A 57,016-nucleotide genomic window follows, 5' to 3' on the forward strand; every position below is an offset into this window, starting at 1 on the left:
TTCAGCAATTACCTTTCCGCTGCCGTCTTCAAGAAAACGGTACAGCATTACGCGGTCATAATCTACCGCGTCGGCTACTGAGGAAAGCAACTCGTTCCAGATCGCTTCGGAATCGGTTGCGTTGTGAATACTTTCATACTTTTTGGAGACAAAACTTCGCTGATGGAAATGTTCAAGCATCGCCTCGAATTCCAGAAAGACATTTTCACCAAGCCTGTAGATGGTAAAATGGTAGATCTTTCCGTCAATTTCGATCCTGTCCAGAAACACGTCAGTGTCTTTGATAGTACTGAGATCGAGATTGGTAAAAACTACCGAAGCCAGCAGCGCACTGAAGACATCGGGTTCGTCGCCAAACCTTTTACCAAAAAAGCTTTTATCCATCGGAAAAAGCTCTGAAATATTCTGTGAGAAAAATTTAACAGTCTGCGATTCGGCATCCAAGCCGATCAGGTATCCAAAATCCTGGATATGACCTGAAACATGTATCTTTTCCTCGTGGCAGTCCACAAAATTCATAGGCAAAATAATGAATGTAATCTACAAATATACTCTATTAATTTAACATAATAATTTATTTCTCCTCCTCAAAATAGAGGCGGTAATATTTCCCTTTTTCATCCTGCCCGGTCTCGATCATCTTCCGGTCTCCGTGCACATAGATGTGGAAATTCTTATCCAGTTTGATAACGCTTTTGAAACCGCGGCTCTGTTTTTTCACCGCTGCTTCGCTGATGGCGAAATCTTCCGCGATCGACACCTGCATATCCTGCTCATAATCGGATTTAAAATTACTGAAACTTTCAATTACCTGCTCATCCTCCAACACTTCTTTGGTAAATTCTTCGTAATCAAAGGTCTCTTTTTCTTTAAAAAAGTTGATGGATTTATTAAGGAAATCCGCCTGATCTGCTTTACTCACTTCAAATTCCTGAGGAAGCTGCTTGGTGATAAACTCTTTATAAACCGTAAGGGTTTCCTGAGTCTGGAAATATTCATCATCGCGCTGTTTCACCTTCAGAAAATCCTCGAACCAGTAATACATGTCGCCGTTCTTATTGTTATCCACCACTGACACGGCATAACCGGTCTCCTTGCTGCTGTTATAAATCAGGGCACCTTTGTCGAGTTTTGCAAGTCCTGTGCCATAATCTTTTTCGATCGTGAAAGCCTCATCCTGCGGGAAAATCTTGAGGAAAGGATTTTTATTTTCAGTTTTGAAGATACCGATATAATCGATTTTATTTCCGTCTGCATTTTCTTCGCCTTCAAAATAAACGATGAAAAGTTCGCCGCTCTGTACACGCGGATTTTCCGCCACATCATAAAGATGCTGCGCGATATTTTCCGCTTCGTACACGAATTTGGCCTTGTCTTCAAAAATTTCTGAGACCGAGCTGTACACCGGATTATTAACTAAATAGGTATCACTGTAAAAGCGGAACTGTTCTTCAGATTTAAAGGATTTAAGGAAGAAATCCTGCAGAAGCTCCTTCATTTCCTCATCGAGCTGAAGTTCTTCCTGAGAAAGGATTAGGGATTCCTGATTGATTCTGTTTCCTACTTTGTGGACGATTATTTTTGAGAGCATTTTTAAGTTTTAAATGAAGTTGCAAAGATAATTTTAAACAGGACGGTCACAAATTTTTTACGGGTTTCGGTCGGATTATTTTTAAATATGATCAATCATTTTCGTCACCAATTTATTTGACTGCCCATAGCTTACTACACTGACCTCCAAATTTTTATTTCTAAATTTCTGAACTGAATTTTTGATGGCATCCAGAATCCATTCGGTTTTATTTCCGAAGACCCCGCCGCCAACGAGTGTGAGGAAAAGCTTGCTGGAACCTCCGTTCTTTAAATTGATTAATGCGGCATAAAAGGTGGCTTCATAAGTGGCTTCTAAAATAATCCGTGCAAGATTTTCCCATAGCTGTTCCGGAATCCCGGATACATATCCGATGGGAAGTGCTGAGCAATAAACCTGACTGACCATCTGATCTGTATGGGCAATGGTGACCTCGGTATTCCACTGGATTCCCACTTTCAGTTTGCCTTTCAGGCTTTCTCTTTCACTGTCATCCATCGCGGCGATCTGAGCATTAATTCTTTCCAAACCCTGTGCAGTGGGATAACAGTAACCATTTCTCATGCTCCATACCCTGGATTTTTCATTATCGAAAAAATCCTCAAATAGGGAAAGACAATTGATCTGATGGTGTTCTGTCTGACCTACATGTCCATTGACAGGTACAAAATAATTCCTGAAAATAGTTCCCGCGCCACAGGCAATCGCACAGGCCGGTCCCTGGGTGGCATCATTTTCATAAATCCCCACCCCCTTTTCAGGAGTGACACTGGGATGCACCATTTCCAGCAGGTTAAACTGTGAGGCTGCCTGAAAAACCGCTTTATTATTTTCCGGAGAACAATGCAATCTGCCGACATTTCCAACTGTTTCCGACAAGGATATTTTTCCTTCAAAATCCCGGAGATTGATTTTACGCTGTAAATCCCTCAAAGTTGCAACCTCAAGCTTTCCAAAGCGGTAAGATTTTCCGTTCGCTTTAGAGATCATGTTCTCACCGTCGATTTCAATATTCTCCCGGACATTTTCAGGAGAAATTTCCTCAAAGCCCATCAGTTTTTCAAACCAAGTCATTTTTTAAATTTTTATAAAAATAAGGAAATATTTTTGAGACTGTCCCTGTCACTGTTGTTCCACCTGCATTGACTTTACACAAAAAAATCCCCAGGCTTTCGACTGGGGATTTCTATATCTAAACCTTCAAGGTTTATTAAATTATTTCACTTCTTCGAAATCAGCATCCTGAACATCTTCAGCACCTGCATTTCCTCCAGGATTTCCCTGAGAAGGATCTGCACCAGGCTGACCTTGCTGTCCTGCTGCGTACATTTCTTCGGAAGCGGCCATCCAGGCTGCATCTAAAGCCTCTGTTTTGGTTTTTACGCTTTCGAAGTCTTTCGCTTCAAACGCAGTTTTCAGTTCTGCATGTGCTGCTTCTACAGCTGCTTTTTTGTCAGCAGACAGTTTATCGCCGAATTCTTTCAGCTGTTTTTCAGTCTGGAAAATTAATCCGTCAGCTTTATTGAATACTTCAACTTCTTCTTTTTTCTTCGCATCGGCTGCAGAGTTTTCTTCAGCTTCACGCTTCATTCTTTGGATTTCGTCATCAGAAAGTCCTGAACTCGCCTGAATTTTAATCGACTGTTCTTTTCCTGTTCCTTTATCTTTTGCAGAAACATGAAGGATTCCGTTCGCATCGATATCAAAAGTTACTTCAATCTGCGGAACTCCTCTCGGTGCAGGCGGAATATCAGAAAGATCGAATCTTCCGATTTCTTTGTTATCGTTAAACATCGGTCTTTCACCCTGTCCTACTCTGATGGAAACTGCAGGCTGGTTATCGCTTGCGGTTGAGAACGTTTCAGATTTTTTGGTTGGAATGGTGGTGTTCGCATCAATTAATTTAGTGAATACAGAACCCATGGTTTCGATTCCTAAAGAAAGCGGTGTAACGTCTAATAAAAGAACGTCTTTTACATCTCCTGTTAAAACACCCCCCTGAATTGCAGCTCCAATTGCTACTACCTCATCCGGATTTACTCCTTTTGAAGGTTTTTTACCGAAGAATTTCTCCACTTCTTCCTGAATGATCGGGATTCTTGTAGAACCTCCTACCAAAATTACCTCATCAATATCTGAAATGGAAAGACCTGCATCGGAAAGCGCTTTTTTACAAGGCTCCATTGATCTTCTTACCAAATCAGCGGACAATTGCTCGAATTTCGCTTTTGTCAGGGTTTTCACCATGTGTTTCGGTCCTGTTGCAGTAGCGGTGATATAGGGAAGATTAATTTCTGTTTGGGAAGCAGAAGACAATTCAATTTTAGCTTTTTCAGCAGCTTCTTTCAAACGCTGAAGAGCGATAGCGTCAGATTTCAAATCAACACCTTCTTCAGCTTTAAATTCGTCTGCCATCCAGTTGATGATCACATCATCAAAATCGTCACCTCCTAAGTGCGTGTCACCGTTTGTTGACAATACTTCGAAAACTCCGTCTCCAAGGTCAAGAATAGAAACGTCAAAAGTTCCTCCACCTAAATCGTAAACCGCAATTTTCTGATCTTTATGCGCTTTATCCATTCCGTAAGCCAAGGCAGCTGCCGTAGGCTCGTTGATAATTCTTTCTACAGTAAGTCCAGCGATTTCACCAGCTTCTTTCGTTGCCTGTCTCTGGGCATCGTTAAAGTAAGCAGGAACAGTAATTACCGCTCTTGTCACTTCCTGGCCAAGGTAATCTTCAGCTGTTTTCTTCATTTTCTGAAGAATCATGGCAGAAATTTCCTGTGGTGTATATTCTCTGTCGTCAATTTTTACTTTTGCTGTATCGTTAGGTCCGCTTACTACGGTGTAAGGTACTCTGGATACCTCATTGGCATCATCTTTAAAATGGGTACCGATAAACCTCTTGATCGAATAAACAGTTTTTGTAGGATTGGTTACCGCCTGTCTTTTGGCAGGATCCCCTACTTTTCTTTCACCGTCTTCAGTAAAAGCAACGATGGAAGGGGTGGTTCTTTTACCTTCCGCGTTAGGAATTACCACTGCATCTTTACCTTCCATTACGGCAACGCATGAGTTGGTTGTTCCTAAGTCAATTCCAATTATTTTACTCATAGTATGTATATTTTTAATTTTAATTTTATTTGAAATGGTTTTCTCCAATTTTATACCAAGGAATAAATAGTGACAAATTGACACACCTACTGTTGGCTACTGTAAAAAATGAATCATTAATTATACGTTTTCATACTAAAAAAAAGACACCTTACCACGATGATAAGATGTCCCAATGAAAACAGTTAAATTTACAGTTATTTCTTCATGGTTAAGATGTATTCTACCATTTTCTTAGCATTGTCTTTGCTCATTCCGGTGTGAGGTGACATTGGGATTTCTCCCCAAACTCCTTTTCCGCCCTCAATAATTTTGGTTGCCAGTTTATCAATATCTGCGTCCGTATATTTGGCTGCTACATCCTGATAAGATGGACCGACCAGTTTAGCGTCAATTTTGTGACAGGTAAGGCAGTCAGCACCTTCAATAAGCGCCAGACCTTCATGTTTGCCGGCTGCTGCAGAATCCACTACTTTTAAGGTAGGTTCTTCCAGCATTACATTGCTTTCTTTATTAGGATCAATTGGCTTCTTACTGCATGATGCAACTGCGATTAATGAGCAAATTATCAAGTACTTATTCATTGTTTTATTTTTTATCAAAATTATTTAATCTTCCTTAATCTTACTGTACAAATTTCGCGATAAAAGTCATATTAAGTGTATGACTGGGATCATACGCCCGTGAAACAAAATATCTCTACTTTTGATAGATAAATAATTAAAATATGAAAACAGTAAAGACTTTTGCATTCTCAATGCTCACTTTTGCACTTATCGCATGTGGAGGCGATAAGAAAACAGATTCAATCCCTACAGCGTCCACTACAGAAACTACAACCGCTACTGCTGCTGCACCTGCCGACGCCAATGCGTATGATCCTAACAGAGGACTCGGCAAGCATGAAAATGTAGATGTAAGTAAATTTGATCCTGCACTTGCTGCCTCCGGTAAAAAAGTAGCAGAAGTAAAATGTACCTCATGTCACAAACCTACAGAAGAAAAGTTAGTTGGTCCGGGATGGAAAGGCGTTACCCAGAGAAAAACCCCTGAGTGGATTATGAACTTCATCACCAACCCTGATCCAATGATTGATGTAGATCCTGAATTACAGAAACAGCTGGAACTTTGTTTGGTAAGAATGCCGAACCAAGGGCTTAATGATACTGAAGCAAGAGAAATCCTTGAGTACATGCGCGAAATTGACGGCGCAAAATAATTTCCTAACCAGAAAACTTAATCAAATACATAATGAAAAGTCTTAAATTATTTGGACTCTCTGCCATCGTTGCCCTAACTTCGCTGACAGGCTGTAAACCAAAAGGTACTGAAAACGCCGTAAGCGGCGATGCTGCACAAAAAGTTTATGTTGCTCCCGGAAAGTACGACGAGTTTTATAACTTTGTAAGTGGCGGCTTCAACGGACAGGTCAACGTATACGGCTTGCCGAGCGGAAGACTGCTGAAAGTGCTTCCGGTATTTGCCCAAAACCCTGAAAACGGCTATGGATACAGCGAAGAAACCAAACCAATGCTTGAAACTTCTCACGGATTTATTCCTTGGGATGACCAACACCACCTTTCTCTTTCTCAGACTAAAGGAGAAGTAGACGGAAGATGGCTGTTCGCAAACGCCAACAACACTCCGCGTGTAGCAAGAATTGATCTTAAAACTTTCAAAACGGTAGAAATTCTGGAACTCCCGAATTCTGCCGGAAACCACTCCTCTCCTTTCCTCACAGAAAATACAGAGTATGTTGTGGCAGGTACCCGTTTTGCAGTTCCTACAGATGATGTGAACGGCGATGTTCCAATTAATTCATTCAAAGAAAATTTTAAAGGAGTACTTTCTTTCATTGGAATCAATCAGCAAAATGGCGACATGGACCTGTCTTTCCAGATTGAAGCTCCGGGAATCAATTTTGACCTTTCCCATGCAGGAAAAGGAAAGTCCGGCGACTGGTTCTTTTTCTCCTGCTATAATTCTGAAAAAGCCAACACCCTGCTTGAAGTAAACGCGTCACAAAATGACAAAGACTTCATCATGGCAGTAAACTGGAAAAAAGCAGCTGAACTTGCCAAAGCAGGAAAAGGAAGAAAAGTAATCACTGAATACGCCCACAATAAATGGGATGAAAGCACCCACAGTGCGACCTCTACCATGCAGAAAGAAGTTACCGTACTTTCAGTACAGGATATGCAGGATGCAATGTATTTAATTCCATGTCCTAAATCTCCTCACGGATGTGACGTAGATCCTACAGGTGAATATATCGTAGGTTCAGGTAAACTGGCTGCACTGATCCCTGTTTTCAGTTTCGATAAAATTCAGAAAGCGATTGCTGACAAAGCATTTACCGGAGAATATGACGGTGTAAAAGTAATTAAATATGAAGCCGCACTTCACGGTGAAGTTCAAAAACCAGGTTTAGGACCGCTTCACACGGAGTTTGACGGAAAAGGTAATGCTTATACCTCGATGTTCGTATCTTCAGAAGTAGTGAAATGGAATATCAAAGATCTGAAAGTTCTCGACAGACAACCGACATTCTATTCCGTAGGTCACTTAATGATTCCTGGCGGTGATTCTGCAAAACCTTTCGGAAAATATCTGGTAGCTTATAACAAAATTACCAAAGACAGATATTTGCCAACAGGTCCGGAATTGGCACAGTCTGCACAGTTATACGACATCAGCGGAGACAAAATGAAACTGCTGCTGGATTTCCCGACATTTGGTGAACCCCATTATGCTCAGGCTCTTCCTGGTGACATGATTTCTAAAAATCAGGTGAAATTCTTCAAAATCGGAGACAACAAACACCCTTATGCCACCAAAGGCGAAGCGGAAAGTAAAGTGGTGAGAGAAGGAAACAAAGTGCATGTTTACATGACTTCCATCCGTTCTCACTTTGCACCGGATAATATTGAAGGAATTAAAGTGGGTGACGAAGTTTACTTCCATGTAACCAATCTTGAACAGGACTGGGATGTGCCACACGGTTTCGCCATCAAAGGAAACCAGAATGCCGAACTCCTGATTATGCCTGGAGAAACCTGCACCCTGAAATGGGTTCCTAAAAAGGCAGGCATGTATCCAATGTACTGTACCGACTTCTGTAGCGCACTGCACCAGGAAATGCAGGGTTATGTAAGAGTTTCGCCTGCAGGCAGCAGCACCCCTTTAATTTATTCGTTAAACAATAAAAAGGACAATGCACAAAGCCCAGTGAAACCGGGAGAATCTAAATAAAATTCAGAAATTAAAGGGCAGAGATTTCTGCCCTTTTTTAATCTACAGAAAATGAAAACTCATTCATTACACAAAATCTCAAGAATTGCATTAGCCGTTTGCGGAATCGGTCTGGTGATTTCCATCTTCGTGCCCATGTGGGCCATTTATCTTCAGGCTCCGCAGTACCCTGAAGGCTTATCAATGTTCTTATGGTCCAACAAAATTACCGGAGACTATCAGATCATCAACGGACTGAACCATTATATTGGTATGAAAACCATTCATCAGGAAGATTTCTGGGAATTCCATATTCTTCCTTATGCTTTGGGATTTTTCGCTGTGCTTTGTTTTATTGCAGCCTGGCTGAACAAAAAATTATGGCTTTACATCACCGCAGTTTTATTCCTGATTTTCGGGGTGGCCTTTATGGTTGATTTTTGGCTTTGGGAGTACGATTACGGTCACAACCTTGATCCGAATGCGGCCATTGTAGTTCCGGGCATGTCGTATCAGCCGCCGCTCATCGGTTTCAAACAGCTCCTGAATTTCGGTGCGTATTCTTATCCTGATATTGGGGGAAGTATCATGTTTGGAGTTGCTGTTATTTTGGTTATCTTAGCATTTATTGAGTTCAGAAAACCCAAAACAGACTAAGTTTTCAATTATTAATTACTAAATTTTTAACCATATGAAATTCACCAAAACTTTAATCATTGCAGCGTCAGTTTTCGCTATAATGTCATGTCAGAAAAGCGGTCCCAGAGATTTCCTTCTTGGGAAAGACCAGTGCGACAACTGCAAAATGACGATTACCGAATTAAAATATGCCGCTGAACTGCTGACCGACAAAGGAAGAGCCTACAAATTTGATGACCTCAACTGTATGACCATGTATGAAAGCTCTAATCCTGATAAAGCGAAGAATGCGAAAACCTACGTCATTGACGCACCTTCAGGAAAATTTCTGGAGAAATCCAAAGCTACGCTGGTTAAAGGAGGAAGCATAAAATCTCCGATGGGCGGCAATACCCAGGCTTTCCAGGACAAAAATGCAGCACAGAAAGCCGCAGCAGCTCTTGGCGCAAGTATCATTAAATAAGTTATTATGTTCAGATTATTGTTTTTGTTTTTTCCTGTCTTTATCTTCTCAAAGGTTCTGAAAGTGGGAAAAAACGAACAGTTTAAAACCATCAAACAAGCTGTCGCCGCATCCAAAAGTGGCGACAGTATTTTAGTGGGAAGCGGCGTTTACAGAGAAGGCAACATCAGCATCACCAAACCGCTGTCGCTCATCGGAATCGGAAGACCGGTTCTGGACGGACAGATGAAATATGAAATTGTGTCTTTCCGCGCGAACAATATTGTACTTAAAGGTTTTAAAATCATCAATTCCGGTGAAGACGAAATAAAAAACATCGGTGCGGTAAGGCTTTACAACAGCCAGTATTCAACGGTAGAAAACAATATTTTCGAAAACAATTATTTCGGGATTTATATACAGCGCGGTTACCGGTGTCTGATTCAGAATAACCGGATTACCTCAACACGCGCCACTTCACAGGAAGGAAGCGGGGACGGAATCCACGCCTGGGTAAGCGAAGAAATCTGGATTAAAAACAATTATATTGAAGGTCATAAAGACGGCATTTACCTCGAAAAAGTCATTAACTCCTATATTTACCATAATTATTCCAAAAAAAATCTGAGATATGGTTTGCATTTCATGTCGTCGAATGATGATGTGTATGTGAACAATACCTTTGATAATAACAACGCGGGAGTTGCCGTGATGTACAGTAATAACGTGGGAATGGTGGGAAATAATTTCATCAACAACTGGGGCGATGCCAATTATGGTTTGCTGCTGAAAGATATTTCTTTCAGTAAAATTAAAAACAACAGATTCCATAACAATACGACAGCTATTTTCCTGGACGGCGCGACCAAAGTGGACTTATTAAAAAATGATTTCGAAAATAACGGCTGGGGCATGAAAATCAATTCCAACTGTATGGAAAATAAAATCATCAACAATAATTTCGTCAACAACACTTTCGATGTAAGCACAAGCGGATCGATGACCATGAACGATTTCAAAAGAAATTACTGGGACAAATACGAAGGTTATGACCTTGATAAAGACAAAATTGGCGACGTCCCCTTTCATCCGCTGAGCTTATACTCGGTTTTGGTGGAAAACAATCCGTCGGTAATGCTTCTTTTTAGAACATTTTTCGTCGATCTTCTCGACAGAACCGAAAAAATAATCCCCAGTTTAACGCCCGAAAATTTCGTGGACGAGCAGCCTTTAATGAAGAAAGTGAAACTGTAAAGAAGCAGAATTTTCTGTCCATCCCACAAAAAAACATCCTGACCTCCTGACATGATAGAAATAAAAAACCTAACTAAAAAATTCAACAGATTCACCGCATTGGACGGTCTGAACCTTTCATTTACCAACGGAAAATCCATCGCACTGATTGGTCCCAACGGCTGCGGAAAAACCACACTGATCAAGTGTATTTTAGGTTTAAATGTTGTGGAAAACGGCGATATTCTGGTGGACGGAAAGAGCGTAAAAGACGATTATCTTTACCGCAAAGATATCGGGTACATGCCGCAAATCGGAAGATATCCGGAAAACATGACCATTGAGCAGACCATCAGAATGATCAAAGATACCCGCAAAATTTCGGAAACGCATCTGGATACAGAACTGGTAGAAGATTTTGAACTTGAAAAAATCTACGATAAAAAAATGGGCAACCTTTCCGGCGGAACAACGCAGAAAGTAAGCGCGGTGCTGGCTTTTATGTTCGATCCGAAAATTATTATTCTTGACGAACCTACTGCCGGCCTTGATCCGCTGGCTTCAGAGATTCTGAAAAATAAGATCATCAAAGAGAAAAACAAAGGAAAACTCATCATCATCACTTCGCATCTTCTCAGTGAGCTGGATGATATTGTAAGCGAAATTGTTTTCATGAACGAAGGAAAAATCATTGTACAGCAATCAGTTTCCGAACTCATGACCGACACCAATTCAGACAAAATTTCAGACTCCATCATCAGTATTTTAAAAGAAATGAAAAACAGATAATTCATCACTGTATTTAATTGTTTAGAAAACTAATCCCCGGCTTTAACCACATACCATGAATAAGATTGCACGCTTCATCCTTTTTGATATTTTAAAAAACAAAACCGTTATTTTTTATACCGTTCTGCTTTTCATCATTTCCTGGTCGGTTCTCGGCCTTGAAAGCAATTACACGAAAGCGACCTTGAGTTTACTGAATGTCGTTTTACTGGTTATTCCTTTGGTAAGCATTGTGTTTTCGACCATTTACGTGTACAACAGCAGCCAGTTTATCGAACTGCTGCTCAGCCAGCCTGTTCCCCGGGTGAAAATCTGGTTCAATATATTTCTCGGACTTTCCACGGCTTTGGTTCTGGCATTCCTTATCGGATGCGGGATTCCGATATTGCTGTATTCTTCGATTGAGACAGGGTTTTCACTCATTATTATCGGAATTTTACTCTCCGTTATTTTCACTTCATTTGCGATGCTCTCCGCGATTATAAGCCGCGACCGCGCAAAAGGAATCGGGATTTCTATTTTTATCTGGCTCTTCTTCAGCATTATTTACGACGGAATGCTGCTGGTTCTGATGTTCCAGTTTGCGGATTATCCTATTGAAGGAATTATGGCAACACTTGCAGGTTTAAATCCTGTCGGCCTGTCCCGCATTTTCGTATTGCTTCAGCTGAATATTTCCGCAATGTTGGGATATTCCGGGGCGGTTTTTCAGCAGGTTTTCGGTTCCGGCGGCGGCATGGGAATTTCAATGTTGGTGTTATTGATTTGGGCAACCGTTCCATTTGTTCTGTCTTTGATTAAATTCAACAGAAAGGATTTATAGAAAGATTTTCAATTCCCTTACAAACTGATAAATATCACATTATCAAATCATTAAATATGATTTCAGTCATACAGATTGTCATAAGTTCACTGTAAATTTATAAAAAATTATAGCAGATGAAAAAGTCAATCCTTATTCTGGGCATCATTGGATTTGCCCTTGTTTCCTGTAAAAAGAACGAAACAGTAACCAGTGTAAATCCTGAAACCGCCACCGAAGCAGCTGCTCACGGACAGGAAGGAGTTCAGGATGATGATTCCAACCCGAATATTGTACAGCTGGCCTCAAAAAACCCTGATTTATCCACGCTGGTAACAGCAGTGCAGGCAGCAGGTTTAACGACCTCTCTCAGCAATGCCGGTCCTTTCACGGTTTTCGCCCCGTTGAATTCTGCATTTGACAAACTTCCTGCAGGCACCGTAGAAGGGCTTTTAAAACCTGAAAAAGCCAACGATTTATCCGATATTCTGGGCTATCACACTTACGTGGGTGTTATTAAAGAAGAAAACATGTCTGACGGACAAAGTCTGGGAATGGTAAACGGAAAAAACATCAAAATCACCATCGTAGACGGAAAACCTGTTATCAACGGAAAAGCTAAAATTGTAGCTACTGTTCCGGCTTCAAACGGAATTGTCTACGCCATTGATGAAGTTTTAATCCCATAAAAAAAATAGTGATCTTTAGTTTTTAAATTTAATGTTGAAATGGCTTTCAAAAATATTTTGAAAGCCATTTTTTTTGATCTTAATTCAAATTTACTTTACTATTCTGTCTTCGTTTTACCTCTATTGAAAGCAGCTTCTACAGCGAGCTCCGTAGGAGCGAACACTTTTGTAGAAACAATCCGAATTAATTTACTATTCTTCTTGGTTTTAAATTTGCTGAAAACCGTTTCTGAAGCAAGCTCCGTAGGAGCGAACACTTTGTAGAAATGATCCCAATTCTATGTAAAATGAGCTCCGTAGGAGCGACCTCTTTTAGATAAGTTATTGCTCTTCCCTGCTTTTCAAACTGAAGAAAATCACGGACAGAGAAACCAGCATTAGCAAGGAAAAATACAGAAGCAGATGATTCGCGTACGGAACGGAGATATATTTGATGGACATAATTCCCATCAGACCTAAAACCAATTCATTGAGAAAAATTCCCAGGAGAAGCAGTTTCACTCCCAACAGAAGCCTTTTTGTCATTTTAAAATAACCAGTAAGCAGAATCTGATTCATAAGAAAAGCAGCAACACACATCAGCAGTACCAAATGCAGATAAGCAATCACCACATTTCTGAAACCGAATGCAAACTGATTCAGCGCGGGAATATTGGATCCCAGCTGTAATAAAATTTTCGCAGCAAATGCAAGACCCGCAAACAGCAGAATAAACCTTTGCAGAGGCGACCATTTTTCTTTCAGATTCGCCCAGCTTTTTCTTACAAAATCAAACAGTTTTACCGTTCCCAAAGTCTGAGCCAAAGTAGCCAAAACAATGACTCCGAAAATAAAAACAGGAAGTTTCATCCACAGAACAGAAAGCCCGTAGCCTACTAAACAGCCGAAAAACATTAACCAGAACAGCCGATTGTTTTCCTTTTCCGGAATCACAGAACCTGCCTGCTTCAATGAAAAAAGAAGAAAACCGATACACGCAAAAATGAAAAACCCGTTGTACTGAAAATGCAGATAATAATATTGAGAAGCCAGATAAATGTCCTGTGACATCCTGTGCGAACTCATCATATAGCTTAAATTGAAAACTCCGAGAGAAGAAATTACGGCAAAAAACAATCCGGCGCGAAACCAGATTTTTGAAGCATCTTTAATTTTTACTGAGTCTTTAAAAAAGAAATAAGCAAATACGAAACTGCAGAGTAAAGCCACCGTAGAAGCCGCGATAGAAGCCCAGAAATAGCCGCCGTACATAAAAGCCCCAAGCATCGCAAATGAAGCCACGAGATTTACAGTGATTAATGTTTTATATTTCCGGAGCGGAATTTCGGGATTTACTTTGCTGAGATAAATCGTCATCAAAACATATACAGTACTGGTAATCCAGCCATAAAAAGCAAAATGTGAATGCGCTTCCTGTAAATATTTCTGATCAAGAAAAGGGAAAGAATAAACGATTTTGTACCGCATGATGACGCCCAAAAAAGCGACCAAAAGAAAATTAAAAACTGAAAATTTCAAGAGGAAAGTCCGCTGCATTAGAAATAAATTTTATGATTGATAAGTTCTATTTTCTGTTCCCGTTCCATTTTTTTCACCGTCCTTATTACTGTTTCCACAGCCAGTCCCGTTGAGTTGGCCATTTCCTTTCTGGTCACTTCGATAATGGTTTTGTCTTCGGGTTCTATTCCCAGGTGTCTTTTATGGGTTTTCAGGAAATTCAGAATTCTTTCGTGGGGACACTGATGAACGATAGATTTCAGCTTCAGGGTTTTATCATAAGCTTTTTTCGCAATTTCTTTGGTGAACTGAATCAGAATATCCGGATTCTCCGCCATGAAAGTATTAAAAAGTTCTTCACTGAAACTGAAGATTCTGGCCCTTTCACTCGCGATAATCGCATTTGCCGGGTAGCGCTCACCCAATAAAAAGGGCGGCTCACCCAAAAACTGGTGATCGGTGACTTTATTGATCAAAAATTCTTTGCCTTCAGAATCTGTATTATAAATTTTTATTTCCCCTTCCAGCAAATAATAAAGATTTAACGCTTTCTGATCTTCCCTGAACAGGACATCCTTCCTCTTCAGATGAAGATTCGGAATTTTATTTTGTAATAGAATTTCCTTTGAAAACATCTTTTTTACTTTTTCTCAAATTTAACAAAATTTTATTAACCATCCCATGATAACACTCATTAATCATGTTTAAATTCCTTATTTTTGAGCCAATATTTACCAATTCAATAACATGTCGAATCAGTTTAACCCAAGAGACGTCACTTGGCTTGCCTTTAACGAAAGAGTGCTGCAGGAAGCGATGGACGAAAATGTTCCGCTCCATCTGCGCATCCGTTTTCTGGGAATTTTTTCGAATAACCTTGACGAGTTTTTCCGGGTAAGAGTCGCTGGTCTTAAACGTGCCATGGATTTTAAAGATAAATTTATCACTGAATCTTTCTATCAGCAGCCGACGAAAATTCTGCAGCAGATTAATGAAGTCGTTATTAAACAGCAGCAGAACTTCAGCAAGACCTGGAAGAAAATTCAGCTTGAAATGGCTGATCAGAAAATTTTCATTAAAACCGCTGCTAACCTCACCGAAGAGCAGAAAATATTCGTCAGCGCTTATTTTGATGAAACAGTAGAAAGTAACGTAATCCCTATTCTGCTTCACGAAAACTCACCGATGCCCTATCTGCGCGATAAATCGCTTTATTTGGGAATCGCAATGCGGAAAAAAGAATTTCATTACGAAAGCAAATACGCGATTATCGAAATTCCTTCCCGCGTCGTTGGCCGATTTGTCCTGCTTCCTTCTCAGGATAAAAATGAGAAAAACGTGATGCTGCTGGAGGATGTTATTGCCTTCAATCTGCCGCATATTTTCTCTTATTTCGGATATGACGATTTCGTTTCACACTGCTTTAAAGTGACCAAAGATGCGGAATTTGATCTTGATAACGATATTAAAACGACCCTTGCGGAAAAAATAGAAAAAGGAATCAGGTCCCGCAGAAAAGGGAAACCTACAAGATTTGTTTTCGACCGGGAAATGGATAAAGCTTTGCTCGAATTTTTAATCCGAAAACTTCATTTAACCAAGAAAGACAGCATTATTCCGGGCGGAAAAATTCATAATTTCCGTCATTTTATGGACTTTCCCGAGGTTTTTAAAACCTACACCAAACCGGAAGAGAGGACTTCATTCGACCACCCCGAACTGGTGAATAAAAGAGTAACAGATGTCATTCAGAAAACCGATATTCTGCTTACTTTCCCTTATCATAAGTACACTCCGGTCATTGATTTACTGCGCGAGTCAGCGATGGATCCGGATGTGAAATCCATACAGATCACCGCGTACCGCCTGGCCAGCAATTCAAAAATTGTAAACGCACTGATCAATGCGGTGAGAAACGGAAAAGAAGTCACCGTAATGCTGGAACTCCGCGCAAGATTTGATGAAGAAAGCAACCTCGAATGGAAACAAATCCTGGAGCAGGAAGGCGTGAAAGTGCTGGTCGGAATACCGAACAAAAAAGTACACGCCAAACTTTGTGTTATTAAAAAACGGGTTCACAACAAAACGATTCAGTACGGTTTTGTAAGTACAGGAAACTTTAATGAAAAGACCGCGAAAATTTATGGTGATCACCTGCTGATGACTTCGGACAGAGGAATCATGGCAGACATCAACAAAGTTTTCAACGTCCTTAGAAAACCTAAAACCGATATTACGGCCGCTCTTAAATCCTGTAAAAGCCTTTTGGTTTGCCCACAGTTTATGCGCGAAAAAATCATCCTTCATATCGACCGGGAAATCGAAGAGGCCAAAGCCGGACGCAAAGCCGAAATGATAATTAAAACCAATTCATTAAGCGACCGGTCTCTTATCGAAAAATTATATGAAGCCGCAACGGCGGGAGTGATTATAAAACTCATCGTCCGCGGAATTTACTGTGCTGTTAACCAGAAAGATTTTAAGCAGAAAATTCAGGCCATCAGTATTGTTGACGAATATCTGGAACATGCGCGGGTGATGTATTTTTACAATAAAGGGAACGAAGATATTTACATCTCTTCTGCCGACTGGATGACGCGGAACCTCGATTACCGTATCGAAGCCGCCGCAAAAATCACCCAGAAAAATCTCAAAAAAGAAGTGAAAGACCTTCTGGAAATTCAGCTAAATGATAATGTAAAGGCACGAATTCTCGATAAAAAATTACGGAACGAATACGTGAACGCAGGAAAAACAGAATTCCGGTCACAGATTGAAACCTATCACTATTTAAAAAACAAAATTCCGAAGGAGTAGATTTTTTGATGAAACCTGAGCTGATCTCAGGTTTCATTTTTTATTACCAGTATTTCCTTCACAATTCCTAATTAAAACGCTACATTTGCAGCACTTTTAGAAAAGGGAATCACGCGAAAAACGTGAACTGTCCCCGCAACTGTAAATCACATAACTAAAATTGCTTCAATAAAAACCACTGGAAACGGGAAGGTGAAACAATGTGAAAGTCAGGAGACCTTGCTAAAAGCACAATTATTAAACGCTTTCGGAGGAAGAGTCGTGAATTGCTGAATGTTCCGTTCAGTATTTTTACCTACATTTTTCCGATAAGTAAACCTTTAACTCAATTTAATTTTAATGAAAAAAAGATTAATTTTTGTTGGAGCACTGCTTGTCGTAAGTTCAGACATTTTTGCCCAACAGGAAAACGAAACCCAGATTGAAGAAGTTACCATTGCTTCCAAAACCAAACAGCAGCTTTACGCAACCGGAAAAAACGTACAGCTGATTACCGCCAAAGATCTGGAAAAACACAAAGGACAGGATCTGCCGCAGGTTTTAAATCAGGTTGCGGGCTTTCAGATCGGTGGAAATTTCAACAACAGCCAGGAACCGAAATCCATAAAAATCCGTGGCGGAAAAAGTGCAAATGTGCTGATTCTTATCGACGGAATTCCAATGAAAGACGTAACCGGAAATGATTACAACGTGGCGGATCTGCGTTTGATGTCTTTGGAAAATGTAGAAAGCATCGAGATTCTGAACGGTGCGTCTTCAGTTTTATACGGAAGCAATGCGACCGTTTCTGTAATTAATATTAAAACCAAACAGTCTGCGGTAAAAAATATAGAAGGAATTTTAGGAGCGCAGGCAGGCTCGTTCTCCACTTACTCCCAAAATGCTTTGGTAAAAGGAAAAATTGATCAGTTCAGTTATCAGGTTTCAGGATTTAACGAGAAATCTCAGGGACTTTCCTCAGCGGAAGGTGAAGATTTTGAAAAAGACGGATTTGAGAAACAGAACGTGAGTGCAAATATTGGCTACCGCACAGACAATTTCAACATCAACATCAATGGAGGATGGAATCACCATCTTTTCAGTTATGACGAAGGTGCTTTTACCGACGGAAATTACCGTGCCGATGATAAGCAATCTTATATCGGGGGAAATGCTAATTTCAAATACCGAAACGGGGAGATTACTTTGAACACAAGATTTTCCGGAAATGAAAGATTAGGACAGAATTTATCCAGCGGCGGATATCAGGATCAGTTTTCTTATTCTGGAAGAGATTTCTTCACTGAATTATTCAATCATTATAAAATCAGCGAAAACATCAATTTCACCGCGGGAGTGCAGTGGGAAAATCAAAAAATGGGTGCGAAATCGCTTCCGTGGGGCGGAACTGCGCTGCAGGAAGATCTGAATATCAATGACACCAAACTGAATTCTTTTGATGCGTTCGCGAATTTTAATTTTAAGTATCAGTTTCTGCATTTGGATGCCGGAACAAGAATGACGGACAATTCCAAGTTCGGTAATCATTGGGTTTACAGCATTAATCCGTATGTTTTACACGAACTGGAAACGGTTTATATCAAAGTGGGATATTCATATTCTACGGCATTTATTGCGCCGACACTTTATCAGAATTACGGTTCGCTTCCTTACGTTTTACCGAATTCCGATCTGAAACCTGAAACCAACTTTTCCCACGAAATTGATTTGAGTTTAGGAAAAAAAGACCGAAGCATTGTGTTTAATGCAAGCCTTTTCCAGCGTCAGGAAAAAGATGCTTTTGCTTACCAGACGGTAGATTTTACTACTTATGCGGGACAGTTCAGAAATGTTGACGAAAATAAAGTAAAAGGTTTTGAACTGGGACTGAATTATAAACTGAACGAAATCATCAGCATGGGCGGAAATTTCAGTTTTGTTGAAAAAGACAGAAAGGAAACCATGTTGCGACAGCCAAAACAGCGCATCAATTCTTATATCGAAGTTCTTCCTTTTAAAACAACGCGTGTAAATTTCAACCATCAGTTTGTTTCAAAAAGAACGGATTCTTATTATAATTCCGCAACTTTTTCGGTCGACAATGTAGATCTTGACAGCTTTAATCTTTTCAATTTAAACATCAACCAGAAAATAAATTCCAAAATTGAAGGCTATCTGAATATCGGAAATCTTTTTAACACGTCATATGTCGATGTGATTGGATTTACCACGAAACCCAGAAATTTCTCCGTAGGAATGAATTATCAGTTCTAAAAAACCGGATTTCTTTATTGGCTTGAAAATTAATTCGGGCGCGGCTTTGCCGCGCCCGAATTTTATATATTTAAGCAGGCTTCAGTCCCAAAACTTCTGCTTCTTTAATAACAAAATTTTTGGCTTCCTCTTTGTCGTTAGCAATTTCGCCTTCCAGAATTGCTTCTTTTACTTTTTCCTTTAAAATCCCGATTTCTCTTCCGGGTTTCAGGTTGAAAAGCTCCATAATTTCCTCACCGGAAATCGGCGGCTGAAAATTCCTTACCTGATCCTTCTCTTCCACTTCCTTGATTTTCTGAGCAACATATTCAAAATTTTTCTTGAACTTCTGCTGTTTTGAAGAATTCTTTGTGGTAATATCCGCCTTACACAGCGTGAAAAGATCTTCCAGATCGTCACCGGAATCAAAAAGCAGCCGTCGCAGCGCGGAGTCTGAAGTTCCGTCATCGATTAAAGAAATTGGCCGTGATGAAAGCTTCACGAGCTTCTGAACATATTTCATATCGCTGCCGAGCGGAAGTTTTAACCGGTAAAAAAGACTTTTCACCATTTTCGAACCTACGAACTCGTGTCCGTGGAAAGTCCAGCCGCTTCCTTCCAGGAATTTTTTGGTTGGTGCTTTTCCGATGTCATGAAGCAGCGCTGCCCAGCGGAGCCAAAGGTTTTCGGTGTTTTTGGAAATATTGTCCACCACTTCCAGCGTGTGCCAGAAATTGTCTTTATGCGTTTGTCCTTCCACTTCTTCAATGCCCCGCAAAGCGGTTAATTCAGGCATAATAAGAGGCAAAAGACCGGTTTCTTCCAAAAGCTTTAAACCGAGAGAAGGTTTTTCTGATAGCATGATTTTGTTGAACTCCACCATAATCCTTTCCATGGAAACGATTTTGATTCTTTCAGCTTCTTTTTGTATGGCCTGAAGTGAGTGTTCTTCGATTTCAAAATTTAATGTCGAAGCAAATCGAATCGCTCTCATCATCCGCAAAGGATCGTCAGAATAGGTTTGGCTTGGCTCCAGAGGAGTTCTGATGATTTTGTTCCCGATATCGGAAATCCCGTCGAAAGGATCGATCAGTTCGCCGAAATTACTTTTATTCAGGGAAATAGCGAGTGCGTTGATGGTGAAATCTCTGCGTTTCTGGTCATCTTCTAAAGTTCCGGTTTCTACGGAAGGTTTTCGGGAATCTTCTGAGTAACTCTCCTTTCTGGCGCCGACGAATTCCAGATCCAAGCCGTCATGCTTGAACATGGCCGTTCCATAATTTTTGAATACTGAAACTTTTAGCTTCGGATTGATTACTGCAGCCACTGCTTTTGCCAGATCCATCCCATTGCTTTCCGTAACGAAATCGATATCCGTCGGAACTTTTCTTTTCATTAAAAGATCGCGGACATAACCGCCAACGATAAAAACCGTCTGGCCGTTGTTTTCTGCTACTTCAGAAATGATTTTAAATAATTTGAAATTTTTATTTTGATTGAGATTGATCAGCATACTTTGGAAATCCGTGGACCGGAATATTTTTGCAAAGATAATTAAAATAGAAAACCTATATTTCTATAGGTTCTTATTTTTAAGTATTGGGTTGCGGTGCGCTGTTTTTGTTGATCAGCCAGTCATCAATCTCCTCTTCCAGATATTCGGTCTGCAGTTTGACAGCGTTTAAAAAATCATCAGGTATATTAGTAACATCACTGTTTTCAAGATCCCATAATTCGTCGGACATCAATTCATATTCGGAATAGATTCTTTTGAACAGCGGGCTCTGCTTTTCTAAATCTTCAATTTTTTTCTGTTGGGGAGTGAATTTTCTATATTTTCTCGGTGGATTCATGGAAATGCTTTTGTTAGGAATTTAAAAAAGATGTTTGTCATTCGGTATTTTAAGATAAATTACCATTCTCGCAACCGGTTGAAAATGAAAATCTTATCAGTGAGTATTTCGTTTTGGGAAAATAAAATTAGACATTAATCTGTAATAAAAAAATAATTTAACAAGAATTCTAATTGTTTAACATATAGTTATAAATTTGCAGTCAAGATTAAATATGAAAGAACTTTTACTGAAACAGAAACAGGTTTTGCTTTTCATCTTTGCCGGCGCTTTGAGTGCTGCTGTAGAGATTGGCTCTTTCAAAATACTGAGTGTTTATCTGCCCCAGATTTTTTCGCAGGAGAATAATTTCCACGGGATCCACTTTCCGCTAAGTAATATATTTTCTACAAGCTGCGGTATTTTTACCAATTATTTTTTAAGCATCTGGTTTGTCTTTGAAAGAGGCAAACACTCCAAAAGGAAAGAATTCGCTTACTTTATGTCGGTATCGTTTTTCTCCACGATTTTAAGTCTTACTTTCTTCCAGGTTTTCTTCCGGTTTATTTTTGTTGACAATATAGATGCAGGATTTTTTGTTTTCAGCCGGGAAATGCTGAGTAAAATTTCGGCGATCCTTCTGGTATCGGTTCTGAATTATTCGGTGAAAAAGAAAGTGATCTTTAATGGTTAATGGGTTGAAATAACGGATTTTTTCGGCAGAGAAATGTCCTTACTTCTAGCCCCGGTTGAACGGTATGTCTGAGCTTTTTTGGCGGCGGCTCCGCCGCCGCCAAAAAAGCGAGTAGTGAAAACGGGTCTGCCTGTCAAAGTAAAAAATGACCTTTGTTGCTCCTAAAAATTGAAAAGTATTAAATGAGAAAAATCCTGAATTATATATGGCGCGGATGGATGGTTATCTTGGGAGCGGTGCTCACCATCATCCTCGGAATTCCTGTTTTGCTGCTTTCGATCAGAAAGGAACATTATAAATATGCCTATCAGTTTATCCGGATTTGGTGTTTCGGAATGTTTTACGGGATGGGTTTCCGTTACGAACTGAAAAAACTGACCGATAAAAAAATTGATAAAAACACGCAATACGTATTTGTTTCCAACCACACCTCTATTATGGACGTGATGCTGCCTTGTATGCTGATGCCTCATCATCCGCTCTGTTACGTGGGGAAAAAAGAGCTGGTGAAAATTCCGATTTTCGGGACGATTTATAAAAGAATCTGTGTCATGGTGGACCGCAGCTCTGCCAGAAGCCGCGCCGATGTTTACCGCCGGTGTGCCGAAAGAATGGAGGAAGGCGACAGCATTGTAATCTTCCCTGAAGGCGGCGTTCCAGATGATACCTCAGTAATTTTGGATCATTTTAAAGACGGTGCGTTTATCCTTGCTGCAAAACATCAGTCTCCCCTGCTTGTTTTTTCATTTGTTGGGCTGAAGGAAATGTTTCCTTTCGATCCTTCGAAAGGCTATCCGGGAAAAGTAAAAGTTTATTTCAATGATATTTTGGAGCCCAATAAAACTTCAAATGCATTAAAAGCCTCTGCCCATGGGGAAATAAAAAAAGTTTTGGAATACTCAAATTGAGAAAATATGGTTATATTTGTTTTAAGAAAATATTAACAAATGTCTACAAACTATTCTAAACAAACCAATTGGGGGCAATTCGTGCCTTTGGTAACCGTGTTTTTCTTCTGGGGATTTGTTGCCGCGAGCAACGATATTCTGATCCCGGTTTTCAAAAAAGCATTTAATCTTACACAAAGTCAGAGCCAGTTGGTATCTGTGGCATTTTATGTTGCTTATACTGTAGGTTCTCTGATTTACATGTTTATATCCAAAGCGCTGAAGCAGGATGTTGTCAATAAAATCGGTTATAAAAACGGTTTGATTTTAGGACTGTTAATCTCCGCAGCAGGTACCTTGCTGTTTTATCCCGCAGCGAACATGGGTTCTTTCCCTCTAATGATTACCGGCTTATTTATTTTAGGACTCGGTTTTTCCCTGCAACAGATTGTTGCAAACCCGCTCGCCATCGAAATCGGACCTACAGAAACCGGTTCCCAGCGTTTAACAATGGCAGGCGGAATCAATAATTTAGGAACCACTATCGGACCGCTGATTGTTGCTTTTGCGATCTTCGGTTCTGCGACAGCTTCAAACTCGGAAGCAAGCATTGAATCGGTGAAAATTCCTTATATGGTATTAGGAGGCGCTTTTGTTTTGGTGGCTATTTTACTGAAGTTTTCATCACTTCCGCAAATCACTCCTACAATTACTGAAGATACCGACGACGTTGTTCCTGGCGAACACAGAACCTCAGCTTTGAAATATCCCCAGCTGGTATTGGGAATGATCGCGATTTTCGTGTACGTAGGTGTGGAAGTTTCCACAGCAAGTAATTTACCGGCTTATATGGAGAAATCATTAGGTTTTTCAACAAAAGATATTGCTCCTTATGTTTCATTATACTGGGCTTCATTGATGATTGGCCGTTGGACAGGTGCGGTGGATGCATTTGATATTACTGCAGGCTTTAAGAAAATCCTGAGATTTTTGGCTCCTTATCTTGCCTTTGGTGTTTTTCTGGCAGTAAATGCAATTGCTAAACACGATCTTTCACATTTTTATATTTACGGTGTTATTATTTTAGTGATGATCGCGTGTGACATTCTGAGCAAAGGAAATCCGGCAAGAATGTTATTGATTTTCTCTTCTATGGGAATTTTAGCATTGGTAATCGGAATGATGACTTCCGGAATGACCTCAGTTTACGCCTTTACCAGTGTAGGACTTTTCTGCTCAACACTTTGGCCTTGTATTTTTGCCTTAGCCATTAACGGGTTAGGAAAACACACCAATCAGGGTTCGGGATACTTAATTATGATGATTATGGGTGGAGGAATTGTTTCATGGCTTCAGGGAATGCTTGCAGACATGACCAACATTCACTTCAGTTATATCGTAGGAATCCTTTGCTTCGCCTATCTTGTGTTCTACGCAGTTCGGGTAAGCGGAATCCTTAAAGCTCAGGGAATCGACCTGAATAATGTAAAAAATGAAGGTGGCCACTAAAAAATTTGACAGCTTTAAAAGAAAGAGAACTTGGGCAGGTATTTTACTTGCCCAATTTCTTTTGTTCTATATTTTTTCGCGTATTGAATTTATAACCGGTCTTTTTGCGCGGTTTTTTGAGTTTCAGAAAGATTTTCATCAGCGAGTTTTTGCGTGGTTACCGTTTTCATTCGGAGATATTCTCTATGTTATTTTAGGGCTTGTACTGATTTTTCTCTTAATTAAAATCTTAAAAAAGCAAACCAGGAAGGCTTATCTGCTCAAATTTTTAATTTTACTGAATCTTCTCTATTTCATTTACCAGATCTTTTGGGGAATGCTCTACTTCCAGAAACCGATTCTCGATCAGTTGCCTGAGGGAAAAATTACTGTGGAGGAAACGAAAAACTTAGCTTTAAAATATTTAAACCTTTGCAAACAAACCCGAAGAACCGTTAAGGAAGACCGAAACGGCGTTTTCAAAGCTTATGATTTAAATGCTGTAAAAACTGAAATCCTTTATCATCAGAACAGACTTCCGAAATTCATTAATAAAAACGGCACCGCAATCAATGCTTTCAAACCGAGTTTATTCAAAGGAATAATGAGTTATACAGGGATTTTGGGATATTATAATCCATTTACCGCAGAAGCGCAATATAACGCCGAATTACCGTCCACTTACCTTCCGTTCACTTTAGCTCACGAGAGTTCGCATCAGCTGGGTTATGCCCGCGAACAGGAAGCAAATTTTATCGGCTATCTTTTAGGGAAAAATTCAGAACATTCGGACTTAAAATACAGCACGGAATATTTTGTTTTAAAATCGTTATTAAATTCGCTTTCTGAAAATAATCCCGAATTTGTGAAGGACGTGCTCCGGCAGTATTCCCCTGAAATGAAAAGAGACCGTCTGGCCGAAAAAATGTTCATCAAAAAACATGAAGGATTCTTAGACGTTTTATTCGGTTTTACCAACGATCTTTTCCTGAAAAGCAACCAGCAGGAAGGAAGTGTGACCTACTCTTATTTTATTGATTTACTGGTGAGATACGAAAGAACTGCGCAATAAAAAAAGAATCGCATCTTGCGATACGATTCTAAAAACACAAATGATGAAAAAAAATTTATTGTCTTCCTAATAGCTCACGCCATCATTAAAACAGTGTAAAAATAGAATTAATCTTCCAACTGACAAAATTAATTTTCAAAAAAAACAATAATTTTTATCAGGTTTTATCAGTGTAAAACAGCCATTCACAACAATATTTATTTATCGTAAAACAATCTGTTGATAATCAAAAGATAGCTTGTGAAAATGCTTAAAATAAACCGAAAAAATTATCAAAAAAAATTTCACTAAAAACCAAAATAAAACAAAATTATTTAACTTAAAACAGAAATGTCCGTAAAAATAAAAAAGCCCGACTCATGTCGGGCTTTTTGTAGCGAAGACGGGAATTGAACCCGTGACCTCAGGGTTATGAATCCTGCGCTCTAACCAACTGAGCTACCTCGCCGTTAAAGTGGTGCAAAGATAGAAATTATTTGGAAAGTAGCAAAAAATTAATTCAATTTTAAATAAGAAATTACATCTGCAGCATGATCTGGTTTCGCAATAATCTTATTATTGGCATCCAGCACAAAATAAGTCGGAGTTGCCCGCACATTATAAGTATCTGCAAAACTGCTGTACCAGCCTTTCAGCTCTGTATCATTAATCCAAGGTAAACTCTTTACCTTCGCTTCATAAGCGTCTTTCTCGCTGTCTAAAGAAAATGCAATCACTTCCATTCTCTGTGACTTTATCGCGTTGTATTTTTCAATGAGTTTTGGAAGTTCAGCTTCGCAATGCGAACAGGTTGAAGCCCAGAAAACTACAATCTTCTTATCTGCTTTTACATCAAAAATTGATTTTGCGGAGGTATTGGTTGCTTTATTAAACACGTAATTAGGAAAAACAGCGCCCAGCTCCGTATTTTTATTGGTCGCAATAGTTCCCGTGAGTCTGTCGTTAATCGTACATTTCAGATTTTTCGCTTCAGTAAGATAGCGGTCTTTCAGATCTTTCATATCGTAAGTATCGAAAAGCTCGATAAGTTCTGATAAAACGGTCTGTCCTCGCGGTGTTTCTACATTTACGGCTTTTAATAGTTTATCAACGTCGTTGGTGAGATTATTACTCGGTCCTACATTCAGGTAAGCCATCAGAACCGGTCTCATTAGGGAAGATGTTTCAAGCATGTCATTGGATTTATTCAGAAAATCAATGATTTCATCATGCGTTAATGCTTTTTTAGTGGCATTTTTATCCAGATACTTTGTGTAATTGGTGTTATAGTAACTCACGAAAGGATATTTGCTTACATCTCCTGTATTGGCGGAAAGCCTCGATATTTCAGCATCCAGTGCCTGTCTGAATGATGAATTTCGTTTGTAATAGTCTTTGATTTGCATTAAGGCCGGTAAGATATATTCTTTTTTCTGCTGTACATCCTGTACATTATTCATTACAGAATTACTCTCATCAAGATACTGAATATTGCTTATTTTGCCTTTATCGGAATCAAATTTCAGTTTGACGTCTTTATTTTCTGAAATGAAATTAATGGAGACATTGCCTTCGGGAAAATAAAGTTTCATCATTCCCGTGTACGGCTTTGTTACCTTTATCTGCCACGCATTTCCTTTTCTTGTTTCCTTCGTATTCAGGATATCTTTGGATCCGTTTAACGTATAAAGATATACTTCCTTTGGATTAAATGCTGCAGGAGCTTCAATATCAATTTTAAACTGTGCTGATAATGAGTTAAGCACCAGCAAACTCATAATTCCTAAAACTTTTTTCATAATGTAAATATAAAAAAACTCACCGGATTTGCGGTGAGTTTGGTATTATTAAAAATTAAATGAGGCCTTTCTCACGTTTTCTGACAAAGTATATGATTAAAAAAACTGCTACCAATACCAACGCGTAAACATACATATCAATAGGTGATGCAGGAACTCCCGGCCCGGTGCCTCCGCCACCTCCTGGGGGAGTGGGAGCCGGCGGTATTTCTTCTGCTTTATATAATGCTCCTGTAATCAGGACTAAAAAGAGTAGAGCTTTATTTATAAGTTTCATAGTTTTGTGTTTTAGCATTATCTTATAATTTTGGAACTTATTTTTTCTCCTTTTTCGGAAACGGCAGTTACAACGTACGCGGTATTGGCTTTGGAAAGATTAAGTACAAAATCTTTGTCTGCTTTTACATTTTTTTCCGAAAGAATTAATTTACCGCTCATGTCGTAGACGGTGATATCTGCTTTGATCCACTGTGGATCAAACCGTACCGCAAAACTGTCATTTGGTTTGTTGTAAAACACCCTTGTTCTGGATGGTTTGGCAGCTCCGTCCGTTCCGAGTACAACTGTTGATTTTCCGTAATATAAACTGTATTGGTCTCCGGAAACAGGAATAATCTGATTCTGGGCAATTTCTGTAATTTCGCCGTTCGCAGCCTTGTAATAAAAACCAATTCCGGTAGAAAGCTGATGTGTTCCGTCGGGGATAAGGTCTGTATTTTCTCTAACTTCAAATTTTAAAGATTTAATACCACTGTTGTATAAAGCTAAAGGAATGGCTTTTCCGAAAAAGTCATTTTCGTTTGCCTCATTGATATAGAGCCAGTAAGAATTGATATAATTCTGATCATAACCTCCTGTTGAAGCATTCTCTTCGAATGTTCCCAATATATTCTGACTTCCCAGAGTTGACTGAACAGTAGGCTGCGTGGTATGCCCGCTGACCGCAGTCGGATAAACCGCGTAATAAGTTCTCGCAAGTTCCCCCCCATTTTCATCAAGTGCAATTACACCCAGCTGTTTCACTGAACCTGCTGCACTTCCGTTTTTCGCGTTAACCGAATAACTGGTCCCGTCAGTTCTCGGCGTATATTTGAATCGCCTTAAATTATCAAAACTTAAAGTTTTGTCATTGCCAATTTCAGCATTATTGTCTCTGAGCTTAATTACAAAAGTCTGCATTGGTTTAACAATTAATCCAACATCTCCTACCGGCACAGGAGAACCCGCGGTAAAATTGATGAATTTTGCTCCCACTGAATAGGTGCCGACATTCGGCAGCGAAACAACAGTTCCCGGATCGTATCTGATCCCCTGAATTGAAGCAATTGCATTATTATCTGTGACAGTTCCCGACTCAGTGATGCCTATCAATCCCAAATCTAAATTAGTAAAATAGGGATTCCCAAACTGGTAAATATTTCTGCCAAAAGTTACCACAGACCACGGACTCCCCGGGTTTGAAGCATAATCCCAGTCATCCTGGAGATAAGAATTATAATGTTCGTTGTAAGAATTGATTCCCAAGCCATTGGTACCGAAATTCACACCGTTTGCTGCATTCAACAGTGTCTCGGTTACACCGTTGGTAAAAGGCACGCCTTTTAAAGTATATACAGCACCGTTTGGAGTTGGCGCGATGCCGGGCATCAGAGCAGGCGGATTACCAGTATCTAGTCCATTAGAACCCAGCATGTAATATGCGGTGTTTTTTGGAGTGACGGAGGAAACATTTAAGTTTTCAGAAACTGCGGTAGCATTGTTCCAGGTAAGCACTTCATTTTTAGAGTATCTTACATTTGTAAATGTTTTCCCCAATGTTCCGATCGTGGAGGCACTGCCGGAAAGCGAAGAAATGGTTTTGTTGTAAAAAGGAAGCGCTATCTGCTGATAGGTGCCGTGTTTTGCAGTCCGGAATTCTTTATCCACTACAGCACTTACATTAGCTCCCTGATTTAAACCATCGATATAAAGCTGGCCATATGTTGAAGGATTAACCGTGGCAGAGTGATTTGCCGGATTATTCAACCTCAGGATAAAGTTGCCTCCATCCGTTTTATTTCCGGTGCCGGCTGCATCTAATGTTTTAAAAACATCATTGGCGCCGCCGACAATCATAACGTTTCCGTGCACATCATAAATCCCGGTTCCTTTAGTTTGTACTCCACCGCCATTGTATACCAAGGCGTTTTCCCCTACATAAAACAGGGCATCCGGATTAACGTGAAATATGACTTGTGATTTTGCCGAAAACCACAGCGCAAGAAGCGCCGTAGCAAATAAATTTCTTTTCATCGTATTGTGTTTTGTGTGTTTTGTGTTTTTGGAACATTGCTATTCCAATACAAATATATTTAAATTTTTATTTAAATCACACTAAAAAACACAAATCCTTAGAAAATAATATTTTCCTCTGTTAATACAATCTCCTCATGTTCAGTAATATTGAACATATAATCTTCCAGCACTTTTTCCGTCGTTCCTCTTAATCCTCTTGCACCAAGACCTTTCTCCATTGTTTCTTCCACAATTTTTTCGATGGCTTCATCCGAAAATTTCAAATCTACTCCGTCCATTTTAAAAAGTTCCACAAACTGATTGATGATTGAGTTTTTCGGCTCTTTCATAATCCTGATCATCGTTTCTTTCGTAAGTTTATCGAGATAAGTGACAATTGGAAATCTTCCGAGCAGTTCCGGTATGAGTCCGAATTTACGTAAATCTATCGCGTTGAGCTGGCTTAAAATATAGTCGTCATCATCTGTCTTATTCAGCTTTTCAGAACTGAAACCGATGGCCTGTTTATTCAGACGTCTTTCGATGATTTCCTTAATTCCGTCAAAAGCACCGCCAGCAATAAACAGGATATTCTGGGTATTCACCTGAATATATTTCTGATCAGGATGCTTTCTTCCACCCTGTGGCGGAACGTTCACAATACTTCCTTCTAAAAGCTTCAGCAACCCCTGCTGAACTCCTTCTCCTGAAACATCGCGTGTAAGACTTGGATTATCGGACTTTCTGGCAATTTTGTCGATTTCATCGATAAAAACAATTCCTTTTTCGGCCTTTTCCACATCGTAATCGGCCACCATCAGAAGGCGGGACAGGATACTTTCCACATCTTCACCCACATAGCCGGCCTCCGTAAGAATGGTAGCATCTACAATACAGAAAGGGATATTCAGTTCTTTCGCGATGGTTTTTGCCAAAAGCGTTTTTCCGGTTCCGGTTTCACCAATCATGATGATGTTGGATTTTTCTATTTCTACTTCCCGGTTTTCATCTTTCGCATGAAGAAGTCTTTTGTAATGATTGTAAACCGCGATGGAAAGCTGTTTTTTTGCCTGATCCTGCCCGATTACGTACTGATCGAGATATTCTTTTATTTCTTTTGGCTTTTTCAGATCATCAACATGTTCTGCCGGTGAAAAACCGTTGTCAGGAACATTTTCCATCACGATAGAATGTGCCTGTTCAATACAGTTTTCGCAGATAAAACCTTCGTTGCCGGAAATAAGCATCTGTACTTCATTTCTTTTTTTTCCGCAGAAGGAACATTGGTTTGGATTCATATATCTGTAATAAATAATAAATTTCTAATTAAGAGTATTTTAAAAAATTTTGTCAAAGCTTTTCAACTTTGACAAAATTTTATTTTTTAAGAATTCATAATGGCAGTCTGGATTTCCCGGTATTCGTCCTCAGAAAATTTCAGCCGTTCATTTCTGAAATTCATATCTTCCATTTTATTAATGGGAATGAGATGAATATGAGCGTGAGGCACTTCTAAACCCACCACTGCAACAGCAATTCTCTGGGAAGGATACGTTTTTTTCAGTTTCTGTGCCACGCTTTGGGCAAAACTCCATAAGTTTCTAAAGTCTTCGTTTTCCAAATCGAAAATGAGATCGGTTTCCTTTTTCGGAATGACCAGTGTGTGACCTTTTACTAATGGCATGGCATCCAAAAAAGCCAAATGCTGATCATCTTCTGCGATCTTGTAGGATGGTATTTTGCCTTCAATGATCTTGGTAAATATGGAACTCATGACTTTAGGTTTGAAGTTTTCGCTGATATCAAATGAACTTTGATGTTTTTTTTAACGAAGCAAATTTACGGTTTAATTAAAAACTTAGATGTTAAAAAATCTGTAAATCTTTACCGAAAATCAGCAATCAGCAAAACAGACTACAAAGTAATCTCCAGCACTTCGAATGAAAGTTGGTTACCGTTCGGCAAAACGATATAGGCAGTTTCACCTACCACTTTTCCTAAAAGTCCTTTTGCAATCGGAGTGTTGATGGATATTTTTCCCAATTTTAAATCGCTTTCGTTATCAGGAACCAAAGTGAATTTCTGTTCGCCTTTTGTTGCATTATTTTTCAGTCTGACAGTTGTTAAAATTGAAACTTTTGATGTATCAAGCTGAGTTTCATCAATTACTTTAGAATTAATGATGATGTCTTTCAGTTTTGATATTTTCATTTCCAGCATTCCCTGCGCTTCTTTCGCAGCATCATATTCTGCGTTTTCGGAAAGGTCGCCTTTATCTCTTGCTTCAGCAATCTGCTGGGTAATTTTCGGTCTTTCGATGGTTTCCAGTTGTTCCAGTTCAACTTTCATTTTATCCAAACCATCTTTGGTAACATAACTTGCCATAATTTCTTTTAATTTGCGTTAGTATAAAAAAATAATCCGACATTTGCCGGACAATGATTTCTGTTTGTATTCGTTTTACAAATATATAAATTTTATTTTTAAATGAAAAGAAAGATCTCAATAATATTTTCCTCAATCCTGCTCATTTTCAGCGCGTTAAATATAAGCTCGTGCCAAACCCGCGAAGAAACGGTAAGCTGTTTTCCGAACGTTCCTATTAATGTCGTTTTAAATCTGAATCTTCCTGCTTATTACAATCTCCAGAACGTTAACGGGTGGATTTATGTTAACCAACAGGATGCCGGAACCCGCGGATTAATTGTAGTAAGAACGACCAACGGATTTAAAGTCTACGACCGCAACGCACCTCATATCTGTCCCGACACAAACACCACTTTAAGTGTTGAAAACAACATTAAAATCGTGTGTCCCAAAGACGGCGCGGAATGGATTCTGATCACCGGTGAACCAACCAAAGTTGCCCAGATTCCGCCTAAAACTTACCGTTATAATTACGATTCAAGCACTGGAACGCTTTCCATATTTGAATAATTTTCTGCTGATTATTAAAAAACTAAAATTTATTAAATCTTTATGAAAGCTGTCATACAAAGAGTTTCCCACGCTGATGTAAAAGTGGAAGGCAAAACGGAAGGCGAAATTTCAAACGGCCTGCTGCTTTTAATCGGTATCGACGAAGAAGATGAGACCGCCGATGCTGACTGGCTTGTTCAGAAGATTCTGAATCTGCGAATTTTTGGCGATGAGGAAGGAAAGCTCAATCTTTCTATACTGGATATTTCGGGTGAAATTCTCTGCATCAGCCAGTTCACCTTAATTGCCGATTACAAAAAGGGAAACCGTCCTTCTTTCATTAAAGCTGCAAAACCCGATAAAGCGGTTCCCTTATTCGAATATTTCAAAACAGCTGTTTCCAAATCAGGTCTGAAAACCGAGTCCGGTATTTTCGGTGCGGACATGAAGGTTTCTCTGCTGAACGACGGTCCGGTAACGATTGTGATGGATTCGAAAACAAAAATGTAAACATATATTTTTCTCCCTTCTCTTTTTTTTAATTTTCTTTCCGCGCAGAAAAAGCATTAAGTTTTTAAATTTTTATATAAATTTGAATAATACGACTGTATTATTTATGAAAAACTCCATACTTATTATTTCAGCGATCCTGCTTTCTTCCTGTTCAAAACATGATAACCAATCTGTCCGCACAAAATCGGACAGTACCAAAATTATCGAGTCCATTAATGTCGCAAGAACTAAGATGAATGACAGCATCCGGCTGAAAAATAACCGGAATATTTTCAGAGATCTTAGCGGAAATCATCAGCTGACATTTACCTCCGACGAAAACGGCTCTATCAAAGGAAATGTAAAATTTGAAAATACAGGAAGAGATTCTTACACCATTTCCGGAAAAGGGAAATCAGGAAAAAATACGCTGAGCATCGAAGGTAATATTCAGCGCGTTTCGGAAAAACATTTGAATTTCGAAGGTAAAATCGTGCAGAATATTAACGGAAACACCTTTACAAGAACTAAAAAGACCACTTTTCTGGATGAAGGTAAAGGGAAATTCTGGCGCCTGCAGGACAAAATAAACGGCTCCGGATTTGTAGATTATATTGACATCTGGTTTTAGGCCAAGGTTAACATTGAAAATTAAAACTTATGCTGAATTACGAAACGTCCGGAAAAGGGAAAGAAAATCTTGTATTGCTTCACGGTTTTATGGAAAATCTGATGATTTGGGAAGATCTGGAAAAGCATCTTTCCCCGGATTTCACTTTAATTAAAATCGATTTACCCGGACACGGTCTTTCGAAAATTTATAGCGAAACCCACACCATGGAACTGATAGCAGAAGAAGTAAAAAAGGTGACAGATAAACTGAAACTCGGAAAATTCCACCTGCTCGGTCATTCGATGGGAGGCTATGCATCACTGGCTTTTGCTGAGAAATTTCCGGAAGTGCTTAAAAGCCTTACGCTGTTTTTTTCGTCTTACTTTGCTGATGACGAAGAGAAAAAAGAGCAGCGCAGAAAAAGTTTCAGAATCATTAGAGAAGCTTATCCCAATTATGTAAAGGCGGGAATTCCGAATCTGTTTAATGAAAATGAAAAAGATATTCTGGAAGGAAAAATAGAACTGGCCAAAGAAATTGCACTTTCCACAAAAACCGAAGGAGTTTTGGCGGCAGTAAAAGGAATGATTGAAAGAACCGATAAAATGTCGCTGATGAAAAATTTTGAAGGTAAAATTGTAGTGATTGCGGGAAAACATGATAATGCGGTGAAAACAGATATCATGATAAAAAACCTTCCCGACAGAACCAATATCAAATCTTATCTTTTAGATTGCGGACATAACGGACACTGGGAAAAGCCTGAGGTATGCGCAGCAATTATCAACACCGAATTATTGCACAACCTGCCGAAAAATCTAGTATTTTAAAAGAACACTTCAATCCATAAAATAGAATAGCAAGTAGCAATTTGAATTCGCCAAAGGCAAATTCCAACAATAAAAGACCATGGAAATATTATCAAAAATCTTAATCGGACTTCTCGCTGCCGAACATCTTTACATTCTGTATATGGAAATGTTTGCCTGGGAAACTTTGGGCAGAAAAACGTTCAAAGGCTCGCTGAAAGACGAACTTTTCAAACCAACAAAAGGCCTTGCCGCAAACCAGGGTTTATATAACGGTTTTTTATCGGCCGGACTCATTTGGTCTTTCCTGATCTCAGATGAAATCTGGTCAAAAAACGTGGCCCTTTTCTTTCTCGGGTGCGTCATTGTCGCCGGGATTTACGGAGCGTTTTCAGCATCGAAAAAAATATTTTTTGTCCAGGCTTTGCCGGCGATTCTGGCCCTGATAGTTTTGCTGCTGAAATAAGGTATAGAAAACAATTATTTAATTCTTTAAATAATAATTTGAAAACAACCATAAAAAAAAGACCGCCAGTTTCCTGACGGTCTTTAATTATAAACAAGAACTTTCTGTTTTTATTCTTTAATTACTTTGAAAGTTTTTTCAGAGTTAGAAGCTTTAACAGTAACCACATAAACACCTGATTTCAAATCATTAACATTGATGTTTTTCACATCTTTGGAAACTTCTTTCACTAATTTTCCGTCTACGGAATAGAATGAAACTGAAGTAATCTTAGCATCTGCTGATGCAATGTTCAGTACATCTTTTACCGGGTTAGGATAAACTGATAATTGAGATTTGGCATTATCTGAAACAGCCAGTTGCGGTGCAATAACTTTAATCGTATAATCTTCCGCCTGTCCATAACCGGTAGTTAAACCAGCAGCAAGTGTTCCCTGTGAGTAACAAGGGTTTGGATATGCTGTACTGCTGTAATTTTTCTTTATTCTCATTCTTGTATTCCCTAAAAGTGCATCTGCAGGTACGGCAATATTTCCAACTGCTGTTTTACCGTCTACTCCCGTAGAATTTGCAATGGTAAGTGCAGTAGTACCGAAATAAGTTTCGCCGGCATCTAAGAAATCACCATCCTGATTCCAGTCAATAAATACAATAAATCTATTGGTGAAACTTCCTCCAGTGTAACCTTGAAGGGTTAGCGGATAAGTTTTACCCTGCTCCAGTGTAGCAACTTTATCAACAAAGGATTCGTGAGGCGGAGTTGTAGTTGCAGCTGAAGACGTATTTGTCATATCAGAAATCTGAACAGAAGTCAGTGGTTCAACCCCGTTAGAAAACACTAAGTTTCCTGAGCAATACGGCGCAAAAGGATTTACAGCAGTAGTAAAACTTGATTCCCCACAGGCTGTAGCAGAGCCGGCATCATTTACAGCTACAACTTTCCAGTAATATTGTGTACTGTAAGCTAAGTTTGCCAATGCAGCAGAAGTAACATTAGGTGCAAAAGTGTTAAGTTTAGTTGTAGGATTAGGAGTTGTTCCGTAATATACTTCGTAATACTTTACAGCACCTCCGGTAGAAGGGGCGGCCCAAGTGAGTGTTGCTGATGTATAAGATACTCCGGTAGCGCCGTTCGCTGGAGAAGACAGAGTTGCACATCCCGGAACTGCTAAACCTACAGGCGCAGTATCACTAACGATATCATCAAAAAGAAGTCTGAACATATCAGCAGAAGTGGCATGAAAACCTACATATACAGTTTGTCCAACGTACGCACTTAAATCCAGCACTTTATATGACCAGGTACTTGGAGCCGGTGCTGATGGCGTAACAACAGTAGCTGTGGCAAAGGCCGGTGCTGTATTTGCAGTTGCAATTCTAACGTCATAACTTTCAACAAACAATGGATCCTGATTTTTAACAAAATAGGTCAGTCTGTCGTTTACACCGGCAGTTACGGTAATAGCGGGAGTAACAAGATAATCGTCATGCGCAGTGGCATCATAATTAATTTGAGCTGCGTTCGGCTGGGAGAAAGCTGAGCCTGGGGCACCCGGACCAAAAATAAATGTGCTGGTACCTCCTCCATTGAGAACTGTCCAACCTGCCGGCGTGGTAGTGCCGGAATCGAAATTCTGAGAAAATTGTGCACTTGCAATAAAAGGTAATGCAAGCAACACCGAAAATAGTGTTTTTTTCATAGTAAAAAATTAAAATTTGTATGAGTTAGTTCACAAATATAGAAATATTTAAACAAAAACCCAATTTGTTACAAATTAATTAATCAACTACGCTAAAACACAACATATCGATAATTGATATTAAAAATCTTCCGCTTCTATTTTTTCTTTGAAATCCTCAATCGTCGCTTCAATACTTTTCATGTATTTTCCTCCTGCAGCGTTGATGTGACCGCCACCGTTAAAGTACTTTCTTGAAAACTGGTTCACATCGACATCTTCCTTGGAACGGAAAGATATTTTAATGAAATCTTCATACAAATCTTCCATAAAAAACGCGGAAACCTGAGTTCCCATAATACTTAAGCCATAATTTACAAATCCTTCCGTATCACCTTTCTGAAAACCGAATTCTTTCAGCTCATCCCGTTTTAACCAGAGAATGGCGACTTTTCCATCTTTCACAACTTCTATTCTTCCTAAAATCAAAGCAAGAAGATGAAGTCGCGAAACAGTATTCGTATCCCAGGTATTGGACGTGATCATCGCGGGATCGGCACCTTTCTCAATCAGGTCAGCGATGATTCTGTGGGTAGTCGCACTGGTAGATCTGAAACGGAAACCGCCGGTATCAGTCATAATGCCGGTATAAAGACATTCTGCGATTTCGAGGTTTACCTTATCTTCATCATTCAGTTCCTGGATAAAATGATAAATCATCTGGGAAGTTGCAGGAATGGTGACATCAGAATACACATAATCAAACTTATCGGGCTGCTGATGGTGATCGATCAATATTTTTTTTGCTCTGGCTTTTTCAATCCACGGTGCTACCAAATTGCCGCTTCTGTGCGATGCATTGAAATCGAGAATGAAAATAACATCGGCATTATAAATAGCTTCACCCGCCTGCTTTCTCTTATAATCGGCAATGATTATCTTTTTTGATTCCGGCATCCATTTGAGAAATTTCGGAAAATCGTTCGGAACAATTACATCAGCCTCCAACCCTTTCTGCTTCAGAAAATGTTTCAGTCCTAAACTTGAACCTATTGCGTCCCCGTCGGGGTTATAGTGGGTAATGATGACGATTTTATTTTGGGGAATCAGGAGTTTTTGAATCTCTGAAATTTCTGATGCAGTAAACATGTTTCTTATAATATTTTGAATGGCAAATATATGTTTTTTTGTTCTTAGAGACCGAAACCCACTTTCTTTAAAACAGAAACTGTGGGCAAAAACCGGCGGTGTTATTTTTTAATAATATTTGTAATAATATTTGCAGAAAATAAAAAGTTTCCTATCTTTGCAGTCTGAAAAATAAGATATAGTTTTTACTAAAAAATATAAGCAATGAGCAAGAGAACATTCCAACCGTCAGAGAGAAAAAAAAGAAACAAACATGGTTTCAGAGAAAGAATGTCAACCCCAAACGGCAGAAGAGTTTTGGCGGCTAGAAGAGCGAAAGGCAGAAAGAGTTTAAGTATTAGCTCGGCAAGAGCTAAGAGATAATCTCAGAAATTATCATATACAAATATGCTTGAAAATTAGATTTTCAGGCATTTTTTGTTGTTAAAATTTGCCAAAATTTAGCTAAAAAAGAAAGTTTTCTTTACTTTTGGCTTGATAACAAATTCCATTCTTACTGTTTCGGTTTTTATCGCAATATTTATTAACAATCATACCAATATGCCACATTCATCACACGAAGGCCAGGATGTAATCCATCTGAAAAACGCCAAAATTGCTCAGAAAAATTTCACTGTGCTTAATGATGTAAATCTCCATATTAAAAAGGGGCGGTTCTGCTACCTCATCGGAAAAACAGGTTCCGGAAAAAGTTCTTTATTAAAGACACTTTACGGACACATCCCACTTTCAGCCGGCCAGGGAAATGTTGCCGGATTTGATCTGGAAAAACTCCGCACTTCTGATGTACCGAATCTGAGAAGAAAACTGGGAATTGTTTTCCAGGACTTTCAGCTGCTCACCGACAGAACCGTGGAGAAAAACCTGCGTTTCGTTTTAGAAGCTACCGGCTGGAATGACAAAATTAAGATCGACGACCGCATCAACGAGGTTTTGGGCAGTGTAGGCATGAAATCGAAAAAACACAAAATGCCTCACGAACTTTCCGGTGGTGAGCAGCAGCGTATCGCCATCGCCAGAGCACTTTTAAACCATCCAGAACTTATCTTAGCCGATGAGCCGACCGGGAACCTGGATCCGGAAACTTCGAATGAAATTATGACGTTGCTGAAGCAGGTCGCTTTTGAAAATAATTCTGCTGTAGTGATGGCCACTCACGATTATCACATGATTCAGAATTTCCCCGGTGAAGCCATCCGCTGCGAAGACGGAAAAGTAACAGTTCTGAATACTGCGGAGCTTTTCGAATAAACCACATGTAACATTTAAACATAAAAAAACCTGTAAATATTTTTACAGGTTTTTATTTTTTTCAAGTAATAATTTTATCCTTTGAACTGTCCCATCGCGATAAATTTATCCTGTCTTTGGGTTTCAAGTTCCTTACCGGTAAATGTTGAAAACGCTTTGATGTTCTGAAGAATGGAGGCTTTCAAATGTTCATATGCAACCTGAGGCTCATAATGCGCGCCTCCAAGCGGTTCTTCGATAATTCCATCAATAAATTTCTCTCTTAAAGCATCCTGAGGAGTCAGTTTCAGTGCATTGGCTGCATCTTCTTTATGATCCCAGTTTCTCCATAAAATTGAAGAACAGCTTTCCGGTGCAATAACGGTGTACCAAGTATTTTCTAACATATACACTTTATTCCCAACACCAATTCCCAATGCTCCTCCACTCGCTCCTTCGCCGATAATGTAAACGAAGATCGGGGTTTTAAGCATGGTCATTTCAAAAATATTTCTGGCGATAGCTTCTCCCTGTCCGCGTTCTTCAGCTTCCAGCCCGGGATATGCGCCGGGTGTATCGATAAATGAAATCACAGGAATTTTAAATTTCTCTGCCAATTTCATCAGACGCAAAGCTTTTCTGTAACCTTCAGGATTGCTCATTCCAAATCTACGGTGCTGACGTTCTTTGGTTGTTCTTCCTTTCTGGGTTCCGATAATCATTACTCTCTGTCCGTCAATCGTGGCCAAACCGCCAATCATTGCAGGATCGTCAGCAAAATTACGGTCGCCGTGAAGTTCCAGGAAGCTGTCTTTATCTGTAATTCCTTTAATAAAATCAAGGGTATAAGGACGGTCCGGATGGCGCGAAAGCTGTACCCGCTGCCAAGGCGTAAGGTTACCGTATATTTCTTTTTTCTTTTCTATAATTTTATCTTCAATCTGCGAGCAAGCAAGTTTCACGTCTACTCCGCTTTCTTCACCTACTAATGAACAGGTTTGATACTGATCCATCAGTTCTTTTACAGGAAGTTCAAAATTTAAATATTCCATTTCTTTAGTTAAGAATTAATCTTTCAAATTTAGGGAAAATAATAGAAAATCAGTGGATATTATTCACTGCATTTTTTATTCTGATGATACTTTCTTCTTTACCAAGGATTTGCAGAATGTCGGGAACATCCGGCCCTTTCAGTTCCCCAACTAAAGTTAGGCGCAGCGGCATCATTACTTTTCCCATTCCCAAACCTTTATTTTCGGCAAAATCATGGATGGCTTGTTTTAATTCAGAAGGTTCAAAAACGTCAACACTGTGTAAGGTGTCCGCAAACTGGTTCATTACAGCTGCTGTCTCAGCGTTCCATGCTTTTTTCACCGCTTTTTCATCGTAAGAAACAGGGGCTTCAAAGAAAAACTTCCCTTCACTGTAGATATCTTTTGCAAAAGTGGCTCTTTCTTTCATGAGCGAAATTACCTTCAGTAATTTTTCGTCACCTGAATTAGTTAAATTAATTCCGTCAACTTCTTTTAACAGGGCTAAAACTTCCGCGTCAGATTTTGATTTCAGATATTCATGATTAAACCATTCGGCTTTTTCTTTATTGAATCTCGCTCCGGCTTTATGAACTTTATGAAGATCGAATTCTTTCACCATTTCCTCCAGAGTAAGAATTTCTCTGTCGTTTGCCGGACTCCAGCCTAAAAGCGCCACCATATTGATGAAAGCATCCGGCAGATAACCTTCGTCGCGGTAACCTTTGGAGATGTTTCCCGTTTCTGGATCTTTAAAATTTAACGGAAATACCGGAAAACCGAATTTGTCCCCGTCTCTTTTGCTGAGTTTCCCTTTTCCTTCGGGTTTCAGAATGAGTGATAAATGCGCAAATTCCGGTCTCTCCCAACCCATTGCTTCATACAGTAAATAGTGTAAACCAAGTGATGGCAACCATTCTTCCCCACGGATAACGTGAGTGATTTCCATTTCGTGATCATCAATGATATTGGCAAAATGGTAAGTTGGCATCCCGTCGTTTTTTACCAAAACTTTATCATCTAAAGTATTGGTGTTTACTGAAGTTTTACCACGGATGATATCTTCTAAATTCAAAATTCTGTCAACCGGCATTTTGAAACGCACCACATAAGGTACTTTCTGGTCAAGTAAATTCTTTACTTCTTCTTCAGAAAGCGTCAGTGAATTTTTCAACCGGTTACGGGTAATATAATTGTAGGCAAAAACATCTCCGTTCTGTTCGAATTCTTTCCGGATCTCATCCAATTCTTCAGTAGTATCAAAAGCAAGATAAGCGTAATCTGTTTTTAGGATTCCAGCTAAATATTTATCATAAATACCGCGTCTTTCAGATTGGCGGTAAGGTGCAAATTTACCTCCGTGTTTCGGGCTTTCATCCGGGATTATTCCACACCATTCGAGGGCTTCCATAATGTATTCTTCTGCACCTTCCACATATCTTGCAGTGTCGGTATCTTCAATTCTCAAAACGAAATCACCACCCTGATTTTTGGCGAAAAGATAATCATATAAAGCGGTTCTCACTCCACCTAAATGTAAAGGACCTGTTGGACTTGGCGCAAAACGCACTCTTACTTTGCTCATTATTCCTAAAAATTTAAGATGCAAATTTAAAGAAAAAATACCGTTTCACCGGCGTATGTTCGTGGTTTTTAATGCTCACCTTTAATGTTCGGCAATAGTTTTACATGATTACAGAGTTCTGCTCGTGTGTTTGATAAATTTACTTATTTTTGTACTTTAAATGGATGTATATATGTTAGAAATCGGCGAAAGACCTTGGGGAAAATATTATGTTTTGGTAGATGAGCCTGCATATAAACTAAAAAAAATTGAAGTAAATCCGGGGCACAGACTTTCTTACCAGTATCATCATCACAGACAGGAATTCTGGACAATTGTGGAAGGGGAAGCTGTAGTGGTTTTGGATGAAGTTGAACATATTGTAAAATATGGCCAAAGTATTTTTATTCCTCTCGGCGCAAAACACAGGATAGAAAACAGAACTTCAGAACGCCTGGCATTTGTGGAGGTGCAGACCGGAACGTATTTCGGCGAAGACGATATCGTGCGGATTGAAGACGATTACGAAAGAGAATAAAAAACTTTGTAAAACATTAAAAAGAAACTGTCTCATGGGACAGTTTTTTCATTTAATAGTGCTTTTAAAATTTGCTGAAGGATTACACACTTTATCACTTAAAAAATCATCAGGAAAGCAGCCTAAATAATTCATCTTTCTGAAATTCTATTGTAAAAGGAAAAATTGCTTTTTCCGAATTACGGTGAAGGGTTGACCATACGGACGCATTAGTGCATAATTCAATAATATTATGTGCAAAAGCTTGATGATCATCGTTCCCTGAAATAAGTGCCGTTTCTTTATTATTCAAAAACATGCCCTCCGCTCCGATCGTTGTTGTAACTACAGGAAGCATATATTCAAAAGCTTGTCCAATCTTGCCTTTCACGCCTGCCCCATAGCGCAATGGAGAAATAGAAGCAATACAATTTTCATAATATGGCGTCAAATCCTCTACAAAGCCTTTTATTTGAAACAAGTCTGAATTCATTTTAAGGATTTCCTCGGGAGGTTCCTGACCAATAATATAAACTTTCAAATTTGGTAGAGATTGCCAGACCAAAGGCATAATTTTTTCGTGTAAAAAAGTTACTGCATCTACATTTGGTAAATGATAAAAAGAACCAACAAAAAACAGATGATTTCTTTCTTCATATTCGGGCACCTCTTCTGATTTAATTTTTAAATTATGAACGTTACTGATCGTAAACAGCTTCGATTCATCAACAAAATCTGTCATGAGTTTCTTTTCTTTATCACTTATTACCACTACTTTATCTGCCTTACTGCTCAGTTGCGTTTCAATGTATTTATAATGCTCAATCTCAGCAGCCAATTTTTCATCATAATCTAATGCTAATCCTCTTTCCATCCGTAGGAAATGGATATCTACCATATCATATATGATCTTTGCCTTTGGTGCTTTTTTTCTGAAAAAACTTAAATAATGTTCGAAAGCATCTGGTCTGTGACACCATACAAAATCGAGATCCGGAATGAGTTGATCAAGAAAATATTTCTTTCCCCGCACTATTCCATATCCATTGATAAAAGGGGTGTAAACAGTGACATTATGGCGATTGAAATTTTGTATATACTTACGTTCATCTGATTTAGGGATTGGTTTTTGCCAACCCATCAGAAAAACATTAAAGTCTTTGGCTAAGAATTTTGCAATTTCTGTAATACGGTTTGACCCGGAATCTTTATCAAAAGTGGGAATTTGATTATCAATAATCAGAATGTTCTTTTTTAAAGGATCAATTGTAGTCCTTTCCGATAATGGATAATGTTTTTTGATGTAAATGTAATTTTTTATCTGCCTTTTAATACCCATCGCTCTAATTTTCAATGATTTGCTTTATCCAATTACTAAAACCGTACTGATCAACAATTTCTTTCGGAATATCAAAATAAGGTTTTTCTAAAAACGCCGCTATATCCTGATAATTGTTTTCGATTACAAAGATATTGTTGGGATTGTAGAAATCATATTTCTTCACCGTAATATTATCTGTGATTACCTTCTTTTTATAATAAAGTGCTTCAAAAAAACGGATGGAAAGCCCATTGTGATTAGGATCTACAAAATCAAGCAAAACATCAGCATTTTCAACATTTTTCAGATTATCAGAAAAAGAAATTCTGTCTTTTATATACTTTATTTTAGGATTTTTGATCTGTGATTTTTCGGTGAACTGCATGAAGAAATCAAGCTCTACATTCAGTTTGGAAACGTTTTCGATAAAGGTGTCAATTTTTTCTCTTCTGTTCTCCCAAAATAAACCGACGAAATACAGCCGCGGTTTTACTTTGTTATAAGCTTTATACACCGGCGGCGCAAAATCAAAATAAAAATTGGTGATCGGTTTCAAATGAAGATCCACATCTTCATTATCGAAACAGAAAAACGAGTCAAAAAGCGAAAAATAATTTTTAATCTCAGGAAATTTTTTAATTCCGTCCCACTGGTAGGCGATAAGTTTATTGGTCTTTTTTTTCAATTCTTGGATGACTGAAACCGGAAACGCATCCGGGCGTATGACTAAAATATAATCTAATTTCCCCTCGATTTCACCTATTACTCTGTGATATTCCTTAAGTTTATATTCTGCTGCAAGTTTCTTTTTATAGCTTTTATCTTTTAAAAAAGTTTTTCTGAAGAAATTGATGATTTTCTCAAAACCTTTATACCGGAATTCAGAAGGATTCTCTTTCATTACCTCGGCAGAAAACCCCAGTTTCTCAAGATTTTTGAGAAAATGCTGCGGAAAGTCAGAATAATCGGGCATTACAAGAAGAATTTTTTTCGGTAACATCAGTTAAGCTACTTTAATAAATAGGTGATTTGAAATAATTTGAATTGTTTTCTGAGGCTGTTGACCGGATTTCTGATGTAATGCTTTTTTATCTGTTCAAATGATTTACGCGTAAGTTTGTTCATTGCTCTGTAATAAACTTCATTTTGGCGAGTTAAATAAGTCTGTGAAGGTAAATTAGAGTAAGTATCAACCAACGATTTTTCCAGTTTTCTGATCACTTCATCGCTTAATTTTTCCCGTTCGCGGATGGCAAAATCCAGAAAAATTTTCTTGAGGTAAACGTTATACCATTTTGCAATATCAAGGTTTTGATTTTTGATGTATTTTTCATGCACTTCTTCCAGCACCGAAATGTACGATTCCAAATTTCTGTCGCTTAATTTACTGGTAATGGAATTTTCGTTATCCGTTCTGTAAAAATAGGTTTCGTGTTTGATAAACTTTACATTTTTTGCTAAAAGCATCGTTTCAAAAAACCACAATTCATCTTCGTGAAGAATTCCGTTCTTAAAGCGGAGATTATTTTTATCGATGAATTCTTTACTGTATAAACGATTTTGCGCAACCGGCGTTAATGCAGACTCCATCGCTTTCGTTAAAACATCAAAATGTTTGTTGCTGAAACTGATATCGCCTTCCTTCGGAGGATACAACTGTGAAATTTTCGATATAATGTCACCATTAATTTTTGACGTTACAGTTATTCCGGTTACGATATCGTTGTTGTCCACGGACGAAACCAATGTGCTGATGGCGTCAGTACTTAAAACATCATCCGAATCTAAAAAAAACAGAAAAGCTCCGTTTGAAATTTCAATTCCCCGGTTTCTTGTTGCTGAAAGTCCGGAGTTTTCCTGTGTATATACCTGGAACCGCCGATCCTTGGCTTCAAAAGACTTAATGATTTCAAGTGTCTTGTCACTGCTTCCATCATTAATTAAAATGCATTCCCAATTCTGACAATCCTGCTTAAGGACCGAATGGACACACGCTTCAACATATTTTTCAACATTGTAGCACGGAACTATGACGGAAACCAGTGGTTCGGATATCATTATTTATGAATTAATTTGGCGTAAAGATTTGGATAATAATAATACAGTCTCAGATAAAAATAATATTCGGCGCCCACTTCTGCCAAAGAATACTTAAGAAATAATTTAAATGCTTTTCTGATTTCTTCTTTTTCAGATCTCATTTCCCCTTTTTCAGTATTTCTGATAATTCTTTTAAGGACCATCAATAGTTTTCTCACTATGTTTTTAGGGATTTTATTCCGTTTGCCGAGATTTTCGGAGTTTAACCAAAATTTATAGACTTCCATTATGGCGATAAAAAAATGGTAAGCTATTTCCGGGGAGAGATTGTGTGAAAGACTGTTTTCATGTTGTATGTAATGGTATAATTTCTCATTAGACTTTACCACTCTAACGGCCTTATTGAAAATTTTAAAAAGTGTTGAATAATCTTCAAAACATTTCAGGTTTTCAGGAAAGCTCACATTTTTTAACAGGTCAGCTTTGTACAGCTTTCCCCAGGGATGACTTTGAATTTCCTGATCCTCCAGTAAAAGCACTAAAGCTCTGTTGCCATCAAATATTCTTTCGTCGGAAATGGGTTTATTAAAAACCACGTTGCCGTTTTCATCCTCATAAGCTGCTTCGATAATAGAAATATCTGCGTTTTCGCTGACCAGCAATCTGTACAGCTCTTCACAATAATTCAGTTCTGCCCAATCGTCCGAATCTACAAAGCAAATGTATGCTCCAGACGCAGTTTTCACTCCTTCGTTTCTCGCTTTTGAAACGCCCGAATTGGTTTGTTTGATGAATTTAATCCGGTCATCATGGATTTGAAATTCTTTATAAATTTGTGATGATCCGTCTGTGGAACCATCATCAATAATAATAATCTCTAAATTCTGATAAGTTTGGCGAACAACTGAATCCAGACATTTTTTCAAAGTCTGTTCGGCATTATAACAGGGAATAATCAGACTTATTAGTGGATCATTATTCATATGAAATGCGGGGTATGCTGGTGTTTTTTTCAACGGTTATTTTTCACATTTAGCATTACCTGAATCTTTTGTAAATACTTATGTTTATCGTGTTTTCTGCAAGGCAATTTAATGGAAAATATTAAGCTGTACAAATTTTTTGCCTTTTGCTTTTTACCCTTGATTCGACTGAAAAAATACCGATATTTACCACACCGTATCGGTTTGACTAAAAAGGTTATCACATGAATATTGTATATTTAGTTTTTGGCAGTAATCCAGATCATTATCAGCAGGTCTATTTTTCGATGTACACCGCCTTCGCGCATAAAAGTGCGGAAGACAGAATTATTGTTATCGCAGAAGAACCTGAACTTTTCAATTCATTTGAAAACGGAATAGAAATCATTCCGATAAACAGAGAAATCATCACAGAATGGGAAGGGAAATATCAATTTTTCTGGCGGGTAAAAATTAAAGCACTTCAGCTCGTTGCCGAGAAATATCCTTTAGAATCAATCCTATATCTGGATGGGGACACATTTTTTTACCGGGATTTTGATTCCTTGCGTAACGGGCTCGAAAGCGGGCAAAACTTCATGCACCTGGAAGAAGGGAAGCTATCTTTACTTTCATCAAAAACCGAGAAACTGATGTGGAAGCAGATGCAGGGAAAAGAGTATGGTACAATTAAAATCGATAAAAACACCTCCATGTGGAATGCTGGATTAATAGGAGTTTCTAACCAAAATTTCGATGGTCTGCAAACTACACTGGAAGCTAATGACGCAATGTGTGCAGATGATGTAACACGAAGACTCGTAGAACAGTTTGCTTTCTCTATAGGCCTAAGCAAACTCGCGGAACTGCAGCCGGCAGATCATATCGTAGGACATTACTGGGGAAATAAAAAGCAGTGGAATAAATTGATCGACCATTTTCTAAAAGAATGTTTTATGAAAAAATATTCTTTTGACCAGATTATCGGACGTATTATAGAAATGGATCTTACTCAGAATCCTATTTGGGTTAAGGAATCCAATACGCACAGAAAGTTAAAAAATTTCATTGACAAATTTTATACGAATAAAAAAACCGTCTACATAAATAAATAAAAAGAGTTTATGCTTTCTTTAATGTCCGGTAGGTTTCGTTTACGTATAAGCTCTGCAGACAGCTGATTTTCCATCCGTCTTCGCCATCAAGAAATCCTAATTTCAGGAAATAGGTTTGGATAAATTTGAAAGCAACCTTGCTCCAATGCACAAAAACCCAATATTTCTTTCCGTTTTCGGCAAGCTCTGCTCCTTTCAGATAACCGTAATTGAGCATTTTCTTTTTAAATGCTTCAAAATTTTCAAAAGAATAATGCAAAAGAGGGTGTTTTAAAATCCCGGTTGTTCCGTTGACTTCAAGAGTTTCATGCACTTTTTTGTGTTCTAAATAATTTGCTTTTGATTTCCTGAAAAGCCGGAAATTTTTATCATTCTGGGTTCCTGAAAAGTTAATCTTTTTCTTTCCTACAAAGAAGATTCTGTAAATGTAATAAGCATCCTTGGCATCGCTCCTGTTCACAGTTCTCACAATTTCCTCTTCGAGTTCCGGAGTAATTCTCTCATCTCCGTCCAGAAAAAGAACCCAGTCGTTTTGGGCAGCGTCAAGGGCAAGGTTCCGCTGTTTGGTAAAATCTTCAAATTTATTCTGAATGATTTTCACCTTAGGATTTTTGGAGGCTATTGCCAAGGTCTGATCCGTACTGAAAGAATCTACAATAATTATCTCATCACAAAACCGAAAACAGTCCAGCACTTCCTGAATATTTTTTTCTTCATTAAAAGTGATAATCAAACCACTTATTTTTTCCTTAAGCATCATTCCTTTATTCGTTTATGATAATGATATGTATAAAAAGTAACTCATCATTTTATTCTCATGATAACCAATTTTAATAAACGAGGTGGAATAAAAATGGTGGCTTTCAGCTGGTATTTTTCGAGCAGAGCCGGTAAGAATTCCCGCATCAAGAAATCTTCTGATATTGTCTTCCTCGTTATAAGTAATAACGGCAGCAGAAATTCCCATTATTTTTTAAACTCCGAAACCGTTTTCTCGATAATCGCCACACAGTCCAGAATCTGCTCTTCTGTGATTACCAAAGGCGGCGCGAGACGGATGATGTTACCGTGCGTAGGCTTTGCAAGCAAACCGTTCTCTTTTAACTGAAGACAAATATTCCATGCTGTAGAGCTTTCGGGAGTATCATTAATTAAAATTGCATTCAGCAGCCCTTTTCCTCTAACGCTGCTAATGAGATCAGATTTAGCAATGACTTTCTCAATTTCATTTCTGAAAAGCTGTCCCAGTTTTTCCGCTCTTTCCGAAAGTTTTTCATCTTCCACTACTTCCAGCGCTGCCATTGCAACCGCACAGGCTAAAGGATTTCCTCCAAAAGTAGAACCGTGCTGTCCCGGATGAATTACGTTCATGATTCCGTCATTTGCCAACACCGCCGAAACAGGGTACATTCCTCCTGAAAGTGCTTTCCCCAAGATTAAAATATCGGGCTGAACATTTTCATGATGACATGCGATCAGTTTACCGGTTCTCGCGATTCCGGTCTGTACCTCGTCTGCAATGAATAGAACATTGTATTTTTTACAGAGTTCAGAAGCGCTTTTTAAATATCCTTCATCCGGCACATAAACCCCAGCTTCGCCCTGAATAGGCTCTACTAAAAATGCTGCGATATTAGACGAGTCATTTTTCAGCGTTTCTTCCAAAGCGCTCAAATCATTATAAGGAATTTTAACAAAACCCGGAGTGAAAGGTCCGTAATTGTTATTGGCATCAGGATCGTTGGAAAAAGAAACAATTGTTGTTGTTCTTCCGTGGAAATTATTTTCACAAACTACAATCTTTGCGGCGTTTTCAGCAATTCCCTTTAATTCGTAGCTCCATTTTCTGGCCAGTTTAACGGCAGTTTCTACCGCTTCCGCACCGGAATTCATCGGTAACACTTTATCAAAACCGAAAAGTTCCGTAATTTTCTTTTCGTATTCACCTAATTTTGAATTGTAAAATGCACGCGATGTCAATGCTAATTTCTGTGCCTGATCTACAAGCGCATTAACAATTTTAGGATGCGAATGTCCCTGATTTACAGCAGAATAAGCAGAAAGAAAATCGTAATATCTTTTACCTTCAACATCCCACACAAACACGCCTTCTCCTTTATCTAAAACCACCGGTAGCGGGTGATAATTGTGTGCGCCGTGTTTTTCTTCTAATTCGATAAAATAGGATGAAGTGTCTGTAGTGTTTTGCATTTGTTCTTAATTTATTAAAAACAAAAATAATGATTTATTTCCAAGTATCCTGAGTAATAATAGAAGATCAGATCGTACACTGTATCTCGTAAGGTTCTCCGCAATTTATGATCTCAATCAATATCTGTCCGAATCCACATTAATAATGCAGCCCGGGAAAAGACCTTCGAGCTCAATGACTTTTTCTAAAATACTGTCACGGTCCATTTCCGGATAAGCACCGTCTCCGTCCCTTGCGGTAGGGGAAACCGTAATTTCCCTGAGGTTCTTAAGCCGATTGAGCTCCCGGATATCTGCCAGAAGAATCCCAGTTCTCCACAGATGAAGATATTCGAGTTCGGTCAAATTATTCAGGTAGGGCAAACTTTTTCTTGTAATTTTAGGATGTTTCATCAGCGTGAGGCTTTTTAACTCCTTAATTTGCCCAATCCACTTTACGCCTTCATCCGTAAGTTCTGTTTCTTTCATGAATATATGATGGATAACGGGAATCCTGTCTACCAGAAAACTCATGTGCAGATCATCGTCCTCCGTATCAATCCACTTGATACCTTCCAGAATATCCGGGATCTGTTTAGTATTGGTAATCCCTTTGAAATGCCACCAAAACTGTTTTTCTGCTCCTTTGAATTTCATTGGTTTCTCTATTTTTCAATATTTATATCTGAATACTACCAAAATCAGTCGTACCAGTACTTTTTATCGACCTTAATCCCCGCTTTTTCAAAAGCCTTCTGGATTTCAATTCCTAAATCGTCATTCTGTTTTTCATTGGAAAGGTAAAGAAAAAACAGATTCCCTTTCGTTCGCTCCTCACCGGGAACGCCGTCGGCAGTTCTAGTGTAAACAGTTGTAACTGAATCTGTCTCAGTTTCCAGAATGATATTGATATCCTTACCCAGTTTTTTTATGGAATTCAGCGGCACCTGCTGTGTGATGATTTGCTCCCCTGTGAAATATGGACTTGTAATTTTGACGGCAAACGAAAGATTCTTATGAATGTCGATACTGAATGGTTTAATAATCCGGAGCGTATCTCCATTGAAATTGGGAGACTTGAACTGATTTTTTACTTCCTTTTTTAATTCCCGGTTGAGAATTCTGAGAATCTTTGTCTCCTGAGCACCAATTGCACTCCAAATCCCGAAGACAACTAACAGCAAAAATTTTTTTTTCATATTTAAATTATCAGAATACTCGTTTCTCCTATTTATAAACTCACAATTTTCAAATATATACCAAAAAAATATAAATCTCCGTAAATATTTATCACCCGCAGAAGTGATATTTTTCCACAAAAAAAGACCGATATAAATATCGGCCTTCATATAGTATTTCTGATTTTTAATTATCGAAATTTTTGTCCATTACAAAATCTTCCATGAATTTTGTAGTGTAGTTTCCTGCAAGATAATCTTCATTTTCCATCAGCTGTCTGTGGAAAGGAATGGTGGTTTTCACTCCCTCAATATAGAATTCCTCCAGCGCACGTTTCATTTTAGCGATTGCTTCTTCACGGGTTTGCGCCGTTGTAATAAGTTTTGCGATCATCGAATCGTAATTGGAAGGAATGCTGTATCCTGAATAAACATGAGTATCAACGCGGATTCCGTGTCCTCCGGGAATATTTAAACCGGTAATTTTTCCCGGTGATGGTCTGAAGTCGTTATAAGGATCCTCCGCATTAATTCTGCATTCAATAGAATGAAGCTTAGGATAATAATTAATTCCGGAAATCGGCACTCCTGAAGCTAAAAGAATCTGCTCTCTGATCAGGTCATAATCTACAACCTGCTCTGTAATCGGATGCTCTACCTGAATTCTGGTATTCATTTCCATGAAATAAAAATCTCTGTTTTTATCTACCAGGAATTCAATAGTACCTACTCCTTCGTAACCGATATATTCTGCAGCTTTTACCGCAGCATCTCCCATCTTCTGACGCAGTTCGTCAGTCATGAACGGAGACGGTGTTTCTTCTGTAAGTTTCTGATTTCTTCTTTGAACAGAACAGTCTCTTTCGGAAAGATGACAGGCTTTTCCATATTGGTCACCAGCAATCTGAATTTCGATATGTCTTGGCTCAACAATAAGTTTTTCCATATACATACCGCCATTTCCGAAAGCAGCAGTAGCTTCCTGAACTGCAGAATCCCAGTGCTCGTGCAGGTCTTCAGCTTTCCAGACCGCTCTCATTCCTTTTCCGCCGCCTCCTGCAGTAGCTTTGATCATCACGGGATATCCAACTTCTTCAGCTAATCTCGCTGCAGTTTCGTATCCGTCGATCAAACCTTCAGAACCGGGAACACAAGGTACGCCGGCTTCTTTCATAGTCGCTTTTGCGTTGGCTTTATCACCCATTCTGTCGATCTGTTCCGGAGTTGCCCCAATAAATTTGATGCCGTTCTCCTGACAGATTCGCGAAAAATTAGAATTTTCAGACAAAAATCCGTATCCGGGATGAATCGCATCTGCATTGGTAATTTCCGCAGCTGCAATGATGTTTGAAATTTTAAGATAAGAATCTTTGCTCATTGGCGGACCAATACACACCGCTTCATCAGCAAATCTTACATGCAGACTGTCTTTATCTGCAGTGGAATAAACAGCAACGGTTTTAATCCCCATCTCTTTACAGGTTCGGAGAATACGCATTGCAATTTCGCCTCTGTTGGCTATTAATATTTTTTTGAACATCTTTTTTTAATTATGAATTATGAATTATGACTTTACATGTGAAGAGATAATTGCTCACCGCTCATTACCCATCACTCATAATTTAAGACGGATCAACTAAGAATAAAGGTTGGTCATATTCAACAGGTGTAGCATCGTCTACCAAAATTTTCACGATTTTTCCGGAAATTTCAGACTCGATCTGGTTGAATAACTTCATAGCTTCAATAACGCAAACTACTTTACCGTTAGAAACTTCATCACCTACGTTTACAAAAACATCCTTATCAGGAGATGGTTTTCTGTAGAAGGTTCCGATCATCGGAGATTTGATGGTAACCAATTTGCTGTCTTCAGCAACAGCGTCTGCAGCAGGCGTAGCCGGAGCAGCAGCCTGAGCTGGTGCAGATGCAACAGGTTGTGGAGCAGAATGATATACTGCAGGTTGGGATACATAACTCATTTCGCTGCCTGCGAGTGGAGTTTTGATCGTGATTTCGAAATCTTTTGTTTTGTATTTTACTTCAGAAACTTCTGCTTTAGACACAAATTTAATCAGGTTTTGTATGTCTTTAATGTCCATAGGTGATATTTATTTAAGATGCCAAAGATACTAAAAATCAGTAAAAAACAACAAAAAACCACTCGAAATTGAAAAAATCGAGTGGTTTTTGTATAAAATTGAATATTTTCTAAGATTCGTCTCTTAGTTTTCTTCAGCGGTTTCTACATTTTTTTCCATTACTACTTTACCTCTGTAGTACATTTTTCCTTCAAACCAATGCGCTCTGTGATAAAGGTGCATTTCTCCTGAAGTTGCATCTTTTGCCAATTGAGGAACACTTGCTTTGTAGTGTGTTCTTCTCTTATCTCTTCTTGTTGACGATTGTCTTCTCTTTGGATGTGCCATTTCTTATAATTTTGTTTGATGAGCGATGAGTAGTGATTGCTCAATTCCTCATCATTTAAACTATTTAATTTTTATCTTTTAATTTTCTCAATGCGTCCCATCTTGGGTCGCTGCTCGGTTCTTCTTCAACTTCTTCTTTCGGACTGAATTTTTCCAACATTTCCAAATCCTTTTCAGAGACGTTTGGAGATATTTTCTTCATCGGTATAGCGAGCATCACCACTTCGTAAAGCAACTGCGCTATATTGAAAGCATAATCAGTGCTCGGAATGGTTATCACATCCTCTTCACTGTCATCATACTCTGCACCGAATTTTACCAGAATTTTCAATTCATTTTCAATCGGATGGTCGAAATTTTCGTTGGTGATGTCACAAACTAAATTTACCGTTCCGGAAGTTTTAATGAAGAATTCTAAAAAAGTAGTGTGTTTGTCCATTAAGACCTCTGCCACAATTTTAGGTTCTGTAAATTCCTGTTCAGTATCGAAAAGTTGAAAGAACGCTTTATCTATCTCAAATTTGAAATCGTGCTGACCGTTTTTTTGTCCCGAAAACACGATATCGTAGTTTCTTAACTTGTCCATAAAATGAGTGTGCAAAAATATGCAAATTTTTTAATATTACAAATAATTTTTAAAACAAATAATCGGGAAATATGATTTCGGAGATTTTAATGTCCGTTTTCTGAAGGCAGATCCTCATCCACGCCGTTGGTCACAGCGCTTCTGCGCGGCTGCATGCGATTGGTCATCAAATCATTATACTCCTGTCTGTTTCTGAAAATCTTAATCGCCATAAAAACCGCTTCGGAAAAACTTTGCTCATCAGCTATATTTTTCCCGGCAATATCATAAGCTACTCCATGATCAGGCGAAGTTCTTACAAAAGGCAGACCTGCGGTATAATTAACGCCTTCCTCATAAGCCAAAGTTTTGAACGGCGCCAAGCCCTGATCGTGATACATCGCTAAAACCGCATCGTAGTTTTTATATTTATTTGGCTGAAAATAACTGTCCGCGGGAAATGGCCCGAAAGCCAAAACTCCGTTATCAAAAAGTTCTTTAATGGCGGGCTCGATAATTTCTATTTCTTCGTTTCCGATTACTCCTCCGTCTCCGGCATGAGGATTTAAACCTAAAACCGCGATCTTGGGTTTTCTGATCTGAAAATCTTCAATCAGACACTGATTAAGCATTTTGATCTGTTTCTTGATCTTCTCTTTCGAAATACTTTCAGCGACCTGGGAAATGGGTATATGATGGGTAGAAACGGCAACTTTTAAATTGTCAGTAACCAAAAACATCAGTCCTTTTTTATCAAACTTTTCTTCCAGATAACCAGTGTGTCCTGCATGGGCAAAACCATGCTTCATCATTTCGTCCTTGTTGATCGGTGCGGTAACCAGAACGTCAATTTCACCATTCATCAGCGCATTGGTCGCAGCTTCCAGAGAATCTATTGCCATTCGGGTGGATTCTTCGGTTGGCTTCCCCAAATCTACATTTACGTTATCTTTGGTAAGGTTTACCATATTAATTTTATCTCCCTGCGCCTGGGTTGCATCAGTGATATAATTAAAATTATGCTGAAGTTTAAAAATATTTTTCTGATAAGTAAACAGCTTCCCGGAACCAAAAATAATGGGGGTGAAAAAATCGGTAATGGTTTTATCTTTCAGTGATTTCATAATGATTTCAGGGCCTATGCCGTTGAAATCACCAATCGAAATTCCCACTCTTACTTTATGGTGTTTAGAACTCATTTTTAATTATCTTTGAAGATTAATAGAATTTCACAAATTTAGGAAAATAGAAATAACTATTTGAATATTATTTGAAACTTAAATTTTCCCACCGTAAATATCCTCTTATGTTCACAGGAATTATCGAAGCTACCGCAATCATTGAAAAAATTGAACGCAGTGGCGAAAACATTAATTTTATATTAAGCTGTCCTTTTACTCAGGAATTAAAAATAGATCAAAGTTTGGCGCATAACGGCTGCTGCCTTACTGTAGTGAGAATTACCGACGAAAATTACAGCGTAACCGCTATTGCTGAAACCTTGGAAAAAACCAATCTCGGCCAATGGAATGTTGGAACTGAAGTGAATTTGGAACGCTGTTTGAAGTTTGATGGAAGACTGGACGGGCACATCGTTCAGGGACATGTCGACAAAACCGGAATTGTACAGAAGATCGAGGACCGAGACGGAAGTTTTTTCATAACGATAACTTACGATGAAACCGATGATTTTACAACAGTTCCGCAAGGTTCAATCACCGTAAACGGAATCAGCTTAACAGTTGCTGAAAGCGGCTTTGGTCAGTTTTCCGTAGCAATTATTCCTTATACTTGGGAATTTACGAATATGAAAAATCTGCAATCTGGTGACCTTGTAAATCTAGAATTCGACATAATTGGAAAATATGTAACGAAACTTATGAAAAAAAATGCCGTTCTCTAAATATAAAGGTTATAGCTTAAGAAACAAAGTCTTTTGGGGATTCCTCCTGATCTGTTTGCTCAGTATCGTGAGTTCTTCTATACTCTCCTATTTTATTTTACGGAATAATGCGGTGGAACAGAGCCGCACCGATTTGCAGAAAAAATCGGAAAGCCTGATGTCATCGCTGGATTATGCGGTAAGTCACACGCAGGCCGAAACGAAAGATCTGCCAAATATCCTCGCCAACGACATTTTCGAAATCGCCGACATCAATAATCAGGATATTATCATTTATGATATGGCGGGCAGATATCTTATTTCCAATAAGGACATCAACCTTATCGCTGAAAAAAATATCCCCATCAATATTGTAAACACAGTAATTAAAAGCGATAAAAGAGTCGATTTTCAGAAATACGACAATAAAACAGACGCCAATGTAACGTCTTCCTACATGATTCTGAAAAACAACATGCTGGAACCCATCGCTATCGTATATTTCCCGTATTACCATAATGATGGATCTTACTTCAGTGTTTTTAATAAATATGTTAACTACATCATTATCGTTAATCTCTTTATCATTGCAATAGCGGTATGGCTGAGCTGGATCATTTCCAATAACCTCACCAGAGCCGTGACCAAATTTTCTGATAAAATTAACCAGATCACCCTTCTGGAAGATGACCCTAAACCTATCAAATATTACCACAACGATGAGCTGAACCAGCTGGTTAAAGCTTACAACAAAATGATTCTTCAGATTAAAGAACAGAAAGAGCGTCTCAGTTTCAAAGAAAAAGAAGAAGCATGGCGCGAGATGGCCAAACAGGTCGCTCACGAAGTGAAAAATCCTTTAACACCGATGAAACTCACGATTCAGAATTTCGAAAGAAAATTTGATCCGACTGATCCTAATATCCGGGAAAAGGTGAAACATTTAAGTACTACAATCGTGGATCAGATTGATTTGGTGGCAACCGTTGCAAGCGCTTTTTCTCAGTTTGCCCAGCTTCCGGAAAAGAACAATGAAGTTTTCGATCTTAATAACGAAATAAGGAATATTATTAATGTTTTCAGTGACGAAAGTATTTATTTCCATTCGAACAAAGTGGCGATCATGGTGGAAATGGATAAGATTTATCTATCCAGAATTATTACCAATCTGGTTGCCAACGCAAGACAGGCACGTCACGAAGACCGCGAAAACAGTATTAACATCAACGTCGAACAGCGTCATAAAAGAATCATCATCAATGTTGAAGACAACGGAACCGGGATTCCGGAAGATATGTACGACCGTATTTTCGAGCCAAACTTTACCTCAAAAACCAGCGGAACCGGCCTCGGCTTAACCATGGTGAGAAAAATGGTGGAAGACTATAAGGGTGAAATCTCCGTAAAATCTGAACTCGGTAAAGGGTCCACATTTACCATACTGCTTCCTACGAATCTTTAGAAAATGAAACCTTTTAAGTTCAGGAATTTCACCATACATCAGTCAGGAAATGTTTTCCGTGTAGGGACAGACGGTGTTTTGCTGGGAGTTTTATGTTCAGCAAATCATTCGGAAAAAATTCTGGAAGTGGGAACAGGAACCGGATTGATCTCTCTGATGATCGCTCAGAGAAATCCTCAGGCAGAAATACTTTCACTTGATATCAATGAAGAAGCCGAAAAACTGGCTGCTGAAAACTTCAGCAATTCACCCTTTAAAGATAGAATGCAGACCGTTCATCAGGATTTCAAGGATTTTGAAAC

The 57,016-nt window shown here is 38.8% G+C and carries 58 protein-coding genes, 1 tRNA gene and 1 riboswitch (2 of these 60 only partly in view); of the genes, 26 read left to right on the top strand and 33 right to left on the bottom strand.

Going from position 1 to position 57,016, the window contains the following annotated elements:
• From KSK37_RS12305 to KSK37_RS12325, 5 genes are all read right to left on the bottom strand, one after another.
• Positions 1-519: the 5' portion of an ATP-binding protein gene (locus KSK37_RS12305; protein ID WP_217201862.1), read on the bottom strand. The gene continues 1,671 nt to the left of window position 1, outside the view; only the first 519 of its 2,190 coding nucleotides appear in the window; it begins with the start codon at positions 517-519; its stop codon lies beyond the left edge, outside the window.
• A 55-nt stretch (positions 520-574) separates the two neighbouring features.
• Positions 575-1,591 carry a nucleoid-associated protein gene (locus tag KSK37_RS12310; RefSeq protein WP_217201863.1) on the bottom strand — a complete coding sequence of 339 codons (1,017 nt, stop codon included), beginning with the start codon at positions 1,589-1,591 and terminating at the stop codon, positions 575-577.
• A gap of 81 nt (positions 1,592-1,672) precedes the next feature.
• Positions 1,673-2,665 carry a hypothetical protein gene (locus KSK37_RS12315; RefSeq protein WP_217201864.1) on the bottom strand — a complete coding sequence of 331 codons (993 nt, stop codon included), beginning with the start codon at positions 2,663-2,665 and terminating at the stop codon, positions 1,673-1,675.
• Between the two features lie 141 nt (positions 2,666-2,806).
• Complete coding sequence (gene dnaK / locus KSK37_RS12320; protein ID WP_246566581.1) at positions 2,807-4,705, bottom strand: molecular chaperone DnaK; 1,899 nt, start codon at positions 4,703-4,705, stop codon at positions 2,807-2,809.
• A 197-nt stretch (positions 4,706-4,902) separates the two neighbouring features.
• Positions 4,903-5,289: a c-type cytochrome gene (locus KSK37_RS12325; protein ID WP_217201865.1), complete on the bottom strand. Its 387-nt coding sequence runs from the start codon at positions 5,287-5,289 to the stop codon at positions 4,903-4,905.
• A gap of 143 nt (positions 5,290-5,432) precedes the next feature.
• Between KSK37_RS12325 and KSK37_RS12330 the strand changes: the two genes are divergently transcribed.
• The 8 genes from KSK37_RS12330 (at position 5,433) to KSK37_RS12365 (ending at position 12,530) form a co-directional block, all read left to right on the top strand.
• Positions 5,433-5,924 (top strand): c-type cytochrome, encoded by a 492-nt coding sequence (locus KSK37_RS12330; RefSeq protein ID WP_088358568.1) that lies wholly within the window; start codon positions 5,433-5,435, stop codon positions 5,922-5,924.
• A 32-nt stretch (positions 5,925-5,956) separates the two neighbouring features.
• Positions 5,957-7,957, top strand: a complete 2,001-nt coding sequence (gene nosZ / locus KSK37_RS12335; RefSeq protein ID WP_217201866.1) for a Sec-dependent nitrous-oxide reductase — start codon at positions 5,957-5,959, stop codon at positions 7,955-7,957.
• 51 nt (positions 7,958-8,008) lie between these two features.
• A complete protein-coding gene (locus KSK37_RS12340; RefSeq protein ID WP_217201867.1) occupies positions 8,009-8,593 on the top strand; it encodes a hypothetical protein in 585 nt (194 codons plus the stop codon).
• A 34-nt stretch (positions 8,594-8,627) separates the two neighbouring features.
• The gene (locus KSK37_RS12345; protein ID WP_217201868.1) at positions 8,628-9,038 is read left to right on the top strand and encodes a nitrous oxide reductase accessory protein NosL; all 411 of its coding nucleotides are present in this window, start codon (positions 8,628-8,630) and stop codon (positions 9,036-9,038) included.
• Between the two features lie 6 nt (positions 9,039-9,044).
• Positions 9,045-10,271 (top strand): nitrous oxide reductase family maturation protein NosD, encoded by a 1,227-nt coding sequence (locus KSK37_RS12350; protein ID WP_217201869.1) that lies wholly within the window; start codon positions 9,045-9,047, stop codon positions 10,269-10,271.
• A 51-nt stretch (positions 10,272-10,322) separates the two neighbouring features.
• A complete protein-coding gene (locus KSK37_RS12355) occupies positions 10,323-11,039 on the top strand; it encodes an ABC transporter ATP-binding protein (protein WP_217201870.1) in 717 nt (238 codons plus the stop codon).
• Positions 11,040-11,094: 55 nt separating this feature from the next.
• Positions 11,095-11,862, top strand: coding sequence for an ABC transporter permease subunit (locus tag KSK37_RS12360; protein WP_217201871.1), 768 nt, complete (start codon positions 11,095-11,097; stop codon positions 11,860-11,862).
• A gap of 116 nt (positions 11,863-11,978) precedes the next feature.
• Positions 11,979-12,530, top strand: coding sequence for a fasciclin domain-containing protein (locus KSK37_RS12365; RefSeq protein WP_217201872.1), 552 nt, complete (start codon positions 11,979-11,981; stop codon positions 12,528-12,530).
• A gap of 321 nt (positions 12,531-12,851) precedes the next feature.
• On the opposite strand, the gene KSK37_RS12370 is transcribed toward KSK37_RS12365, so the two are convergent.
• Together KSK37_RS12370 and KSK37_RS12375 are read right to left on the bottom strand one after the other, a co-directional pair.
• On the bottom strand, positions 12,852-14,066 hold the full coding sequence (locus KSK37_RS12370; RefSeq protein ID WP_217201873.1) for a hypothetical protein: 1,215 nt from the start codon (positions 14,064-14,066) through the stop codon (positions 12,852-12,854).
• Positions 14,066-14,662: a Crp/Fnr family transcriptional regulator gene (locus KSK37_RS12375; RefSeq protein WP_088358577.1), complete on the bottom strand. Its 597-nt coding sequence runs from the start codon at positions 14,660-14,662 to the stop codon at positions 14,066-14,068. Before KSK37_RS12375 ends, KSK37_RS12370 begins: the two co-directional genes overlap by 1 nt.
• Positions 14,663-14,774: 112 nt before the next feature.
• Between KSK37_RS12375 and ppk1 the strand changes: the two genes are divergently transcribed.
• Positions 14,775-16,844 carry a polyphosphate kinase 1 gene (gene ppk1, locus KSK37_RS12380; RefSeq protein ID WP_217201874.1) on the top strand — a complete coding sequence of 690 codons (2,070 nt, stop codon included), beginning with the start codon at positions 14,775-14,777 and terminating at the stop codon, positions 16,842-16,844.
• 72 nt (positions 16,845-16,916) lie between these two features.
• Positions 16,917-17,084: riboswitch (cobalamin riboswitch) on the top strand.
• A 99-nt stretch (positions 17,085-17,183) separates the two neighbouring features.
• Positions 17,184-19,097, top strand: coding sequence for a TonB-dependent receptor plug domain-containing protein (locus KSK37_RS12385; protein ID WP_217201875.1), 1,914 nt, complete (start codon positions 17,184-17,186; stop codon positions 19,095-19,097).
• Between the two features lie 70 nt (positions 19,098-19,167).
• Here the strand turns inward: KSK37_RS12385 and KSK37_RS12390 are convergent, their stop codons facing one another.
• Together KSK37_RS12390 and KSK37_RS12395 are read right to left on the bottom strand one after the other, a co-directional pair.
• Entirely contained in the window at positions 19,168-20,589 is a 1,422-nt protein-coding gene (locus KSK37_RS12390) for a CCA tRNA nucleotidyltransferase (RefSeq protein ID WP_217201876.1), read from the bottom strand.
• A 79-nt stretch (positions 20,590-20,668) separates the two neighbouring features.
• The gene (locus tag KSK37_RS12395; RefSeq protein WP_088358581.1) at positions 20,669-20,929 is read right to left on the bottom strand and encodes a hypothetical protein; all 261 of its coding nucleotides are present in this window, start codon (positions 20,927-20,929) and stop codon (positions 20,669-20,671) included.
• Between the two features lie 214 nt (positions 20,930-21,143).
• On the opposite strand from KSK37_RS12395, the gene KSK37_RS12400 reads away from it, so the two are divergent.
• The 4 genes from KSK37_RS12400 to KSK37_RS12415 all read left to right on the top strand — a co-directional run bounded on the left by KSK37_RS12400 (position 21,144) and on the right by KSK37_RS12415 (position 25,049).
• Positions 21,144-21,602, top strand: coding sequence for a GtrA family protein (locus KSK37_RS12400; RefSeq protein ID WP_088358582.1), 459 nt, complete (start codon positions 21,144-21,146; stop codon positions 21,600-21,602).
• Between the two features lie 182 nt (positions 21,603-21,784).
• Positions 21,785-22,510, top strand: coding sequence for a lysophospholipid acyltransferase family protein (locus KSK37_RS12405; RefSeq protein WP_217201877.1), 726 nt, complete (start codon positions 21,785-21,787; stop codon positions 22,508-22,510).
• 39 nt (positions 22,511-22,549) lie between these two features.
• Positions 22,550-23,998 (top strand): MFS transporter, encoded by a 1,449-nt coding sequence (locus KSK37_RS12410; protein ID WP_217201878.1) that lies wholly within the window; start codon positions 22,550-22,552, stop codon positions 23,996-23,998.
• Entirely contained in the window at positions 23,982-25,049 is a 1,068-nt protein-coding gene (locus KSK37_RS12415) for a DUF3810 domain-containing protein (RefSeq protein ID WP_217201879.1), read from the top strand. Before KSK37_RS12410 ends, KSK37_RS12415 begins: the two co-directional genes overlap by 17 nt.
• A gap of 374 nt (positions 25,050-25,423) precedes the next feature.
• Here the strand turns inward: KSK37_RS12415 and KSK37_RS12420 are convergent.
• From KSK37_RS12420 to greA, 7 genes are all read right to left on the bottom strand, one after another.
• Positions 25,424-25,497: transfer RNA gene (locus KSK37_RS12420), tRNA-Met, on the bottom strand.
• 46 nt (positions 25,498-25,543) lie between these two features.
• Positions 25,544-26,827 carry a peroxiredoxin family protein gene (locus tag KSK37_RS12425; RefSeq protein WP_217201880.1) on the bottom strand — a complete coding sequence of 428 codons (1,284 nt, stop codon included), beginning with the start codon at positions 26,825-26,827 and terminating at the stop codon, positions 25,544-25,546.
• A gap of 55 nt (positions 26,828-26,882) precedes the next feature.
• A complete protein-coding gene (locus KSK37_RS12430; RefSeq protein ID WP_246566585.1) occupies positions 26,883-27,104 on the bottom strand; it encodes a signal peptidase in 222 nt (73 codons plus the stop codon).
• A gap of 17 nt (positions 27,105-27,121) precedes the next feature.
• A complete protein-coding gene (locus KSK37_RS12435; RefSeq protein ID WP_217201881.1) occupies positions 27,122-29,119 on the bottom strand; it encodes a T9SS type A sorting domain-containing protein in 1,998 nt (665 codons plus the stop codon).
• Between the two features lie 98 nt (positions 29,120-29,217).
• Entirely contained in the window at positions 29,218-30,399 is a 1,182-nt protein-coding gene (clpX, locus tag KSK37_RS12440) for an ATP-dependent Clp protease ATP-binding subunit ClpX (RefSeq protein ID WP_217201882.1), read from the bottom strand.
• An 86-nt stretch (positions 30,400-30,485) separates the two neighbouring features.
• Positions 30,486-30,875 (bottom strand): HIT family protein, encoded by a 390-nt coding sequence (locus KSK37_RS12445; RefSeq protein ID WP_088358590.1) that lies wholly within the window; start codon positions 30,873-30,875, stop codon positions 30,486-30,488.
• A 140-nt stretch (positions 30,876-31,015) separates the two neighbouring features.
• Positions 31,016-31,486 (bottom strand): transcription elongation factor GreA, encoded by a 471-nt coding sequence (gene greA, locus KSK37_RS12450; RefSeq protein ID WP_217201883.1) that lies wholly within the window; start codon positions 31,484-31,486, stop codon positions 31,016-31,018.
• A 102-nt stretch (positions 31,487-31,588) separates the two neighbouring features.
• On the opposite strand from greA, the gene KSK37_RS12455 reads away from it, so the two are divergent.
• The 5 genes from KSK37_RS12455 (at position 31,589) to KSK37_RS12475 (ending at position 34,400) form a co-directional block, all read left to right on the top strand.
• Positions 31,589-32,038, top strand: coding sequence for a Rieske (2Fe-2S) protein (locus KSK37_RS12455; protein ID WP_217201884.1), 450 nt, complete (start codon positions 31,589-31,591; stop codon positions 32,036-32,038).
• A 42-nt stretch (positions 32,039-32,080) separates the two neighbouring features.
• Positions 32,081-32,530, top strand: coding sequence for a D-aminoacyl-tRNA deacylase (dtd, locus tag KSK37_RS12460; protein WP_217201885.1), 450 nt, complete (start codon positions 32,081-32,083; stop codon positions 32,528-32,530).
• Between the two features lie 106 nt (positions 32,531-32,636).
• Positions 32,637-33,143: a hypothetical protein gene (locus KSK37_RS12465; protein ID WP_217201886.1), complete on the top strand. Its 507-nt coding sequence runs from the start codon at positions 32,637-32,639 to the stop codon at positions 33,141-33,143.
• A gap of 29 nt (positions 33,144-33,172) precedes the next feature.
• Positions 33,173-33,955 carry an alpha/beta fold hydrolase gene (locus KSK37_RS12470; RefSeq protein ID WP_217201887.1) on the top strand — a complete coding sequence of 261 codons (783 nt, stop codon included), beginning with the start codon at positions 33,173-33,175 and terminating at the stop codon, positions 33,953-33,955.
• A 79-nt stretch (positions 33,956-34,034) separates the two neighbouring features.
• A complete protein-coding gene (locus KSK37_RS12475; protein WP_217201888.1) occupies positions 34,035-34,400 on the top strand; it encodes a DUF1304 domain-containing protein in 366 nt (121 codons plus the stop codon).
• A gap of 110 nt (positions 34,401-34,510) precedes the next feature.
• On the opposite strand, the gene KSK37_RS12480 is transcribed toward KSK37_RS12475, so the two are convergent.
• Positions 34,511-36,100: a T9SS-dependent choice-of-anchor J family protein gene (locus tag KSK37_RS12480; RefSeq protein ID WP_217201889.1), complete on the bottom strand. Its 1,590-nt coding sequence runs from the start codon at positions 36,098-36,100 to the stop codon at positions 34,511-34,513.
• 120 nt (positions 36,101-36,220) lie between these two features.
• Positions 36,221-37,228: a DHH family phosphoesterase gene (locus tag KSK37_RS12485; RefSeq protein ID WP_217201890.1), complete on the bottom strand. Its 1,008-nt coding sequence runs from the start codon at positions 37,226-37,228 to the stop codon at positions 36,221-36,223.
• A gap of 204 nt (positions 37,229-37,432) precedes the next feature.
• Between KSK37_RS12485 and rpmH the strand changes: the two genes are divergently transcribed.
• Both rpmH and KSK37_RS12495 read left to right on the top strand, forming a co-directional pair.
• A complete protein-coding gene (gene rpmH / locus KSK37_RS12490) occupies positions 37,433-37,591 on the top strand; it encodes a 50S ribosomal protein L34 (protein WP_034755721.1) in 159 nt (52 codons plus the stop codon).
• Between the two features lie 177 nt (positions 37,592-37,768).
• Positions 37,769-38,479, top strand: a complete 711-nt coding sequence (locus KSK37_RS12495; RefSeq protein WP_088358599.1) for a cell division ATP-binding protein FtsE — start codon at positions 37,769-37,771, stop codon at positions 38,477-38,479.
• A 74-nt stretch (positions 38,480-38,553) separates the two neighbouring features.
• On the opposite strand, the gene KSK37_RS12500 is transcribed toward KSK37_RS12495, so the two are convergent.
• Together KSK37_RS12500 and gltX are read right to left on the bottom strand one after the other, a co-directional pair.
• Positions 38,554-39,510, bottom strand: coding sequence for an acetyl-CoA carboxylase carboxyltransferase subunit alpha (locus KSK37_RS12500; RefSeq protein WP_088358600.1), 957 nt, complete (start codon positions 39,508-39,510; stop codon positions 38,554-38,556).
• A 49-nt stretch (positions 39,511-39,559) separates the two neighbouring features.
• Positions 39,560-41,074: a glutamate--tRNA ligase gene (gene gltX / locus KSK37_RS12505; protein ID WP_217201891.1), complete on the bottom strand. Its 1,515-nt coding sequence runs from the start codon at positions 41,072-41,074 to the stop codon at positions 39,560-39,562.
• A 172-nt stretch (positions 41,075-41,246) separates the two neighbouring features.
• On the opposite strand from gltX, the gene KSK37_RS12510 reads away from it, so the two are divergent.
• Positions 41,247-41,591, top strand: coding sequence for a phosphomannose isomerase type II C-terminal cupin domain (locus KSK37_RS12510; RefSeq protein WP_088358602.1), 345 nt, complete (start codon positions 41,247-41,249; stop codon positions 41,589-41,591).
• 109 nt (positions 41,592-41,700) lie between these two features.
• On the opposite strand, the gene KSK37_RS12515 is transcribed toward KSK37_RS12510, so the two are convergent.
• The 4 genes from KSK37_RS12515 to KSK37_RS12530 are packed head-to-tail and all read right to left on the bottom strand — an operon-like array spanning position 41,701 to position 45,947.
• Positions 41,701-42,924 (bottom strand): glycosyltransferase, encoded by a 1,224-nt coding sequence (locus KSK37_RS12515; RefSeq protein WP_246566588.1) that lies wholly within the window; start codon positions 42,922-42,924, stop codon positions 41,701-41,703.
• The gene (locus tag KSK37_RS12520; protein ID WP_217201892.1) at positions 42,914-43,864 is read right to left on the bottom strand and encodes a WaaS/CpsH family glycosyltransferase; all 951 of its coding nucleotides are present in this window, start codon (positions 43,862-43,864) and stop codon (positions 42,914-42,916) included. The genes KSK37_RS12515 and KSK37_RS12520 overlap by 11 nt, the downstream gene beginning before the upstream one ends.
• 35 nt (positions 43,865-43,899) lie before the next feature.
• Complete coding sequence (locus KSK37_RS12525; protein WP_217201893.1) at positions 43,900-44,949, bottom strand: glycosyltransferase; 1,050 nt, start codon at positions 44,947-44,949, stop codon at positions 43,900-43,902.
• Complete coding sequence (locus tag KSK37_RS12530; RefSeq protein ID WP_217201894.1) at positions 44,949-45,947, bottom strand: glycosyltransferase family 2 protein; 999 nt, start codon at positions 45,945-45,947, stop codon at positions 44,949-44,951. Before KSK37_RS12530 ends, KSK37_RS12525 begins: the two co-directional genes overlap by 1 nt.
• 191 nt (positions 45,948-46,138) lie before the next feature.
• Here KSK37_RS12530 and KSK37_RS12535 point away from each other — a divergent pair, with 191 nt between their 5' ends.
• Positions 46,139-47,008: a hypothetical protein gene (locus KSK37_RS12535; RefSeq protein WP_088358606.1), complete on the top strand. Its 870-nt coding sequence runs from the start codon at positions 46,139-46,141 to the stop codon at positions 47,006-47,008.
• 7 nt (positions 47,009-47,015) lie between these two features.
• Here the strand turns inward: KSK37_RS12535 and KSK37_RS12540 are convergent, their stop codons facing one another.
• From KSK37_RS12540 to pdxA, 9 genes are all read right to left on the bottom strand, one after another.
• The gene (locus KSK37_RS12540; protein WP_088358607.1) at positions 47,016-47,768 is read right to left on the bottom strand and encodes a glycosyltransferase family 2 protein; all 753 of its coding nucleotides are present in this window, start codon (positions 47,766-47,768) and stop codon (positions 47,016-47,018) included.
• Between the two features lie 206 nt (positions 47,769-47,974).
• Positions 47,975-49,219: an ornithine--oxo-acid transaminase gene (gene rocD / locus KSK37_RS12545; RefSeq protein ID WP_217201895.1), complete on the bottom strand. Its 1,245-nt coding sequence runs from the start codon at positions 49,217-49,219 to the stop codon at positions 47,975-47,977.
• A gap of 117 nt (positions 49,220-49,336) precedes the next feature.
• Positions 49,337-49,855 carry a hypothetical protein gene (locus tag KSK37_RS12550; protein ID WP_217201896.1) on the bottom strand — a complete coding sequence of 173 codons (519 nt, stop codon included), beginning with the start codon at positions 49,853-49,855 and terminating at the stop codon, positions 49,337-49,339.
• A 44-nt stretch (positions 49,856-49,899) separates the two neighbouring features.
• Positions 49,900-50,397, bottom strand: a complete 498-nt coding sequence (locus KSK37_RS12555; RefSeq protein ID WP_217201897.1) for a hypothetical protein — start codon at positions 50,395-50,397, stop codon at positions 49,900-49,902.
• Between the two features lie 166 nt (positions 50,398-50,563).
• On the bottom strand, positions 50,564-51,916 hold the full coding sequence (gene accC, locus KSK37_RS12560) for an acetyl-CoA carboxylase biotin carboxylase subunit (protein ID WP_088358611.1): 1,353 nt from the start codon (positions 51,914-51,916) through the stop codon (positions 50,564-50,566).
• A gap of 82 nt (positions 51,917-51,998) precedes the next feature.
• Positions 51,999-52,478 (bottom strand): acetyl-CoA carboxylase biotin carboxyl carrier protein, encoded by a 480-nt coding sequence (gene accB / locus KSK37_RS12565; RefSeq protein ID WP_217201898.1) that lies wholly within the window; start codon positions 52,476-52,478, stop codon positions 51,999-52,001.
• Between the two features lie 123 nt (positions 52,479-52,601).
• Complete coding sequence (gene rpmF, locus KSK37_RS12570; protein WP_088358613.1) at positions 52,602-52,805, bottom strand: 50S ribosomal protein L32; 204 nt, start codon at positions 52,803-52,805, stop codon at positions 52,602-52,604.
• Positions 52,806-52,869: 64 nt separating this feature from the next.
• Positions 52,870-53,391: a YceD family protein gene (locus KSK37_RS12575; protein ID WP_217201899.1), complete on the bottom strand. Its 522-nt coding sequence runs from the start codon at positions 53,389-53,391 to the stop codon at positions 52,870-52,872.
• An 86-nt stretch (positions 53,392-53,477) separates the two neighbouring features.
• Positions 53,478-54,569, bottom strand: coding sequence for a 4-hydroxythreonine-4-phosphate dehydrogenase PdxA (pdxA, locus tag KSK37_RS12580; RefSeq protein WP_217201900.1), 1,092 nt, complete (start codon positions 54,567-54,569; stop codon positions 53,478-53,480).
• Between the two features lie 107 nt (positions 54,570-54,676).
• Between pdxA and KSK37_RS12585 the strand changes: the two genes are divergently transcribed.
• The 3 genes in view from KSK37_RS12585 to KSK37_RS12595 are tightly spaced (at most 3 nt apart) and all read left to right on the top strand, a layout consistent with a single transcriptional unit that may run on beyond the window.
• Entirely contained in the window at positions 54,677-55,273 is a 597-nt protein-coding gene (locus KSK37_RS12585; RefSeq protein WP_217201901.1) for a riboflavin synthase, read from the top strand.
• The gene (locus tag KSK37_RS12590; protein ID WP_217201902.1) at positions 55,260-56,714 is read left to right on the top strand and encodes a sensor histidine kinase; all 1,455 of its coding nucleotides are present in this window, start codon (positions 55,260-55,262) and stop codon (positions 56,712-56,714) included. The genes KSK37_RS12585 and KSK37_RS12590 overlap by 14 nt, the downstream gene beginning before the upstream one ends.
• 3 nt (positions 56,715-56,717) lie before the next feature.
• Positions 56,718-57,016, top strand: partial view of a tRNA1(Val) (adenine(37)-N6)-methyltransferase gene (locus KSK37_RS12595; protein ID WP_217201903.1) — the start only. 397 nt of this gene lie beyond the right edge of the window; only the first 299 of its 696 coding nucleotides appear in the window; it begins with the start codon at positions 56,718-56,720; the stop codon falls past the right edge of the window.

The sequence above is a fragment of the Kaistella soli genome, from assembly GCF_019038595.1.
GTDB lineage: Bacteria > Bacteroidota > Bacteroidia > Flavobacteriales > Weeksellaceae > Kaistella > Kaistella soli.

Excerpts from the sequence above, each read along its gene's own strand:
- KSK37_RS12310 (WP_217201863.1), bottom strand. The coding sequence starts at position 1,591 with ATGCTCTCAAAAATAATCGTCCACAAAGTAGGAAACAGAATCAATCAG.
- KSK37_RS12315 (WP_217201864.1), bottom strand. The coding sequence starts at position 2,665 with ATGACTTGGTTTGAAAAACTGATGGGCTTTGAGGAAATTTCTCCTGAA.
- dnaK (WP_246566581.1), bottom strand. The coding sequence starts at position 4,705 with ATGAGTAAAATAATTGGAATTGACTTAGGAACAACCAACTCATGCGTT.
- KSK37_RS12325 (WP_217201865.1), bottom strand. The coding sequence starts at position 5,289 with ATGAATAAGTACTTGATAATTTGCTCATTAATCGCAGTTGCATCATGC.
- KSK37_RS12330 (WP_088358568.1), top strand. The coding sequence starts at position 5,433 with ATGAAAACAGTAAAGACTTTTGCATTCTCAATGCTCACTTTTGCACTT.
- nosZ (WP_217201866.1), top strand. The coding sequence starts at position 5,957 with ATGAAAAGTCTTAAATTATTTGGACTCTCTGCCATCGTTGCCCTAACT.
- KSK37_RS12340 (WP_217201867.1), top strand. The coding sequence starts at position 8,009 with ATGAAAACTCATTCATTACACAAAATCTCAAGAATTGCATTAGCCGTT.
- KSK37_RS12345 (WP_217201868.1), top strand. The coding sequence starts at position 8,628 with ATGAAATTCACCAAAACTTTAATCATTGCAGCGTCAGTTTTCGCTATA.
- KSK37_RS12350 (WP_217201869.1), top strand. The coding sequence starts at position 9,045 with ATGTTCAGATTATTGTTTTTGTTTTTTCCTGTCTTTATCTTCTCAAAG.
- KSK37_RS12355 (WP_217201870.1), top strand. The coding sequence starts at position 10,323 with ATGATAGAAATAAAAAACCTAACTAAAAAATTCAACAGATTCACCGCA.
- KSK37_RS12360 (WP_217201871.1), top strand. The coding sequence starts at position 11,095 with ATGAATAAGATTGCACGCTTCATCCTTTTTGATATTTTAAAAAACAAA.
- KSK37_RS12365 (WP_217201872.1), top strand. The coding sequence starts at position 11,979 with ATGAAAAAGTCAATCCTTATTCTGGGCATCATTGGATTTGCCCTTGTT.
- KSK37_RS12370 (WP_217201873.1), bottom strand. The coding sequence starts at position 14,066 with ATGCAGCGGACTTTCCTCTTGAAATTTTCAGTTTTTAATTTTCTTTTG.
- KSK37_RS12375 (WP_088358577.1), bottom strand. The coding sequence starts at position 14,662 with ATGTTTTCAAAGGAAATTCTATTACAAAATAAAATTCCGAATCTTCAT.
- ppk1 (WP_217201874.1), top strand. The coding sequence starts at position 14,775 with ATGTCGAATCAGTTTAACCCAAGAGACGTCACTTGGCTTGCCTTTAAC.
- KSK37_RS12385 (WP_217201875.1), top strand. The coding sequence starts at position 17,184 with ATGAAAAAAAGATTAATTTTTGTTGGAGCACTGCTTGTCGTAAGTTCA.
- KSK37_RS12390 (WP_217201876.1), bottom strand. The coding sequence starts at position 20,589 with ATGCTGATCAATCTCAATCAAAATAAAAATTTCAAATTATTTAAAATC.
- KSK37_RS12395 (WP_088358581.1), bottom strand. The coding sequence starts at position 20,929 with ATGAATCCACCGAGAAAATATAGAAAATTCACTCCCCAACAGAAAAAA.
- KSK37_RS12400 (WP_088358582.1), top strand. The coding sequence starts at position 21,144 with ATGAAAGAACTTTTACTGAAACAGAAACAGGTTTTGCTTTTCATCTTT.
- KSK37_RS12405 (WP_217201877.1), top strand. The coding sequence starts at position 21,785 with ATGAGAAAAATCCTGAATTATATATGGCGCGGATGGATGGTTATCTTG.
- KSK37_RS12410 (WP_217201878.1), top strand. The coding sequence starts at position 22,550 with ATGTCTACAAACTATTCTAAACAAACCAATTGGGGGCAATTCGTGCCT.
- KSK37_RS12415 (WP_217201879.1), top strand. The coding sequence starts at position 23,982 with ATGAAGGTGGCCACTAAAAAATTTGACAGCTTTAAAAGAAAGAGAACT.
- KSK37_RS12425 (WP_217201880.1), bottom strand. The coding sequence starts at position 26,827 with ATGAAAAAAGTTTTAGGAATTATGAGTTTGCTGGTGCTTAACTCATTA.
- KSK37_RS12430 (WP_246566585.1), bottom strand. The coding sequence starts at position 27,104 with ATGAAACTTATAAATAAAGCTCTACTCTTTTTAGTCCTGATTACAGGA.
- KSK37_RS12435 (WP_217201881.1), bottom strand. The coding sequence starts at position 29,119 with ATGAAAAGAAATTTATTTGCTACGGCGCTTCTTGCGCTGTGGTTTTCG.
- clpX (WP_217201882.1), bottom strand. The coding sequence starts at position 30,399 with ATGAATCCAAACCAATGTTCCTTCTGCGGAAAAAAAAGAAATGAAGTA.
- KSK37_RS12445 (WP_088358590.1), bottom strand. The coding sequence starts at position 30,875 with ATGAGTTCCATATTTACCAAGATCATTGAAGGCAAAATACCATCCTAC.
- greA (WP_217201883.1), bottom strand. The coding sequence starts at position 31,486 with ATGGCAAGTTATGTTACCAAAGATGGTTTGGATAAAATGAAAGTTGAA.
- KSK37_RS12455 (WP_217201884.1), top strand. The coding sequence starts at position 31,589 with ATGAAAAGAAAGATCTCAATAATATTTTCCTCAATCCTGCTCATTTTC.
- dtd (WP_217201885.1), top strand. The coding sequence starts at position 32,081 with ATGAAAGCTGTCATACAAAGAGTTTCCCACGCTGATGTAAAAGTGGAA.
- KSK37_RS12465 (WP_217201886.1), top strand. The coding sequence starts at position 32,637 with ATGAAAAACTCCATACTTATTATTTCAGCGATCCTGCTTTCTTCCTGT.
- KSK37_RS12470 (WP_217201887.1), top strand. The coding sequence starts at position 33,173 with ATGCTGAATTACGAAACGTCCGGAAAAGGGAAAGAAAATCTTGTATTG.
- KSK37_RS12475 (WP_217201888.1), top strand. The coding sequence starts at position 34,035 with ATGGAAATATTATCAAAAATCTTAATCGGACTTCTCGCTGCCGAACAT.
- KSK37_RS12480 (WP_217201889.1), bottom strand. The coding sequence starts at position 36,100 with ATGAAAAAAACACTATTTTCGGTGTTGCTTGCATTACCTTTTATTGCA.
- KSK37_RS12485 (WP_217201890.1), bottom strand. The coding sequence starts at position 37,228 with ATGTTTACTGCATCAGAAATTTCAGAGATTCAAAAACTCCTGATTCCC.
- rpmH (WP_034755721.1), top strand. The coding sequence starts at position 37,433 with ATGAGCAAGAGAACATTCCAACCGTCAGAGAGAAAAAAAAGAAACAAA.
- KSK37_RS12495 (WP_088358599.1), top strand. The coding sequence starts at position 37,769 with ATGCCACATTCATCACACGAAGGCCAGGATGTAATCCATCTGAAAAAC.
- KSK37_RS12500 (WP_088358600.1), bottom strand. The coding sequence starts at position 39,510 with ATGGAATATTTAAATTTTGAACTTCCTGTAAAAGAACTGATGGATCAG.
- gltX (WP_217201891.1), bottom strand. The coding sequence starts at position 41,074 with ATGAGCAAAGTAAGAGTGCGTTTTGCGCCAAGTCCAACAGGTCCTTTA.
- KSK37_RS12510 (WP_088358602.1), top strand. The coding sequence starts at position 41,247 with ATGTTAGAAATCGGCGAAAGACCTTGGGGAAAATATTATGTTTTGGTA.
- KSK37_RS12520 (WP_217201892.1), bottom strand. The coding sequence starts at position 43,864 with ATGCCCGATTATTCTGACTTTCCGCAGCATTTTCTCAAAAATCTTGAG.
- KSK37_RS12525 (WP_217201893.1), bottom strand. The coding sequence starts at position 44,949 with ATGATATCCGAACCACTGGTTTCCGTCATAGTTCCGTGCTACAATGTT.
- KSK37_RS12535 (WP_088358606.1), top strand. The coding sequence starts at position 46,139 with ATGAATATTGTATATTTAGTTTTTGGCAGTAATCCAGATCATTATCAG.
- KSK37_RS12540 (WP_088358607.1), bottom strand. The coding sequence starts at position 47,768 with ATGATGCTTAAGGAAAAAATAAGTGGTTTGATTATCACTTTTAATGAA.
- rocD (WP_217201895.1), bottom strand. The coding sequence starts at position 49,219 with ATGCAAAACACTACAGACACTTCATCCTATTTTATCGAATTAGAAGAA.
- KSK37_RS12550 (WP_217201896.1), bottom strand. The coding sequence starts at position 49,855 with ATGAAATTCAAAGGAGCAGAAAAACAGTTTTGGTGGCATTTCAAAGGG.
- KSK37_RS12555 (WP_217201897.1), bottom strand. The coding sequence starts at position 50,397 with ATGAAAAAAAAATTTTTGCTGTTAGTTGTCTTCGGGATTTGGAGTGCA.
- accC (WP_088358611.1), bottom strand. The coding sequence starts at position 51,916 with ATGTTCAAAAAAATATTAATAGCCAACAGAGGCGAAATTGCAATGCGT.
- accB (WP_217201898.1), bottom strand. The coding sequence starts at position 52,478 with ATGGACATTAAAGACATACAAAACCTGATTAAATTTGTGTCTAAAGCA.
- rpmF (WP_088358613.1), bottom strand. The coding sequence starts at position 52,805 with ATGGCACATCCAAAGAGAAGACAATCGTCAACAAGAAGAGATAAGAGA.
- KSK37_RS12575 (WP_217201899.1), bottom strand. The coding sequence starts at position 53,391 with ATGGACAAGTTAAGAAACTACGATATCGTGTTTTCGGGACAAAAAAAC.
- pdxA (WP_217201900.1), bottom strand. The coding sequence starts at position 54,569 with ATGAGTTCTAAACACCATAAAGTAAGAGTGGGAATTTCGATTGGTGAT.
- KSK37_RS12585 (WP_217201901.1), top strand. The coding sequence starts at position 54,677 with ATGTTCACAGGAATTATCGAAGCTACCGCAATCATTGAAAAAATTGAA.
- KSK37_RS12590 (WP_217201902.1), top strand. The coding sequence starts at position 55,260 with ATGCCGTTCTCTAAATATAAAGGTTATAGCTTAAGAAACAAAGTCTTT.